48 protein-coding genes and 1 riboswitch are annotated in these 57,671 nt (G+C 46.2%); of the genes, 27 read left to right on the plus strand and 21 right to left on the minus strand.

Annotated elements, in window-relative coordinates; translation table 11 throughout:
* From EJL04_RS00005 to EJL04_RS00025, 5 genes are all read left to right on the plus strand, one after another.
* Positions 1-317 (plus strand): DUF4138 domain-containing protein (locus EJL04_RS00005; protein WP_125103780.1); only part of this gene is annotated, 317 nt, incomplete at its 5' end.
* Positions 318-319: 2 nt separating this feature from the next.
* On the plus strand, positions 320-895 hold the full coding sequence (locus EJL04_RS00010; protein ID WP_005643932.1) for a conjugal transfer protein TraO: 576 nt from the start codon (positions 320-322) through the stop codon (positions 893-895).
* A gap of 8 nt (positions 896-903) precedes the next feature.
* Positions 904-1,782: a toprim domain-containing protein gene (locus EJL04_RS00015; RefSeq protein ID WP_125103781.1), complete on the plus strand. Its 879-nt coding sequence runs from the start codon at positions 904-906 to the stop codon at positions 1,780-1,782.
* 18 nt (positions 1,783-1,800) lie between these two features.
* The gene (locus tag EJL04_RS00020; RefSeq protein WP_005643936.1) at positions 1,801-2,307 is read left to right on the plus strand and encodes a DUF3872 domain-containing protein; all 507 of its coding nucleotides are present in this window, start codon (positions 1,801-1,803) and stop codon (positions 2,305-2,307) included.
* Complete coding sequence (locus EJL04_RS00025) at positions 2,304-2,831, plus strand: glycoside hydrolase family protein (RefSeq protein WP_005827312.1); 528 nt, start codon at positions 2,304-2,306, stop codon at positions 2,829-2,831. Before EJL04_RS00020 ends, EJL04_RS00025 begins: the two co-directional genes overlap by 4 nt.
* A 62-nt stretch (positions 2,832-2,893) precedes the next feature.
* Here the strand turns inward: EJL04_RS00025 and EJL04_RS00030 are convergent, their stop codons facing one another.
* The 12 genes from EJL04_RS00030 to EJL04_RS00090 all read right to left on the minus strand — a co-directional run bounded on the left by EJL04_RS00030 (position 2,894) and on the right by EJL04_RS00090 (position 8,999).
* Positions 2,894-3,115: a DUF7688 family protein gene (locus tag EJL04_RS00030; protein ID WP_004310300.1), complete on the minus strand. Its 222-nt coding sequence runs from the start codon at positions 3,113-3,115 to the stop codon at positions 2,894-2,896.
* 116 nt (positions 3,116-3,231) lie between these two features.
* Complete coding sequence (locus EJL04_RS00035) at positions 3,232-3,540, minus strand: hypothetical protein (RefSeq protein ID WP_004310301.1); 309 nt, start codon at positions 3,538-3,540, stop codon at positions 3,232-3,234.
* A gap of 53 nt (positions 3,541-3,593) precedes the next feature.
* Complete coding sequence (locus EJL04_RS00040) at positions 3,594-3,899, minus strand: DUF6956 domain-containing protein (protein ID WP_005643944.1); 306 nt, start codon at positions 3,897-3,899, stop codon at positions 3,594-3,596.
* On the minus strand, positions 3,839-4,069 hold the full coding sequence (locus EJL04_RS00045; RefSeq protein ID WP_005643946.1) for a DUF3873 domain-containing protein: 231 nt from the start codon (positions 4,067-4,069) through the stop codon (positions 3,839-3,841). The genes EJL04_RS00040 and EJL04_RS00045 overlap by 61 nt, the downstream gene beginning before the upstream one ends.
* Positions 4,070-4,089: 20 nt before the next feature.
* Entirely contained in the window at positions 4,090-4,347 is a 258-nt protein-coding gene (locus EJL04_RS00050) for a hypothetical protein (RefSeq protein WP_005827305.1), read from the minus strand.
* Between the two features lie 24 nt (positions 4,348-4,371).
* Entirely contained in the window at positions 4,372-5,637 is a 1,266-nt protein-coding gene (locus EJL04_RS00055) for a PcfJ domain-containing protein (protein WP_004310303.1), read from the minus strand.
* A complete protein-coding gene (locus EJL04_RS00060) occupies positions 5,634-6,053 on the minus strand; it encodes a PcfK-like family protein (protein WP_125103782.1) in 420 nt (139 codons plus the stop codon). Before EJL04_RS00060 ends, EJL04_RS00055 begins: the two co-directional genes overlap by 4 nt.
* A 23-nt stretch (positions 6,054-6,076) precedes the next feature.
* The gene (locus tag EJL04_RS00065; RefSeq protein ID WP_005643956.1) at positions 6,077-6,298 is read right to left on the minus strand and encodes a hypothetical protein; all 222 of its coding nucleotides are present in this window, start codon (positions 6,296-6,298) and stop codon (positions 6,077-6,079) included.
* 11 nt (positions 6,299-6,309) lie between these two features.
* Positions 6,310-6,525 (minus strand): hypothetical protein, encoded by a 216-nt coding sequence (locus tag EJL04_RS00070; protein ID WP_005643957.1) that lies wholly within the window; start codon positions 6,523-6,525, stop codon positions 6,310-6,312.
* Between the two features lie 7 nt (positions 6,526-6,532).
* Entirely contained in the window at positions 6,533-6,868 is a 336-nt protein-coding gene (locus tag EJL04_RS00075) for a hypothetical protein (protein WP_004310306.1), read from the minus strand.
* Positions 6,869-6,930: 62 nt separating this feature from the next.
* Positions 6,931-7,341, minus strand: a complete 411-nt coding sequence (locus EJL04_RS16465; protein ID WP_181991826.1) for a hypothetical protein — start codon at positions 7,339-7,341, stop codon at positions 6,931-6,933.
* A 620-nt stretch (positions 7,342-7,961) separates the two neighbouring features.
* Entirely contained in the window at positions 7,962-8,999 is a 1,038-nt protein-coding gene (locus EJL04_RS00090; protein ID WP_125103783.1) for a hypothetical protein, read from the minus strand.
* A 286-nt stretch (positions 9,000-9,285) separates the two neighbouring features.
* On the opposite strand from EJL04_RS00090, the gene EJL04_RS00095 reads away from it, so the two are divergent.
* The 3 genes from EJL04_RS00095 (at position 9,286) to EJL04_RS00105 (ending at position 16,197) form a co-directional block, all read left to right on the plus strand.
* Positions 9,286-10,731, plus strand: coding sequence for a sialate O-acetylesterase (locus tag EJL04_RS00095; RefSeq protein ID WP_125103784.1), 1,446 nt, complete (start codon positions 9,286-9,288; stop codon positions 10,729-10,731).
* Positions 10,732-10,861: 130 nt separating this feature from the next.
* On the plus strand, positions 10,862-13,360 hold the full coding sequence (locus EJL04_RS00100) for a YfhO family protein (protein ID WP_125103785.1): 2,499 nt from the start codon (positions 10,862-10,864) through the stop codon (positions 13,358-13,360).
* Positions 13,357-16,197, plus strand: a complete 2,841-nt coding sequence (locus EJL04_RS00105) for a bifunctional fucokinase/fucose-1-phosphate guanylyltransferase (RefSeq protein ID WP_125103786.1) — start codon at positions 13,357-13,359, stop codon at positions 16,195-16,197. Before EJL04_RS00100 ends, EJL04_RS00105 begins: the two co-directional genes overlap by 4 nt.
* A 395-nt stretch (positions 16,198-16,592) precedes the next feature.
* Here the strand turns inward: EJL04_RS00105 and EJL04_RS00110 are convergent, their stop codons facing one another.
* Genes EJL04_RS00110 through EJL04_RS00120 form a run of 3 tightly spaced genes read right to left on the minus strand, consistent with a single transcriptional unit; the run spans position 16,593 to position 18,327 of the window.
* On the minus strand, positions 16,593-17,567 hold the full coding sequence (locus EJL04_RS00110) for an IS3 family transposase (RefSeq protein WP_241209919.1): 975 nt from the start codon (positions 17,565-17,567) through the stop codon (positions 16,593-16,595).
* Positions 17,568-17,602: 35 nt separating this feature from the next.
* A complete protein-coding gene (locus EJL04_RS00115) occupies positions 17,603-17,977 on the minus strand; it encodes a transposase (protein WP_125103787.1) in 375 nt (124 codons plus the stop codon).
* 11 nt (positions 17,978-17,988) lie between these two features.
* Positions 17,989-18,327, minus strand: coding sequence for a hypothetical protein (locus tag EJL04_RS00120; protein ID WP_125103788.1), 339 nt, complete (start codon positions 18,325-18,327; stop codon positions 17,989-17,991).
* 147 nt (positions 18,328-18,474) lie between these two features.
* Between EJL04_RS00120 and EJL04_RS00125 the strand changes: the two genes are divergently transcribed.
* The 15 genes from EJL04_RS00125 (at position 18,475) to dnaA (ending at position 43,382) form a co-directional block, all read left to right on the plus strand.
* Positions 18,475-19,278 (plus strand): GSCFA domain-containing protein, encoded by an 804-nt coding sequence (locus tag EJL04_RS00125; RefSeq protein ID WP_053397416.1) that lies wholly within the window; start codon positions 18,475-18,477, stop codon positions 19,276-19,278.
* 227 nt (positions 19,279-19,505) lie between these two features.
* Positions 19,506-21,980 (plus strand): bifunctional UDP-N-acetylmuramoyl-tripeptide:D-alanyl-D-alanine ligase/alanine racemase, encoded by a 2,475-nt coding sequence (locus tag EJL04_RS00130; protein WP_125103789.1) that lies wholly within the window; start codon positions 19,506-19,508, stop codon positions 21,978-21,980.
* 779 nt (positions 21,981-22,759) lie between these two features.
* Positions 22,760-24,445 (plus strand): hypothetical protein, encoded by a 1,686-nt coding sequence (locus EJL04_RS00135; RefSeq protein ID WP_125103790.1) that lies wholly within the window; start codon positions 22,760-22,762, stop codon positions 24,443-24,445.
* Positions 24,415-25,383 (plus strand): hypothetical protein, encoded by a 969-nt coding sequence (locus tag EJL04_RS00140; protein ID WP_125103791.1) that lies wholly within the window; start codon positions 24,415-24,417, stop codon positions 25,381-25,383. The genes EJL04_RS00135 and EJL04_RS00140 overlap by 31 nt, the downstream gene beginning before the upstream one ends.
* A gap of 15 nt (positions 25,384-25,398) precedes the next feature.
* A complete protein-coding gene (locus tag EJL04_RS00145) occupies positions 25,399-27,255 on the plus strand; it encodes a hypothetical protein (protein WP_125103792.1) in 1,857 nt (618 codons plus the stop codon).
* 170 nt (positions 27,256-27,425) lie between these two features.
* Positions 27,426-28,874 carry an MFS transporter gene (locus EJL04_RS00150; protein WP_053397418.1) on the plus strand — a complete coding sequence of 483 codons (1,449 nt, stop codon included), beginning with the start codon at positions 27,426-27,428 and terminating at the stop codon, positions 28,872-28,874.
* Between the two features lie 205 nt (positions 28,875-29,079).
* Positions 29,080-29,742: a porin family protein gene (locus tag EJL04_RS00155; protein ID WP_125103793.1), complete on the plus strand. Its 663-nt coding sequence runs from the start codon at positions 29,080-29,082 to the stop codon at positions 29,740-29,742.
* 416 nt (positions 29,743-30,158) lie between these two features.
* Positions 30,159-32,228 carry a TonB-dependent receptor plug domain-containing protein gene (locus EJL04_RS00160; protein WP_125103794.1) on the plus strand — a complete coding sequence of 690 codons (2,070 nt, stop codon included), beginning with the start codon at positions 30,159-30,161 and terminating at the stop codon, positions 32,226-32,228.
* A gap of 506 nt (positions 32,229-32,734) precedes the next feature.
* Positions 32,735-34,417: a hypothetical protein gene (locus EJL04_RS00165; RefSeq protein ID WP_125103795.1), complete on the plus strand. Its 1,683-nt coding sequence runs from the start codon at positions 32,735-32,737 to the stop codon at positions 34,415-34,417.
* A 495-nt stretch (positions 34,418-34,912) separates the two neighbouring features.
* On the plus strand, positions 34,913-36,106 hold the full coding sequence (locus tag EJL04_RS00170; RefSeq protein WP_241209920.1) for a nucleoside hydrolase-like domain-containing protein: 1,194 nt from the start codon (positions 34,913-34,915) through the stop codon (positions 36,104-36,106).
* Between the two features lie 254 nt (positions 36,107-36,360).
* Entirely contained in the window at positions 36,361-38,922 is a 2,562-nt protein-coding gene (locus EJL04_RS00175) for an adenosylcobalamin-dependent ribonucleoside-diphosphate reductase (protein ID WP_021855057.1), read from the plus strand.
* A gap of 14 nt (positions 38,923-38,936) precedes the next feature.
* Positions 38,937-39,317 (plus strand): dihydroneopterin aldolase, encoded by a 381-nt coding sequence (gene folB / locus EJL04_RS00180; protein ID WP_125103797.1) that lies wholly within the window; start codon positions 38,937-38,939, stop codon positions 39,315-39,317.
* Between the two features lie 56 nt (positions 39,318-39,373).
* Positions 39,374-40,621 carry an N-acetylmuramoyl-L-alanine amidase family protein gene (locus EJL04_RS00185; RefSeq protein ID WP_125103798.1) on the plus strand — a complete coding sequence of 416 codons (1,248 nt, stop codon included), beginning with the start codon at positions 39,374-39,376 and terminating at the stop codon, positions 40,619-40,621.
* 15 nt (positions 40,622-40,636) lie between these two features.
* Positions 40,637-41,539: an MlaD family protein gene (locus tag EJL04_RS00190; RefSeq protein ID WP_021855054.1), complete on the plus strand. Its 903-nt coding sequence runs from the start codon at positions 40,637-40,639 to the stop codon at positions 41,537-41,539.
* A 430-nt stretch (positions 41,540-41,969) separates the two neighbouring features.
* Positions 41,970-43,382, plus strand: a complete 1,413-nt coding sequence (dnaA, locus tag EJL04_RS00195) for a chromosomal replication initiator protein DnaA (protein WP_021855053.1) — start codon at positions 41,970-41,972, stop codon at positions 43,380-43,382.
* 253 nt (positions 43,383-43,635) lie between these two features.
* Here the strand turns inward: dnaA and EJL04_RS00200 are convergent, their stop codons facing one another.
* From EJL04_RS00200 to EJL04_RS00210, 3 genes are read right to left on the minus strand one after another with little or no spacing between them, the layout of a single operon-like run.
* Positions 43,636-44,940, minus strand: a complete 1,305-nt coding sequence (locus EJL04_RS00200; protein WP_125103799.1) for a gluzincin family metallopeptidase — start codon at positions 44,938-44,940, stop codon at positions 43,636-43,638.
* 60 nt (positions 44,941-45,000) lie between these two features.
* On the minus strand, positions 45,001-45,201 hold the full coding sequence (locus tag EJL04_RS00205) for a helix-turn-helix transcriptional regulator (protein WP_125103800.1): 201 nt from the start codon (positions 45,199-45,201) through the stop codon (positions 45,001-45,003).
* A 13-nt stretch (positions 45,202-45,214) separates the two neighbouring features.
* Positions 45,215-45,664 carry a hypothetical protein gene (locus EJL04_RS00210; RefSeq protein ID WP_021855050.1) on the minus strand — a complete coding sequence of 150 codons (450 nt, stop codon included), beginning with the start codon at positions 45,662-45,664 and terminating at the stop codon, positions 45,215-45,217.
* 355 nt (positions 45,665-46,019) lie between these two features.
* Between EJL04_RS00210 and EJL04_RS00215 the strand changes: the two genes are divergently transcribed.
* From EJL04_RS00215 to EJL04_RS00230, 4 genes are all read left to right on the plus strand, one after another.
* Entirely contained in the window at positions 46,020-46,760 is a 741-nt protein-coding gene (locus tag EJL04_RS00215) for a nitroreductase family protein (RefSeq protein WP_125103801.1), read from the plus strand.
* A gap of 1,018 nt (positions 46,761-47,778) precedes the next feature.
* Positions 47,779-48,975, plus strand: a complete 1,197-nt coding sequence (locus EJL04_RS00220) for an efflux RND transporter periplasmic adaptor subunit (RefSeq protein ID WP_193391567.1) — start codon at positions 47,779-47,781, stop codon at positions 48,973-48,975.
* Positions 48,976-48,994: 19 nt separating this feature from the next.
* Complete coding sequence (locus EJL04_RS00225) at positions 48,995-52,135, plus strand: efflux RND transporter permease subunit (protein ID WP_053397428.1); 3,141 nt, start codon at positions 48,995-48,997, stop codon at positions 52,133-52,135.
* 3 nt (positions 52,136-52,138) lie between these two features.
* The gene (locus EJL04_RS00230; protein ID WP_125103802.1) at positions 52,139-53,506 is read left to right on the plus strand and encodes an efflux transporter outer membrane subunit; all 1,368 of its coding nucleotides are present in this window, start codon (positions 52,139-52,141) and stop codon (positions 53,504-53,506) included.
* A 160-nt stretch (positions 53,507-53,666) separates the two neighbouring features.
* Here EJL04_RS00230 and EJL04_RS00235 read toward each other — a convergent pair whose 3' ends face one another.
* The 3 genes from EJL04_RS00235 to EJL04_RS00245 all read right to left on the minus strand — a co-directional run bounded on the left by EJL04_RS00235 (position 53,667) and on the right by EJL04_RS00245 (position 57,292).
* Positions 53,667-54,317, minus strand: coding sequence for a thiamine diphosphokinase (locus EJL04_RS00235; protein ID WP_125103803.1), 651 nt, complete (start codon positions 54,315-54,317; stop codon positions 53,667-53,669).
* 79 nt (positions 54,318-54,396) lie between these two features.
* Entirely contained in the window at positions 54,397-55,005 is a 609-nt protein-coding gene (pnuC, locus tag EJL04_RS00240) for a nicotinamide riboside transporter PnuC (protein ID WP_053397431.1), read from the minus strand.
* 16 nt (positions 55,006-55,021) lie between these two features.
* Complete coding sequence (locus EJL04_RS00245; protein ID WP_125103804.1) at positions 55,022-57,292, minus strand: TonB-dependent receptor; 2,271 nt, start codon at positions 57,290-57,292, stop codon at positions 55,022-55,024.
* Positions 57,293-57,365: 73 nt separating this feature from the next.
* A riboswitch (TPP riboswitch) is annotated at positions 57,366-57,462 on the minus strand.
* Positions 57,463-57,671 lie beyond the last annotated feature (209 nt).

Here is a 57,671-nt window from a genome sequence, read left to right on the forward strand (position 1 = left end):
CGGAGATAAAGAACCAGAGCAACGTGCCTTTCGATGTGGACTACATCACATGGAAAATCGTTGACAAGAAGGTGGCGAAGCGTACCGCCGTGCAGGAGCAGATCATCCTGCCGCTCCGTGCGCAGAATTACGCCACACTCGTGCCGGGAAAGAAGAGCGAGCGCACGGTATTCACGATGGCGAAGTTCACCATTCCCGACGACAAATGCCTCGTGGTGGGACTCAACGAGAAGAACGGAGGTCGCCACCAGTCTTTCGTGATTGAGAACGAGGATTTGGTACGTGCCAATACCATCAACGAACTTCAAGTGCGCTGACCATGAGAAAGTACATCGCAATAGTCATCGCGTCGCTTGCCCTGTTCACGGGGCAGGCGCACGCCCAGCGATGCCTGCCGAAGATGCAGGGCATCGAGGTCAGGGCGAACATGGCGGACGGTTTCAATCCCGGCGGCAACGACGGCGGGCACAGCTTCGGGGCGGCTCTTTCCACCTACACGAAAAAGGGGAATAAATGGGTGTTCGGCGGCGAGTACCTGTTGAAGAACAACCCTTACAAGGACGGGAAGATACCCGTGGCGCAGTTCACGGCGGAGGGGGGATACTACTTCAAGATACTCTCCGATGCCCGTAAAATCGTGTTCGTCTATGCAGGGGCTTCGGCTCTTGCCGGATATGAATCGGTGAACTGGGGCGAAAAGGTGTTGCATGACGGCTCCACGCTCCATGACCGGGACTCCTTTATCTACGGCGGTGCATTGACGCTCGATGTGGAGTTTTACGTGGCAGACCGTATCGCTCTGCTCGCCAACCTCCGGGAGTGTTGCCTGTGGGGTGGCGACACGAGGAAGTTTCATACGCAGTGGGGCGTGGGCGTGAAGTTCATCATAAACTGACGCACCGCATGGAACGGACGGAAATCGATGCCATGAGGCATATACCCCTTGCGGACTTCCTCGCACGGCTGGGACATGAGCCTGTACGAAGAAGCGGCAACGAATTGTGGTATCGTGCGCCATACCGCAATGAGCGCACGCCCTCTTTCCGTGTGAACGTGGCGAAACAGCTCTGGTACGACTTCGGTACGGGCAAGGGCGGCGACATCTTCACGCTTGCCGGGGAGTTTATCGGAAACAACGACTTCATGGAACAAGTGAAGTTCATAGCGGAAACCGCCAATATGCCTATGCCTGTTTCCGAAATGAGTAAACCGACTTTCCTGCCTAAACCGTCAGAACCTGCCTTTGAAGGAGTGGAAGCCACCCCGCTGTTTCGTTCTCCACTGACGGACTATCTGGCGGAACGGGGTATTCCTTACGGCATTGCATCCCGGTATTGCTGCCGACTGAATTACGGTGCGCGTGGCAAGCGGTATTTCGCCGTCGGTTTTCCGAATGTGGCGGGTGGCTATGAAATCCGCAGCCGCTTCTTCAAAGGATGTGTGCCTCCGAAGGATGTGTCGCTGGTCAAGGCGGAAGGCTCTCCGGCTGACGTATGTAGCGTATTTGAAGGATTCATGGACTTTCTTTCCGCTGCCACGCTCGGATTGGAAACGGGTGATTGCCTTGTGCTGAACTCCATTTCCAACGTGGAAAAGGCTATGAGGTATCTGGACGGTTACGGGCGCATAGACTGTTACCTCGACCGTGACGAAGCCGGACGGCGCACGTTGGAAATGCTGAAAGGACACTACGAGGAACGTGTCTGCGACCGTTCCGCCCTCTATGATGGTTGCAAGGACTTGAACGAGTATCTGCAACTGACAACGAAAAAAGAACAATAACTTAAAAATCAAAAGACAATGAACATACTGAACAACAAGAACAAGAGAACATCAATCTTCAAGGCGTTGGCACTCTGCCTTTTCGCCGCCGTGTCGCTCACCGCCGTATCGTGTGACGACGATATGGACATCCAGCAATCCTATCCCTTCACGGTGGAAACCATGCCCGTGCCGAACAAGGTAAGCAAGGGGCAGACAGTGGAAATCCGCTGTGAACTGAAAAAGACGGGCGACTTCGCCAACACCCTCTATACCATCCGGTATTTCCAGTTTGAGGGGGATGGTACGCTGAAAATGGACAACGGCATCACGTTCCTGCCCAATGACCGCTACCTGCTCGAAAACGAGAAGTTTCGGCTGTACTACACGGCGCAAGGTGACGAGGCGCACAACTTCATCGTGGTAGTGGAGGACAATTTCGGCAACTCCTATGAGTTGGAATTTGACTTCAACAACCGAAACGTGAAGGATGACGGGGTTATCACTGTTGTCCCCATCGGGAACTTCAAGCCCCTTACACGATGATGCGTGTATTCATGGCTATCCTCTGTTCGCTTCTGGCGGTCTGTTCCGTGTCCGCACGGAACAGACGCCATGAGGGAACGGACGGGCAGGCGGCTATCTACCGGCTGCCACCATTTGAGAGGGCGGTGCGATGCACGAAGTATTTTGAGGGCTGGCATTCGGAAAAACATCACCCGTATGTAGGATATGGACATCGGTTGCAGCCGGGGGAAAGGTATTCGGCACGCACCATGACGAAGCGGCAGGCGGACGCGCTTCTGCGAAAAGACCTGCGGAAGTTCTGCGCGATGTTCCAGCAGTTCGGGAAGGATTCGCTTCTGCTTGCCACGCTCGCCTACAATGTCGGTCCGTACCGTCTTTTGGGGAGTGGGAAGATACCCAAAAGCACGCTAATCCGAAAGCTGGAGGCGGGTGACAGGAACATCTACCGGGAGTATATCGCTTTCTGTAACTATAAGGGGAAACGCCACGCCATGCTGCTCAAACGAAGGAAGGCTGAGTTTGCGCTGCTGTATGTACCATAAAGAATAAGTGTCTGACGAAAGAAACTCCGATGAAGCCGCCAACTTCATCGGAGTTTCAGTTTTCATACATTCGGGATTGTCCCTTTGCCTGCAACCTCACCGTCCCTGCAATGCTCTATGATACCGGGTGAAAATCCCATGCTGCCGATTGCGATATGCCGGATATAGTCTGTATATTCCTGACCTTGAAAATTCCTGCCCGTAAGGTTCTTGAAAACCATCTTTATGCTTATGCCGTCGTTGCTGTACAAGATGGTTTTTCCGTTCTGTCTGATTGTTTCCATGATTAAAACTTGTTTTTGTGAATACTATCGTAGATTGGTACAAAGGTTTCTTTGCCTACTTTCTTATCCGCCATCATGCTCATGAAAGAAAGTAGGCGGCTTTTGCCGCCCACCCCTCAAAAGCGGGTGTAAAGTCCCGTTACCATCGTGAACATTTCCTCCAGCATATCGCAATATATCCCCTCGTGCGTTTCAATGTCCTTCGTCCTGCTCTCGAATGTCTTTTTGCTGAACGTCTTGCGGTAGAAACGCATATTGTATAGGTCTGCCCCTCCGTCATAGATGATGTCAAGGCGGTTGGCACTGGTCTTGTTCCTCGCAAGGCTCATGCGCAAGCCGTTGCCCATGTCTGTGAAGTCTTTGCTTCCCGTCATGGCGGCAAAGCGTCTGCCGCCAATCTGCTCTAAAATTGTCTTTGCTATCATATCCGTTGTCTTTTAGGTTTATGGTTCGGGCGGTGCGGACACCGCCCCAATGTTCAAAATTCTGTTTTCTCGGTTATGGGTGTGCATTTTTCCAGCCACTCTTTCAGACATTCCATGTTATACTCGCTCGTGATGACTGCCGTATGGCTGTCAATGGCAGTGAAACGGCTGCTTTCATAGCTGTCTATCCACCCCTTTAGGGTATCAACTCCCCACGCTTCGGCATCGTCAAAGATGCCGTCCAATGCCGTAATGGGTTCGCTGAATTTGACTATCAGCGTTTGGTAGCCTGCTTCGTTCATCGCTTCTCCTCCTTCCTTTCCTTTGCCGTTAGCCACTTGTCCCGTGCGGCTCGACATTCGTCTAATGTGGGTTTGACACAAGAGAAAAGTTCCCCGTCCGTGTGGCGGTAGTCGTATTGCACAAGGGTGCGTTTGCGTCTGCCGATACCCGTTTGGAATTTCTCGTAGTTCTCCGTTCCTGCCGATTGGCAGGTGCTTACTCCGTTAATTGTCATTTTTGTTGCCATAGTCGTTGTTATTTAGATGATTAGAAATGTACAGACAGCACTCTGTGTTGCATCACCATTTCGGGGTCGCTCGTGTAGCGTTGGTGCAGGTAGAAATGATGAGAGCCGAAGCCGTAAAGGAAGAACTTGTCAAGTTCGTGTTTCTCGGCAAAGTCCTTGACGCTCGCCCTTAATTGCTCCTCACTCTGACAAAGAGTGAGGAGGTTCATAAATTCAAGGAACATCGTGGGGATTTTATCATCCCATAGGAAAACCATGCTTTCAAATCTTACTTCCATAATGTTAGTTGTTAGATGTCGATATTATGCCGCTTTCATCCGCTGGCGGATAAGGTTGGCGTTCTTGTTCACAAGGGCGATGATGCGGTCGTGGTATTCGGAGTTCTCGTTGCATACGCCACGACACTGCACCACCTCAAAAGTTTTTAGTGACACCTCTATCGTTTCAATTCGTTTTCCGTCAATGGTGGCGGATAGGATAAGGGAGTCTTTTCGTTTGTGGTAACCGCCCACACAATGATGCATCGTCCTTCCTTCCTCTGCCATTTCTTCCACGCTCTCTATGACTTTGACGCAAATAAGGCTGTCGGTAAAGGCAAGTCCGAAGAATATGCCCTTAGCTTTCAGATATTGTTTCTCGTCCTCAATCGCTTTCCTGCGTTGCTGTTCAGTCCGCTCATGTTTCCTTTGCAGGTTGCGCTTTGCCACCAACTTGTCGTGTTCAACTTTGAGGTCGGCAGGGCAAACGTATTTCGGGCTGTTTGTGTCCTTGCCGAAATGACGCAGGAGGTCTATGGTGTCACGCCACATTGAGCCGTCCTCAATAGTATAGCCGTTGCGGATACATATCTTGATTGAAGCCCAATACTCTCCAATATTGAAAGAGTGGTACAGATAGTAGCGCAACATGGGATATTGCCCTGCCTTCAACAGCGTTTCCGCACGGCTGTCCGACAATAATGCCGGTATTAGTTTGGTGGGTACAATGTCGTGGAAATTGCCGTTAAAGCCGTTTCTGCGGAGCGTCGGCAACACCTTATATCTTGGATATATCGGGGAATATGAGATATGGCGGTACGCTTCATTGTCATTGCGGATAGCAAAAGGAGAAGCGAATGAGAACGTGTCGATGTAGCATCCCAATGTGCGTGGAATGGCAACAACAGCCTTACGCCCTTGTTCATTCCACCAATACTGCCCGATTTCAAGGGCATAGGACTTGGCATTAACCCCTTTCTCCATACCCACGACAAGCAAGAACATTCGTAGCACTTGGTATTCTCCGCTTGTGGTAAGGGTTGTGAAATACTGCTTTTGTCTTACCTTGCGCTGATAGGTGAGGCAGACTTTCAAACTTGCTCCACATTCGGGACACGTACAATGCTCGGTCTGCTCCGTCATTACCCAACTATGACCGCAATCCATACAAGTGGTACGACCTTTCGGCAAGCGGTGTGCATAATGCTCCACGCAATTACGGAATGCCCAATTTATCTGTATCGGGGTTATCGGGCGTAGTTTCTTGCTTTGGGCAAGAACTGCTTTTTCAAATTTGTTTCTCGGTTTCATAAGCCAAAATCAAATAATGAGGGTTGAACTTGGGTTTCTGTTTTCGCCTTTGTCGGCTTGGTGCGGTTCTGCAACTTGCGGAGTTCCTCGTCTTGGTATCTGCGGACTGCCTGCTGACGTGCTTCTGCTTTTTCCTCTGCCGTGAGTTCCACAATGTGGTTCACCGCCACTTGGCATTGGATAGGCTTGCCCACCTCAATCTCGTTCTCGTCATAGTAGTGTACTGCTTGTCCGTATATCTCTCCGTCCGTGAAGCCGTTACAACCGCTTTTCTGCACATAGTTCAGAATGTAGGTTACGCAATCGTCAATGTTCTTGGCTGGATTGCGGTAGCTCTTCGCAAAGAGCGTGTCTTCCTCCGCACGTTGTTCCAAATACATCTGTATCGTTCTCTTGAAATGGTCTGTTCCTTTCATATCGCTGTCGTTTTTATGAGTTGTCAAATAGTATGTTTCAAAATCTCCCTCCAATAAATCGGCTCAACCTCGCTCAATAGGAAGTCTATAAAGTCCTTCCGTGCGTTCTTGTTCAGTTCGTGGTAGAGTCCACGGAACACGGACATATTGCCGTTGAGGTATGTTTCCACCATGTACTCGAAGATGTTGCCCACCTCGTAGTATCTGCATTGTTGCTCCACTGTCTTGCTTCTTCTCTTTGCCATGTCGGTAGGGATTAAAGGGTGAATAACCAAAGAATGAAGCCGAAGAACAGGATAACGGAAAGAATAGCCACGATTACCCCTATTGCCACTCGGAACACTCCGTTTATTATCTCTCTGACGATGTACCAAAGGATGCCGGACACCCAAAAGGCGGTGCGCATGATTAGGGTGCATATCGCAAGCCCTATGTATTGCGCCATTTGTCTGAAATTTACCGTTGCTGTCATAGCCGTATCATTTGTTAAGTTCCACGATGCTGTCTATCCTGCCGTATAGGAAACTGCGGAGTGCCGTCTTGTCGGTAGCCTTGTATTCCGCCCAATGCCCATACTGCTTTACAATGTAGGTTCGGAGAATGTCGGAAAAGTCAAACATCCAACCTTGCAAGGGTACTGCGCTCTTGAAATAGGTGTTGCTGTTCACGTTGCGTGTAAGCCAATCCTTTTCCTCTCGGCTCAATTTCTCACCATTGTTCAGTTTGGTGCGAAGTCCGTACACCTTGCTGCCTTGCAGGTTCTCCAAACTTGGTACTTCCCATGCCACGAATTTTGTTGCTATTGCCGTTCTCATATCCGTTTTGTTTTTGATTTTTTGTTTTTTAATGCGGATTCAAGAGCTGAGGGAGTTGAGTTTCAAACTATCTTATCTGCCTCTCGTTTATCCGACATTTTTTTTAATGCGTCTTTCTGTCGCATCGGTCGTTTTCGTTTCGGGTGCTTAAAAAGGTAGGGATTAGGGAATGCAAGGTTTTTCGGGAAAATACTACCCGAAGGGCTGGAGATTTTTCCAGAAAACAGGAGGCTTGACCTTGCTTTCCCGTACAATCCCGGAGTTACCTTTGCACCCAGCACGAAAATGACTGCCTGATGCGGCTCACTGAAAGGCGCGAAAATGGAGGTAAACGGAAGTGGAGGCAGATTAGACAGGAAAACTTCAAAAGAGAAATCCGTGAAAAAGACATCCCCAACAGAAAAGAACATAGCCGGTAGCGTGAAACCGGGCAAACCATCGGCAAGGAAGTATGTTTTTATCTGTTTGGCCAAACGTGTTTGGTCGGATGGATAAAATCATTCTTCCCGGTTTGTCTGCCGTGAGTGACGGCTTGTTCCATTTATGGAATGTGCGGTCATACACGGCTTTCCGCTTCCGGCGCAAAAGGACAACGAAAAAAGAAAAATCGTCAAAACCCCGTAAAAGCACCTCTTTGGCATAAGCACAAAAGAAAGGGGCCTTGTCTCATCAGTCTAAACTATTGTTTAGGCGTGAGGCAAAGCCCTTTTCTCCGCTTATGCGGCAGTCGGCACACGTTCGTTCAAAATCTTTTTGGGCGATGGTGTGCTGACGGATAAAATCGCTTTTACGGAAAAACTTGTGTGAGAAGAAAAAAACGGGAGATTCATTTCTAAATCTCCCGTTTTATTGTTACTTTTGCATACGAAGAGTTCTTTGAAGGTTACGCAACGCACAGAAGAATAATGCAGTAGATAACTAACTAATTCGTAACCTATTACTATTATGAGCGATTACCCAATGCTCATTTCCAATAAATTACACTCTTTTCGTAACTTCATGTGGCAAAGATATAAAGAATTTGCGACATATCAGCGTGCCGCCGGCTTATAGGAGGCAAAAAATCTCTTAGAATGTGTGGCGGGCAGGCGCATCATGGATAGGTGTAGTTGAAGTAGGTCCATTGGCTACTGCCTATGCTGCGGTTGTTGTTGTCGAATATTTCAACCTTAGCCTTCAGGTGCGACTTGCCGCTTCCGAGATGAAGTTCGCTGTAGGGTATGAAGACCTTTAGGTCGGTGTATGTCGTGTTGTCCCACCCCGGCGTATATTTTGTTGAAGACGACACCTTGCCGTCGGTAGTGTAATAATGTTTGTTGTAGTCGTTCAGAGCCGTTCCGTTTTCGAAGTAGAAGTAGGCTACGCAGATGCCCGTCTTGCCCTTCATGCCGCTTACGTCGAAGCTCACTTTGACATTCATTCCTTTCTGCCCGTTCTGGTAGAGGTTATGCTCTGTGGTGATAGACTTCACCGTTGCGCTCAAATTGGTGTAGGTGTTGTACGACGGTGCTTTAAGGTAGTTGAGGCCGAATCTTTTGTCGAGTGCCTTGAACATTGCCAGATATGTAGGGGCTGATTTTGTCGACACGTAGAGTGTTATGCCGGATATTACGATTTTTTTTATGTTGAAGGTCGTAAGCTGCTGTATCACGTGGCTTATACGGTTGCTTGATGACATGGAGGAAAAGTCGCTGCGGCTGCTCGAAAGGTCAGATACCGACGCTTGTATTCCTAGATTAGCCATCTCTGCGTCTTCAAATTCTTTTTTCAGGACATCAGACACTCCTGCCTCGTATGTACTTATCACTTCGCCGTTTGTAAGCGTCAGCGTCAGTGTTTGGTTAAATATAGCCTTGTCTTCGTATCTGCGCGTTTTTTTCCCAAGGTCTATCAGACTCTGTTCAAAGCCTGCAATCCTTATTGAGATTACCGGATATATTCCTTTCTTATACAGAAGCTGAAGACCTCCAAGTACAATTTCTTCAGTGTTGGATGCCTTAAATTCAAGATCTTTTGTCCTGTAATAATAAGTACCTCCATCACTAAGGCCCTCTTCAAACTCATACGGCTCGTCTCCTGAATTAATTCCGGCATAAACATTTAATGCGGCAAATGCGAATATCAATGCCATTGATATCCTGTTTAATAATGACGTTCTCATAAATATTAGTTTTAAAATAATGTAACCTATAATAACGCGTTACTGTATGCCAGGACAACGCTCTTGGCAAAGATAATACTTATATAGGAAAAAACAGCCTGACGGGGTCCGAATATGTGCAAAATATATGAATTTTGTTTCTTTCAGAGTGCCGTTAAGGCCGGACAGCGCTAAAAAGTTATTCAGAATGATGCGGAGTAGTTGAAAAAATATTACTTTTGCGTACTTGAAAACAAATCATATTTTACATCCTCTTATGGTTAAAGTCTATAAATTATTGATAATAGCGCTGTCGCTATTGCCGTTGTATGTTTTTGCCGATATTACCGTGGCACCGGTATTTACTGATAACATGGTGATACAGCAGGAAAAGCCAGTATATGTATGGGGAAAGGCTCCTGCCGGCGAGAAGATAAAAATAAGTTTTATGTCTCAGAGATCCTGTACGGTAGCCGATGCCAACGGTGAATGGATTGCCGTGCTTAAAGCCGTGAGCGCTACTAAGAAACCGCAAAGACTTGTGGTAAGTTCAAGGTCAGGAAAAATTGTGCTAAGCAATATTCTTGTTGGCGAAGTGTGGCTCGCCTCAGGACAGTCAAACATGGAATATTCCATGAATAACCACCCGCACCATGCCCGTCCAAAGAAAGGCGACCCGGAGGTGCTGTATAAGGAATTTAAGGCGGCAGACAGTCAGATAATACGCACAATGTATGTAGAGTGTTCAAATAATGGCGAGATACTGCCTACTGCCGGATGGAAGATGCTGTCAGAAGAAAGTCTTGCCCCTGTTTCTGCCGCAGGATATTTCTTTGCAAAGAATCTGTCTGACAGTCTTGACGTACCAGTCGGACTGATATCCTCGTCGTGGGGAGGATCTATGATTGAGTCGTGGATGCCCGAAGAGGTGTTCAAGGGCTCGCCGCAGTTGAATGATGGATACGCCAACGGCAGCTATTATGGTCTGCCTGTTGCCGATCATTACCGCACGATGATAGCTCCGCTGGCTCCATTCTCTATGCGCGGATTTCTGTGGTATCAGGGCGAGGCAAATGTCCTGGACCAAAGAGGGGTAGGGTATGATGTCAAGCAGCGTGCGCTGATTGACGGCTGGCGAAAGGCTTGGCATGATGACGCCATGCCGTTTTATTTCGTCCAGTTGGCACCTTATCTCTATTCAGACCGCAAGGGCGATGAGAACGGATTGCCGTGGGATGCCCTTCCTAAATTTTGGGAGGAACAGGCGTCTTGTCTTGATGTTCCTCATACGGGTATGATTGTTATTAATGACCTGGTGGATAATCTTAAAGATATACATCCGCCATATAAATGGATTGTCGGAAAGCGCCTGGCCCTGCTTGCCTTAAATAAGACCTATGGGCGAGATGTCGTAAGTTCGGGACCTATATTTAAAAGCATGGAAGTTGAAGGCGATAAGGTCATATTGACATTTGAAAACGCTGACGGCCTGAAGACACGTGACGGAAAGATGCCCGACAACTTTAAACTGAAAAACACAAAGAACCGCTACAACACGGCCAAAGCCCAGATTGTAGACAACAAGGTTGTGCTAAGTTCAAAAACGGATATGGCAAGACCCGTGACGGTGCGTTATTGTTGGAGCGACAGCTCTCAGCCCAATCTGTGCAATGGTGCAGGTTTGCCTGCCGCGCCGTTTAGGGCGACGGAAAAAATAAAGTGACATTAATGCTGATACGGCGCCATGCCGGCAGCAAGCAACGAATACATCTTAATTTTACGCAAAGAGTTGACTGATGTCATGAATTTTGTGTATTTTTGCACTCAGATTTAATTTAAAAACGTAAGTATCAATGAAAACATGGAAACAATACCTGCCCGACGTGCTGGTCATATTGCTGTTCGCGGCTATTTCTTTCGCATACTTCTTTCCTGCCGATATTGAAGGAAAGATTCTTTTCCGCCACGACTCGGCTGCAAGCAAGGGCCTCGGGCGAGAACTGTCAGAACACAGGGAGAAAACCGGAGAGCAGACTCGCTGGATGAACTCCGTGTTCAGCGGCATGCCGACATATCAGACGGCGCCCTCATACAGCAGCACCGACGGACTGGGCCAGGTCGTAAAGGCTTATCATCTTTTCCTTCCTGAGAACGTGTGGTATGTCTTTGCTTATCTGCTGGGATTCTATATCCTTCTTCGTGCGTTCGATTTCCGCCAGTCGCTGGCGGCTTTGGGCTCCATAATATGGGCCTTCTCGAGCTATTTCTTCATAATCATAGCCGCAGGACATATCTGGAAGGTTATGGCTCTGGCATATCTTCCGCCTATGATAGCCGGCGTGGTGCTTGCCTACAGGGGCAAATACCTGTGGGGACTCATTGTCACGGCGCTGTTTACGGCCTTTGAGGTCAACGCCAACCACGTGCAGATGACGTATTACTTCCTGTTTGTCATCCTGTTTATGGTCATTGCCTATCTCGTTGATGCCATCCGTAACCACAAACTTGCTCATTTCGGCAAGGCCACGGCTGTGTGTGCTGCCGGTGCCATAATAGGTATATGCATCAACCTGAGCAACCTTTATCACACATGGGAGTACAGCCAGGAATCGATGCGCGGCAAGAGCGAACTGGTCAAAAAGAACACGGCAAACCAGACAAGCAGCGGACTCGACCGCGACTATATAACGCAGTGGAGCTACGGCATAGGCGAGACATGGACTCTGCTCGTGCCCAACACCAAGGGCGGCGCATCAATGCCTTTGGCACAGAACAAGACTGCCATGGAACATGCCGACAACAACTTTATAGATATATATCAGCAGCTCGGACAGTACTGGGGTGAACAGCCCGGAACTAGCGGCCCCGTTTACGTCGGGGCATTCGTGCTCATGCTGTTCGTCTTAGGCCTGTTTATCGTCAAGGGACCTATTAAGTGGGCCCTGCTTGCCGCAACGGTGCTTTCTATACTGCTGTCATGGGGTAAGAACTTCATGCCGTTCACCGACTTCTTTATCGACTATATCCCGATGTACTCAAAGTTCCGCACGGTGGCGTCGATACTTGTCATTGCCGAGTTTACTATACCTCTGTTGGCAATGCTTGCATTGAAGAAGATTGTCGACGAACCTGAAATCCTCACTCAAAAGATAAAATACGTTTATGCAAGCTTTGCCCTCACCGGCGGCATCGCCCTGTTGTTTGCCGTTATGCCTACAATGTTCTTCTCAGACTTCATTTCGTCTGAAGAGATGAGGGCATTGCAGCAGATACCGGCCGACTATCTTAACCCGCTGCTCGCCAATCTGCGCGAGATGCGTATAGCTATGTTCACTGCCGACTGCTGGCGCTCGTTCTTCATCATCGTCATCGGCACTCTCTGCCTGCTGCTCTATAAGGCAAAGAAACTGAAGACAGAATACATGGTGGGAGCGCTGATAGTTCTCTGTCTTGTTGACATGTGGCAGGTCAACAAGCGCTACCTCAACAACGACATGTTTGTCAACAAGAGTGAGCGCGAGGCACCGATAGAGATGACTGAGACCGACAAGATTATCCTTCAGGACAAGACCGACTTCGGCAGTTACCGTGTGCTCAACCTTGCCTCTAACACGTTCAACGAGAACGAAACTTCTTACTATCACAACAGCATAGGCGGATACCACGCCGCCAAGTTGCGCCGTTATCAGGACATGATAGACGCCTACATCGCTCCTGAGATGCAGAAGCTTGTGCCCGCAGTGGCTGAGGCCGGAGGCGACATGACCAAGATCAATGGCGACAGCATCTATCCGGTGCTCAACATGCTCAACGCAAGATATTTCATATTCCCGCTTCAGAGCGGACAGACCGTGCCTTTGAAGAATCCGTATGCTTACGGCAATGCATGGTTTGTAGACCGTATAACCTATGTAAACAGCGCCAACGACGAAATAGATAGAGTTGGAAAGATTGACCTGCGCCATGAGGCAGTGGCCGACGCCAAGTTTAAGAGTCAGCTGAAGGATGCCAAGAAGCAGGGTGGTGTGTCGGTTGTCAAGCTCACATCATATTCTTCTAACCACCTGAAGTATAGCGTAAGCTCTGATGCCGGCGGTGTGATAGTGTTCTCCGAGGTATATTATCCCGGCTGGACAGCCACAGTCGACGGCAACCCCGTTGAGCTCGGACGTGTCAACTATCTGTTGCGTGCCATCAATGTCGCACCGGGCAAGCACAACGTAGAACTGATGTTCTATCCTAAGTCTGTCAGCACAACCGAGACCATAGCATATATAGCTTATGCCGTACTTATCCTGGCGCTTCTGTTTGTTGTATATATTGAAATGAAAAAGAAAGGGAAGGTTAAATGAAAAAGCTTTTGTCATTACCGCCAAATCTGGTAAACTGTTTTCATGATGTTACCGGACACGACCACAGCGAATGGTTCTGCACCAACGACCCCATAGGGCATAAGCTCGGTTCGGGCGGCGGCTCAACATGGCTGCTGGAGGCCTGTTATGCAGAAAGTTCAGACGGCAAGAGCTTCGACGAGTGGCTTGCCTCAGACAGACGCCTGCTGCTGCATGCCGGCGGACAGAGCCGCCGGTTGCCGGCCTACGCCCCGTCGGGCAAGGTGCTGACGCCCGTGCCGGTGTTCCGCTGGGAGCGCGGACAGAGGCTCTCGCAGAATCTTCTGTCGCTGCAGATACCCCTTTACGACAAGATAATGAGCTGCGCGCCCGACAACATGCACACCATGATTGTCAGTGGCGATGTGTATATACGTGCCACTCAGCCGCTTCAGCCTATACCAGAGGCCGACGTGGTGTGCTACGGCCTGTGGCTCGGCCCTGAGATAGCCAAAGACCACGGCGTGTTTGTGTCAAGACGCGAAACTCCGTCGGTGCTTGAGTGCATGATGCAGAAGCCTTCGGTGAAGACTCTCGGCGAACTGCTCAAGGATCATTTCTATCTTACTGACATAGGCGTGTGGCTGTTGAGCGACCGCGCCGTCAAGCTGCTCATGCAGCGCTCAAAGCGCAACGGCGAGCGCATCAACTACGACCTCTATTCTGAGTTCGGCTGCTCGCTCGGCACAGATCCTTCGGTTAAGGACGACGAGCTCAACAGTCTGAGCGTGGCAGTGTTGCCTTTGCCAGGCGGCGAGTTTTATCATTTCGGCACAAGTCATGAGATTCTGTCGTCTACACTTGCTATACAGAATCTTGTCAACGACCAGCGCGAGATAATGCATCACTCGCTGAAGCCTCACCCAGCCATGTTTGTTCAGAATGCATGCGTGGGTACGGCCATCACTGAGCGCAACCAGAATCTTTGGATAGAAAACAGCTATGTGCCTTCGTCGTGGACGCTGGCGCATGAGAACATCATAACGGGTGTGCCCGAAAACAACTGGACAATAAGCCTTCAGCCGGGACAGTGTGTTGACATTGTGCCTGCCGGCGAAGACGAATATGTAGTAAGGCCTTACGGATACGACGATAAGTTCCGCGGCGACCTTCATGACCTCAGCGTTACGTTCCTCGGACGTCCGTTTGCCGAATGGGCTGCCGAGCGCAACATCGACATAGACACGATAGACGGAAATGCCGACCTGCAGTCGGCACGCATATTCCCGGCATGTGCCGACGTGAATGATGCCGGACTCGTATTGCGCTGGATGCTCTCTGAGCCGGAACTCAAAGAGGGTGCCGAAATATGGAGCGAAAGCCGCAGGCTCAGCGCCGACGACATATCGGCTGAGGCTGACCTGATGAGGCTTCAGCAGCAGCGCGACCTGCTGCGTGCTGCCAACTGGCAGGCTCTGGCACGCAACTATGAGCATAGCGTGTTCTATCAGGTCGACCTTGACGATGCCGCACGCGACTTTGCCAAGTTCAACATTCCCCAGCCGGATGCGATAAGCGACAATGCGCCGCTGCTGACACGCATACACGACTCAATGTTCCGCTCTGAGCTGGCACGCATCAAGGGCAACGAATATCAGAAGAATGAAGACAAGGCTTTTGCCCTATTGCGCGACGGACTGACACAGCAGGTGCTCACCGAGAAACAGAGCCCGCGCATGTCGGTATACGGCGACCAGATTGTTTGGGGACGCAGCCCCGTGCGCATAGACATAGCCGGAGGATGGACCGACACGCCGCCTTACTGCCTCATGGAGGGCGGCAGCGTTGTCAATCTTGCCATCGAGCTTAACGGTCAGCCACCGCTGCAGACGTATGTCCGTCCGTGTAAGGAGCCGCACATCGTGCTGCGCAGCATCGACCTCGGAGCCATTGAGGAGGTTACCACATACGAGCAGCTTGCCGACTATCATCATGTGGGCAGTCCGTTCTCTATACCCAAGGCTGCGCTGGCCCTTGCAGGCTTTGTGCCCGCCTACTGTGCAGAGAAGTTCGGCTCGCTCGAAAGTCAGCTGAAGGCTTTCGGCTGCGGCATAGAGCTGACGCTGCTCTCTGCCATTCCCGCAGGAAGCGGACTGGGCACGAGCAGCATGCTTGCGTCTACCGTTCTCGGTGCGCTCAACGACTTCTGCGGCCTTGCATGGGACAAGAACGAAATAGGCCACCGCACGCTTGTGCTTGAACAGCTGCTCACAACCGGAGGCGGATGGCAAGACCAGTTTGGCGGAATACTGCAGGGCGTAAAGCTGTTGCAGACAGGCCGCGGCTTCGACCAGTGTCCTACGGTGCGCTGGCTTCCGTCCGACTTGTTCACACAGCCTGAATACACGCCTTGTCACCTGCTCTATTATACGGGCATAACACGCACGGCAAAGAACATCCTGGCAGAGATAGTGCGCCGCATGTTCCTCAATCAGAGCGACGAGCTGACACGTCTGCGCGAGATGAAACAGCACTCGCTCGACATGTATGAGACCATACAGCGTGCCGACTTCAATAAGATGGGTATGCTTGTGCGCAAGACATGGCTTCAGAATCAGGCCATCGACAGCGGCACCAATCCCGAAAGCGTTCGCCGCATAACAGAACTTATAGACGACCTGTGTCTTGGCTATAAGCTTGCAGGTGCAGGCGGAGGCGGCTATCTGTATATGGTGGCCAAGGATCCTGACGCGGCAGCCCGTATCAAACAGATACTCAACAGCAACAGGCCAAATGCCAATGCCCGCTTTGTCGACATGTCGCTCAGCACCAAGGGCTTGCAGGTGAGCCGAAGCTAAGAATTGAGAATTGACAATTGAGAGTTGAAAATTATGATTTGCTTTGCCTGATTATGCGGTCATGGCATTTGTAGTTTTCGTTCTTGGTTTTCATTTATAATTATCCGTATTAACAAATTTGCGGATATAACCCGAAAAAGTTTTTTATAAAAACTCGTCACTCGTCACATTACAGCATAATATCCTGATTGTCAGGATGTTGTAGTGTGACGAGTTGCTTGTTCAACTCATCACACAAGGATATTTGGGGGCGTTTGTCCTTTCCTAAAATTGGTTGACTTCTAACAAGCCATTCCCTGATTAAAGTTGACTCTGGTTAAACTTATAACTGTTATTGGTTGACTCTACTTTTAATTACTGATTAAAGTTGACTTTTACCGGGACAGAATCCCTGTTCATGGTGTCCTTGGAGGGCGTAGCCCGGAAAGGACACCATGAACAGAAGGCAAAGATAGTCCATCTTCTCCAATATCGGAGCATTCCTGTCTGTTTTTTATGGCCTTTGTCCTAAAACTGCTCCAACGCTTAGATATCTCACCCTGACATGAAGCAGCCTGTGCCGGTGTCATCATGTTGATGCTCATGTGCGGCCTTTCGTTGTTGTAGAAGTCCACGGCCGTTGCCACGGCTTCCCTGACCTGGCCGATGTCGGTGAACCTCATACCCTTAAGGAGTTCGTTCTTTATGGTACCATTAATACGCTCTGCCTGTGCATTGTCCTTCGGATCCCCGGTCTCCGTCATACTGATACTTATACCATTTTTATTAAGCAGCCTGACATATTCGGAACTTGCGTATTGTACGCCGCGGTCTGAATGATGTATAAGGCTGATGCCGTCCATGCCCTTCAGCCTTCCCAAAGCCATGCACAGTGCTTCAATGGGATAAGCCGTCTCAAGCGTCGGACCGACACAGTATCCTACAATCTCTTCTGTATATGCATCAAGTACAATTGAAAGGTAGCAGAAACGGTAGTGTATGTCGTCTGTCCAAATAATTATGTACGTTATGTCACTGACCCATAGCTGGTTAGGTCTGAGGGGCAACATTTCCTTTATAAGATTGGGATATGTCGGAAGACCGTGCCTTGAGTCAGTGGTACGTGGACGGCGCAACCTTTTACGGAGAATCATGCCGTTACATGACATTATTTCTATAAAACGGTCACGGCCGACGGGACTGTTGCCGCTGAAATCACGCCGGTACATGTGCCAGAGCTTCAATGCGCCTATTCCGGGGTCTATACGGCGCACCTTGCGGACATACTCAATCACAAAGGCATCACGGGCGGCCCTCATCATTGACTTTGACTCATCATACTTGTAATAGGCCTGCTTGCTTACGCCAAACAGCGCACAAAGATGTCTCACCCTGTATCGGACAGGGTTCTTCGTGTGCAGGAATGTTACTGTTTGGCGCCAGATTTTTTTCTTATGCTGATGCCTAACTCGGATTCGGCCACATTTATCATCTCGTCATAAGCCTCGGCCTTTATCTCGGCCTTGGTCAGTTCGGACTTAAGACGGAGTATCTCGGCCTGAAGGGCCTCTATGTCTGACGGGAGGCTGACTGAGTCACGAACATGCTTCTCTCTTAGTGTCTTTTTCTTTGTCATAAAATCGACATAATACAATTCAGGTGCAAATTTAGCACACCAGCGGCGAACTGTAGCCTCTGATACGGGAATTATTTTTGATATTCCCAAAAAACTTACACCTGAAGAGCGAAGATCTATCACTTTTTGAAGATATTGACCCTTTTGTGATTTATTTTTCCTCATAATTATTTTATTTATGAGTCAACTTTTTTCAGGGTAAGACAGTTGATTGTGCTTTCCCGATATTGATTGACTTTAAGCGTGATGAGTTGGAAATACAACTCATCACACAATAACGCGCTGTATTTCAGAGTGTTATGTACCGTTGTGATGAGTGACGAGTTTTTGTGAAAAACTTTTTTCGTTTCTTTTCCTTTATCAGGCCTTTTTCTAAAAGCATATCTATTACGTTGCAAAAGCCCGTGTTTCATCATGCAAAAGCATACCTTTTGCAGGCTCATTTGCCGTGTTTTGCTTAATGTCTGTTTGTTGTACCTGTATATTTCCAAGCCTTTCAGCTTCACTTCGGCCATAAAAACAAATGTGATTTGTTTTGTATTGCTCTCAGTTTGCATTAACTTTGAATAAGTTAAGCTTCACCTCGGCCATAAAAACAAATACGATTTGTTTTGTATTGCTCTCAGTTTGCATTAACTTTGCAGGGGAAAAGAGGAAATGATATGGAGTTCAGGACAAAAGTTAAGATAGACAAGCCCGACTTTGAGATTGAGCCTTTTGAAGACATGCTCTTTGTTGGTTCTTGCTTTGCCGACAACATAGGCAAGCGGTTTGTCGAAGAGAAGTTTAATGCCGTGGTTAATCCTTACGGCGTGATGTATAATCCGGCAAGCATCCTGCATACCGTGGCACGGAGCGAGGCTGCGCCGCGCGTGGCACTGATGACGCTCGGAACAAATCATGTATATATACTGAACGAGACAGGCGAGATAGTGGACAACTGCGCAAAACGTCCGCAGAGACTGTTCACGGAACGCGAACTCACGATAGACGAGTGTGTAGGCTATCTTTCTGAAGCAGTGGAATTGTTGACCGGAAGAAATGCCGACGTGAAGGTGATAATTACCGTCAGCCCGATACGTTACGCCAAGTATGGCTATCACGGCAGCCAGCTGTCTAAAGCCACGCTGCTGCTCGCCGCCGACCTCATGGTAAGGAAATATCCCGGCAGGGTTACATATTTTCCTGCCTACGAGATTGTAAACGACGAACTTCGCGACTATCGCTTCTATGCCTCCGACATGCTCCATCCTTCGCAGCAGGCCGTAGACTATATATGGGAACTGTTCTCAGAGGCTTATTTCTCGCCGGCAGCAAAGCGCTTTATCGAAGAGTGGCGCCCCATAAAGGAGGCGCTGGGCCACAAGCCGTTCAGGCCCGACTCTGACGAATATAAGGAGTTTATGAATAAAACAATGTTAAAAGTTAAGGCTCTTTCAAAAAAATATCCGAAATTTGTACCTTAATTATGCACCCACGGCCGGCATGAGTGTCTTGTTCAGGCTGTTTGGCTGGCTGTTAGGGCGCAGTGATGGATGCTTTGCCCGTGCGCGGGCATGTCCAGACGGCATGCAGCCCGGTGGTGCTGCAGTGTGGCCCGGCCGTGTCTTTATGTGGCTCTGAATATCTGTTACGTGTCTTTATTCTTTTCAATGACAAAGATTAAATAAGAAACAAAATAATATCAATTGAGATGGTTTACACAATTGAAAAAGTTACAACTCTTATAGGCGCGCGCCGTTATGGCGAGAGCGACGGCAACGTAAGATGGATTCTTACCGACAGCCGCAGCCTTTGTTTTCCGGAGGAGACATTGTTCTTTGCAATACGTTCCGAACGCAACGATGGTCATAAGTACATAGCCGACCTTTACAGGCGCGGCGTGCGCAGCTTTGTGGTTGAGGTGCTTCCGGCTGACTGGCAGAAGGACTATCCTGACGCCAACTTCCTGAAAGTGCCTTTTGCGCTTGAGGCCCTTCAGCGCCTTGCCGAACGCCACAGAGACGAGTTTGACATTCCGGTGGTGGGCATCACCGGAAGCAACGGCAAGACCGTTGTAAAGGAGTGGCTCTATCAGCTGCTCTCGCCCTCAATGACAGTTACGCGCAGTCCGCGCAGCTACAACTCGCAGATAGGTGTGCCCCTCTCGGTATGGCTGCTGAGCGAGCAGAGCCAGGTGGGAGTGTTCGAGGCAGGCATAAGCCAGCCCGGCGAGATGGAGTCGCTGCGCGACATCATACAGCCCACTGTTGGTGTTGTCACCAATCTTGGTGCCGCACATCAGGAAAACTTTAAGTCGATGGCAGACAAGTGTCATGAGAAGCTACGTCTGTTTCACGACTCAAAGGCCATTGTTTATCCTTACGACGACGAGGTGATAAGACAATGTGTTGAAAGCTACGACTATAAAGGCGAGCAGATAGCATGGTCGGTGAAGGATCCGTCTGTAAGACTGTTCGTAAAGTCGGTTGACAAGAAAAACACACAGACTACCGTAACCTATGTGTTCAATGGCGTTGAGTCTGCCTACACACTGCCGTTTATCGACGAGGCTTCGGTTGCCAACTCAATAACATGTGTTGCCGTTGCGCTTCATCTTGGACTTACAGCTGATGAAATAGCACAGCGCATGCCGGCCATAGAGCCTGTGGCCATGCGCCTCGAGGTGAAGGAAGGACAGCACGGGTGCACGCTGATTAACGACTCATACAACTCAGACGTCAACTCGCTCGACATAGCCCTCGACTTCATGAACCGCCGCCCCGACCATGAGGGACGCCGCCGCACGCTCATATTGAGCGACATATATCAGAGCGGTGAAGACGGCGACACATTATATAAAAAGGTGTCAGAGCTTGCCGTAAAGCGCGGCGTGCAGAAGTTTATCGGCATCGGTCCGGAGATAAGCCGTTGCGCCGATGAGATAATGATAGAAGAGAAGTACTTCTTTGACGACTGCAACTCGTTTATCGGAAGCACCGTGTTCAGCTCGCTGCGCGACGAGGTGATACTGCTCAAAGGCTCGCGCAAGTTCTCGTTCGACAGACTTACAGAGCTGCTTGAGCAGAAAGTGCATGAAACGATACTGGAGGTGAACCTCAATTCTGTTGTAAAGAACCTGAATTACTACCGTTCATACATGAAGCCTACCACCAAGCTGGTGTGCATGGTTAAGGCTGATGCCTACGGTGCAGGATCAGTAGAGGTGGCAAAGACCCTGCAGGACCATCGCGTTGACTATCTCGCTGTTGCCGTTGCCGACGAAGGCGTAACGCTGAGAAAGAACGGCATAACGTGCAACATAATGATAATGAACCCGGAGATGACGGCCTTCAAGACAATGTTCGATTATAAACTCGAGCCCGAGGTTTACAGTTTCCGCCTTCTCGATGCCCTCGTAAAGGCTGCACAGAAAGAGGGAATAACCGGATATCCGGTACACATAAAGCTCGACACAGGTATGCACCGCCTTGGCTTCGACCCGCGCTGCGACATGGACGAACTTATCAGTCGCCTGAAGCATCAGAACGCAATAATACCGCGCTCGGTGTTCTCACATTTTGTTGGTTCAGACAGTGACGACTTCGACAACTTCTCTGCCATGCAGTTTAAGCTGTTCGACGAAGGCAGCAGGAAACTTCAGTCGGCATTCAGCCACAAGATATTGCGCCACATGGACAACTCAGCCGGCATAGAACACTTCCCGGAGCGGCAGATGGACATGTGCCGCCTGGGTCTAGGCCTGTACGGCATCGACAGCCGCGACAATTCTGTATTGAATACAGTCAGCACGCTGAAGACCACTATACTGCAGATACACCGTGTGCCGAAGGAAGACACAGTGGGCTACAGCCGTAAGGGTGTGCTCACCCGCGACAGCGTTATCGGTGCCATACCTATCGGATATGCCGACGGACTAAACCGCCGTCTGGGCTGCGGCCACTGCTACTGCCTTGTCAACGGCCAGAAAGCGCCTTATGTGGGCAACATCTGTATGGATGTGGCCATGATAGACCTTACAGGAATAGACTGTAAGGAAGGCGACACCGTGGAGATATTCGGCGAGCATCTGCCTGTAACGGTGCTGTCGGACGTGCTTGGGACAATACCTTACGAGGTGCTTACAAGCATAAGCAACCGCGTAAAGAGAGTTTATTTTCAAGATTAAAAATTGATTTTTATAAATATGGATATTTTATATAAAATTGTAGATATAAAATGAAAAATAAAGAATCGTATCATCGTTCAAGGTAGAACGTGATACGATTCTTTTCATGTTTTGTTTTATTCGTTTTTTATGAATGACTAGATAGAAAAACTTGATATTGCTGTGGCGCATGGTGTAGAATAGGATGAGAACGGTTAAAATTTTATTTTTGTCATTTGCATGAACAGTTGCTATGGTGTTTGTATGAAATACGATGTATGTTTTCAGATTAGAAGTAAATATTTGTATAACTTATTTAGAATACATTGAGTACCTCTTAAATCTGCATATGTCATGCAAGGAGAAATTTGAATGTTGCTTTTTGATTATTATCTATGAGGCTATGTAAATATTTTTATATTTGCAACTTTTTAGATGTTTTTATATTGCATATTATGTTATTATAATATTTTCTTTGTTTTTTTTGTTAAATTAGCTTAAGTTTAACCATATGTAAAAAATAAAGTATATTTTTGTATCAAAAATCTAAGTAACGTTTGTTATGACGATTTTAAGATAAAATTTAATTTGGAAAAATATTGGCTAGCGTTGCAAGTAGACGCTTGTTGTCTGATTATTTATATATTCTCAATGAAAATAGAAATGATGATATTATATAGATGATATATCGATTGGCTCGAAATATTGTTGTATTTATCATATTCTATATCAATAATGCGAATAGATTCCAATATCGGATGAACACAATTTATTAAATTAGGTTGAAAAATGCAATTTTTATGAAAAATATAGTTTTAATATTACTTTTGGTTACCATATGTCCTATTACTGTAATTTGCCAAAATTCAGAAATCGGGACTGTTGTTTATGTCGATAGTGCTGCTACGCCTTTCTATGATAAGAATGTGATATCATATAATGAAGATGCTCAAATAGCATTTCTTAAGTCAAGGCAGGGAAAATTTAATGTGAAGTATATTGATAACTTTTTCATGACTGAAGGTGTTAAACGTAGTATGCGTATGGTTCTTGATGCATGGGAAGATAGATTATGTATTGATGTACCAATACATTTTACAATGAATGCAAACGAAGATTTTGATCCGTCGTTAGAAATAAAAACTACGGTTGCTTATGCAAGTGATGGTAGAAATGCTTTTCCGTTAAGTCTTTTTGCTCAAATGAGAAATAAAGAAGAAGCTAATACGTATGATACAATAACGATAAATGCTTTAACAAATTGGAAAACATCGTGGGAGAACGATGGTACGCAATGGGGGCGTGATAATCTTCAAACAGCTTTACTCAGACATATTGCTCATGTGTTGGGATTCGGTACAAGTATTGTACAAAGAGCGGGCGGTTTAGGATTTGCTGTTCGTAGATTGGCTTCACCTTTTGATAATCTTGTCAGTAATGGGCAAAAGACATTGGGTAGTTTGTCTGTGAGGGGCACACCAACAAGTATAAGTGATTTTTTAAAAGAACCTATCTTTTTGAAAACTGCGCAATCTGCCTATAAATTATTTTCTGTTGAAACTGAATATATACCATATCGTAGTGGAAATTATTTTTCACTTGATAGAGAAAACATAATGAATTATCCTTATGGTGACCGCAGTATGTTGTTGCCTATAAATGATGAGACACTTGATGTAATGTCGGCTATAGGGTGGAATGTATATCCTCATGATATTCATATTGTTGGGAATACAACAGATGTTCTTGGATATGGAAGCTTATATTCAGAACATACATTTTATGCAGAAAATGCTTTTGGTATCAGTTCTAAAGGTGATTGGATTTATCAGATATACGATAATAATACTCACACATATGTAGACAAAAAATATGGGCAAGGAACATCTTTTATTATGACACCTGATGATGAGGGATTGTCTTATATGGATGAGTTTATGTGCCTGCAAGCTCGTATTGTTTTTAATGTTAATGGAAAATCTTATACTTATCCATTGACGCTTGATGCACGTCCGCAATTTGTAAACTACAATATTTCAAATATGCAACAATCGATAAATTCTGATTATTATAGTTTTGATATTACGATATCTTCACGTGGTGCAACTGGTGGAGATATTATTGTGTCAAGTGATTATGGTACTTTATGCACATTGACATTGGATGATCAGGAAAAACAGACAATTCATGTGCCAAATGCATTGAAAATAGGGAATACATATTTATATATTAATTTGACTAATATATATGGGACAACTACAAATTATATAACCATAGATCCTCAATTAATTCGTATGCAAGAAAAAGATAATGTACAGGAAACGAATGCTTTATTACTAACGAATACAGAGGATTTATTTGATGTATATACAGTACAAGGTGTTTTGGTTGGAAAGAACAAACGACCATGTAATTTAAATAAGGGTACATATATACTAAAAAATGTAACATCTCCATGGAAATGCAGAAAAATAATATTAAGATAATAATTGTTCTATTAATAATAGTCATTTCATCTTTCCCTTTAAATGCATCAAATAACAAAAGAATATACATTGCAACAGAAATAAATGGTAAATGTATAAATGATGTGCCAACTTTAAGGGATGGTGATTCTTGTAGATTTTTTATAATAGATGAAAAAGAAAAAGTAGTAGATTTAACTAACCGTGAAGTAAAATGGACTATTTCTTTTAAAAACAAATATGGATATGAGAAATTTGCAACTATTGGTACGAATATTCATAAGGAAATAGAACTTTGTGTTAGAGCTCCATTTTTCGGATTTTATTTTGTAAACGAGAGTGCAGAAACGTCTGATGTGCAACAGAATGGAATCTTAACTTGTGTTATTGATGGTCAAAAGTGTGTGAGAGAAATAAAAATGGATGTTATTCCGCAAACTCCTGAAATAAAAATTGTTAATCAGCGCGAGGAGTCAGATGCTTATTCCAATACTTATCCCGTAGTGACGCTAGAAATATTTACAAGCTCTTTTGAATATGGATGTATTGAAGTAGATGATTTAGATGTTCCTCCATATTTGATAGCGATTAATGGTACAGATAAATTTCCTCTGTTAATAGAAGCTAAAGGGGGCGTTTTTTTATGTGGATTTAGATTCCATGCTCATAATGGATATGGAATGTCTATAAGTAACAAAGTGTATTCAGATATATTACCTACTATTATTAAGACTGAAACACAAAACGAACCTACAGTGGTAATACAAGGAAGTTTATTGGACATACATAGTTCTGTACCAATAAATAATATTTCCGTCATAAATATGTTTGGTGAAATAGTTTTTCATAAAGAAGGTAAGATTTATTCAATCAAAAAATATTTAACTAGAGGTTTTTATATTTTATCATTTACCAAAAATAATGGAAGTAAAATATTAAAGAAAATATTAATAAAATAGAAGGAGAATGTTTATATGAGAATAAAATTTTTGTCATTAATGTGTTTAGTTACGTTATCAAGTAATGCACAGAACGTTTCAAATGGAATTTATTCATCAGATGAAGATGTTGTAACATTATTAGAGAAGCCAGGCTTTCGTAAAATATATGGTGGAACAATTATAAATGTTAATTATGAAGGAAGTGGAATATCATCAACAATGAAAGGAGCATTTGAGTATGCATGTAGATTGTGGGAAGAAAATATTCCTACCACTTATCCTTTGAATATAACAGTAAAGTTCGCAAAATTAGCTAATCCACAATGTCTCGCAATAGTAGAGTCTGAACATAGTGGAGACCTTGATAATTATGATAAAATATATACCAAAAGATGGGCTATGACATATGGATTAGGATACGGAGGACTTGAACATCTGAGAACGTTGGAATATATGCGTGATTCAAGAGATGCATTGATAACTTTTTCTTCTAGTCAACCTTTTGATTATAATATTAATGCAAAAGAGGTGAATTCAAATAAATATGATTTTGTAACCGTGGCTTTACAAGCTATATGTAGAGCTATTGGATTTACTTTGAAAGCTTATCCTTCTGGCAGTACTTTGAATAAACTTAATCCAAATAATCAATACACGTCTAGTATTCTTACAGGAGATGTTGACTATAACTATAAGTTTGCAACATCTGGTAATGCATATATAGAAAAAAGTAGCTTAATGTCTGATGCCCCAGAAGGGAAGTGGAATCTTTATAGTCCTACTACTTTTGATAATAAGTATTCCTTAAATTTTTTCGAAAAAGATCCAAATAACAACGAGACAATTATTATGCAGCCTGATGTTATATCTCGTGGTTCTGCTGTAAGGTATATTGGCAGTGGATTACAAGTGTTTTTTAGTTTTTGTGGGTGGGATCGTTCAGTTACCGTTGGAGATAATGGAACTTATTTTGAAGAGGCTTCTACAGATAATGTCATTCCATATCAAAAACCGATAACTTTGCAACCGTCAAAAGAAGAAATATTATTTGATAATCAAGATGAAGATATTGATACATATATGGATAGAAGAAAAGAAGTAGGTGAAGCTGGAAATTACATTCTGTTAAAGGATGGTTCATGGCAAAAATATAATGATATTTCAGAATTGTTAGATAATCAGAATTATGCGAGAACAAGTGATGGATATTTGCGTTTGAAAAATATAACAGTTAGTAATCCTGGTTCTGGATGGGGTAAAAATACATATGTAAAATATATGCTTGCAGATTATCTGCCACAAATTCCTGACGCGTCCATAAATTCGTTCAAGATTAGTGATTTAAGTTTTGATTCTTTTCAAAGAAGAAGTTTTGCAAGTACAAATTTTGAATCCAATGAGTTTATAGATGTAGAAATAGGTTTTAAAAATACGGAAGGTTGTACGGAAGTTTTAGTGGAACAAACAGATTCTGATTACCCTATTCCATATATTTACTATGTTAATCCATCTTCTGGATACTTTACTGCTTTCATGAATAAAGACTATCCATCAACGTTCAAACTTACATATTTAAATAAAAATGGAGAAACAATAGGTGAGCCATTCAAAGTTGATTTAACTCATGCGGTGTTGTTAAATGATGCATTTAAGATAAATGTTAGAGAAAATAATGGCATGCTGTATTATGAAATTATTTCTAAAGATAATGTTTTAAAATGTCCTGTTAGTTATAGTATTGCTTCTTTAACAGAAAATTCCGTCCAAAAGATGGGAAATTTAAGTGCGTTATCTGGATTTATTGACGTGTCAAATTTAGAAAAAGGGTTTTATGTTTTTACATTAATGTATGGAAATGAAAAGAAGTCTGTAAAATGGACAAGAAAGTGAATTGTTGTTGATAAATTTTAATTTATTTAATCACATAATGGTAAGTAAACAGCTTTTCTTGTTTATGGTGTTTATACTATTTTAACAAATACGGCTGTATCGGTTAAGAAAAAAAGTGTTACCTTTGCACAAACTATTGCTTGAAACAAAATACTATTAATCAAATAAAAATGAATCCTATTCAAACTACTAAAATGACCAACTTCCGTTGGGTAATTTGTGCTTTGCTTTTCTGCGCTACGACAGTCAATTATCTTGACCGTCAGGTGCTGTCGCTTACGTGGAAAGACTTTATAGCACCCGAGTTCCACTGGAATGATGCTCATTATGGCATGATTACCGGTTTCTTCTCTGTCTTTTATGCTGTGGCTTGTCTGTTTGCAGGTAAGTTTGTCGACTGGATGGGCATAAAGAAAGGATATCTTTGGGCTATCTTTATATGGTCGCTCGGTGCATGTATGCACGCAGGATGCGGCTGGGTTACTATGGAGGTTGAGGGCCTCGACTCAATAGAAGCTCTCCGTGCCGTTGAGGCAGGAAGCACAATGGCCGTTGCCATTGCAACGCTCAGCGTATGGCTCTTCCTCGTTTGCCGTGCCATCCTTGCTCTCGGTGAAGCAGGAAACTTCCCCGCAGCCATCAAGGTTACGGCTGAATACTTCCCTAAGAAAGACCGCGCCTTTGCAACTTCAATCTTTAATTCAGGTGCGTCTGTCGGCGCTTTGGCTGCTCCGCTTACAATCCCTGTCCTTGCCAAGCATTTCGGTTGGGAGATGGCGTTCATCATCATCGGTGCGATAGGTTTCGTGTGGATGTTCTTTTGGGCACATCTTTATGAGAAACCTGAAAACTCTAAGAGAGTAAACAAGGCAGAGCTTATATATATCAATCAGGACGAAAAAGAGGAGCCTGCTTCAGCTGAGGCTAAAGAGGAAAAGACTATTCCGTTCATGCAGTGCTTCAAGTATAAGCAGACATGGTCGTTCGTAGTAGGTAAGTTCTTCACCGACGGTGTTTGGTGGTTCTATCTGTTCTGGGCTCCGGCTTATTTCTCAGACCAGTTCGGTTATGAGTCTTCTTCAACAATGGGTATGGCTCTTATCTTTGTGCTTTATCTCATTGTTACCATATTGTCAATCTACGGCGGTTACCTGCCTAAACTGTTTGTTGAGAAGAAGGGCATGGGTCCTTATGCAGGCCGTATGCGCGCTATGCTTATCTTTGCATTCTTCCCGCTGTTCGCGCTGTTCGCTCAGCCGCTTGGTGCAAATTCTGCATGGTTCCCCGCAATCATCATCGGTCTTGCCGGTGCAGGTCATCAGGCTTGGTCTGCCAACCTGTTCTCTACAATCGGTGATATGTTCCCCAAATCAACTATCGCAACCATTACAGGTATAGGCGCAATGGCCGGTGGTATCGGTTCACTGCTTATCAACCTCGGTGCAGGTGAGCTGTTCACTTATGCTGAGGGCATGGGTTCAGCCTTCTCGTTCCTTGGTATGGAAGGCAAACCGGGTGCATATATGATTGTATTCTGCATCTGCGCCGTTGCTTATCTGCTGGCTTGGGTTATAATGAAGGCCCTGGTTCCGAAGTATAAGCCAATCGTTGTTGAATAATAATCTTATTTAAGATAAATCCAAAGAGGAGAATGCGTAGGCGTTCTCCTCTTTTTTCGTATGTATATATATCCTTATTCTTTAGTTCCTGAAAAGCAGAAAACAGGTTAACGGCAAACTAATGATATTTTAACATTACAGAATAGGGGTATTTCCTGCCTTGCGTGTTAAATGATAAATTAATTATCTTAATACATATTTTAGTATGAAGAAGATTTTATTCACATCGCTTTTATTTTTGTCATTTAGTATGATGGTAAAAGCGCAAGATTTCAGAGTGGGAGCAACGGCAGGTTATAATCTCAGTTCTCCGAGTGGTTATAATGCTCAGTCGGGTTTTCATGCCGGCCTGAAGGGTGAACTTGGCCTTCCGCAGGTTACAAAAGGACTTTATTTGGACTTTGGACTGATGCTGTCTTCTTATGGATGGAAGTCACCAAGTTATTATTACAGCGGATATAACATTTCCCGGTTAGATGAAACAACTAATAATAACACTTTTGATTATAAGTTCAGTCCTTATTATTTGAATATTCCGGTTCATATTGGATATAAGTTTTCCGTTGGGCGTAATGTAAGCCTGTTTGTTAATGCCGGACCATATTTTAACACCGGTCTGTTTGGCAAATCAACAATGACTGTTACAGATGGCAAGGGCACTTCTACGACGAAAAATGCATCAGACAATTTGTTCAGTGACAAAGTCTTAGACCGTTTCGACTGGGGATTGGGCTTCCGTGCCGGAGCAGAAATAGCCCGCCATGTTCAGCTTTCCGTTGGATATGATTGGGGAATGAAGAATGTTAATAAGACAGGCACAGACTGCAAAAACAGAACATTCACGGCGTCTTTTGCTTATTTATTCTGAAAAGTATATAAGTTCACTTAACGGGTGAACTTATTTTTTGCTGTTTTATCAAAGGGCAGTTTGCGGCTTGGCAATAAAAATAAAGCAAGTTTTTATTTTGTATCGCACTCACCTTTCTTTATCTTTAGATAAGACAGGATGCGGTTCGGCAATAAAAATAAAACTTATTTTATTTTGTATTGCTCTCACCTTTCGCTGTCTTTAGACAAGGCTGGATGCGATTCGGAAAAGTCAAAAATAAAAACTACGTTTTTTATTTGCCTTTTCACTCACCTTTCGCTATCTTTAGATAAGACAGGATGCGGCTCGGTAATAAAAATAAAACAAGTTTTATTTTGTATTACTCTCGCCTTTCACTATCTTTGCGGACGTTTCGCGTAGGCGAAACGTTAATTTTTTTAATTATATCAAATTTTATGTACAAAACAATTTTCAACAAGCGTGAAAGCTTTAAGTTCTCTCGTTTCGGCAACAAGGGCTATTCGCTCTTTTCTTGCCTGGGCAGAGAGGTGCTTATCGGCACGCTTAGTGTTGCCACTCTTACCTATGCCAAGGCAGACGGCATAAGCACCAGGGTAGAGAAGGTGGACAGCACTATGCAGACGACCGGTGAGACCGTGATGCTCGACGAGGTGGACGTTACGGCTTCGCGCGCGCCGCTGACAGGAGGCCATGCGGCGAGAATTGTAAACGTACTCGGGCGCGACGAGATTGCCGCTGCCCCTGTGCAAAGTGTTAACGACTTGCTCAAGTATGCTGCAGGCGTGGATGTCAGGCAGCGAGGCCCTATCGGGGCACAGACCGACATCAGCATACGCGGAGGTACCAGCGAGCACATCGCCGTCTTGCTTAACGGCATAAACATCTGCGACCCGCAGACTGGGCACAACGCCTTAGACCTGCCCGTGGATATAAGCGAGATTGAGCGGATTGAAGTGCTTGAGGGACCTGCCGGAAGAGCCTACGGAACATCGTCGCTTGTGGGCGTAATCAACATTGTTACAAAGCTCGGAGCAAAAAGCAGTGCCGATGTTCATGCCGAAGGAGGCTCGTTTGGCTATCTGGCTGCCGGAGGACGTGTTAATCTGAAGCAAGACAAGTGGAACAATCAGCTGAGCGCGGGCTATACGCGCAGCGACGGCTGGCTGCGAAGCAAGAGCGGATGTCTCAATGCCGACTATGAAGGCGCGAGGGCATTCTATCAGGGACGTTATGATGACGACCACCTCACGATAGGATGGCACGCCGGAGTTAGCGACAAGGGATGGGGCAGCAATACGTTCTACAGTCTTCTGTCCGACGAGCAGTATGAGCATACCACAAAATATTTCACGGCCGTTCAGGCCGAGACGAAAGGAGGCAAGTTCCACTTCCGACCGTCTATTTACTGGAACCGTTTTCAAGACCGTTATGAGTTTTACAGAGGAGCGCCCGACAAGTCGCCCTTCAACTATAACCGCACCGATGTGTTCGGACTTAACCTCAACAGCTGGTTCGACTGGATTTTGGGGCGCACAGCCTTCGGAGCCGAATTCCGCAACGAAGACCTTGTGAGCGGAAACCTCGGCGAGCCGCTCGACAACCCGATACACATCCACGGCACCGACCGCAACTATGCCTACGGTCTTAACCGAAGCAACCTCAGTTTTTATCTTGAACACAACGTCATACTTAAACGTTTCACCCTTTCCGCCGGCTTTACGGCCGTTAAGAACACATGGAACGAGATGCCGTTCAAGATTTATCCAGGCGTTGACGTCAGCTACAGGATAGGGCAGAACTGGAAGGTGTTTGCATCTTACAACATGTCGTTGCGCATGCCGTCGTTCACCGAACTTTATTATTCGGTAGACGGACACAAGGCTGACAAATATCTGAAGCCCGAGGAGATGAGTGCCGTTGAGGGAGGCGTCAGGTATGTTTCAGAAGGAATAACCGGTACGCTGTCGGTTTATCATCATCACGGAACAAACATGATCGACTGGATAATGGACACCTCGCTCGGAGAGGATGCCGTGTGGACATCGGTTAATCATGCCGAGATTAACTCAACGGGCTTCGAGGCTTCGCTGAAGTTCCGCTTCGCCAGTCTGCTGCCACGTCAGGATGTGCTGCGCACGTTAAATGTGTCCTACAGCTACATCGACCAGAGTCAGGACAAGGAGCCGGGCGTGCAGTCGCTTTATGCCCTCGAGTATCTAAGGCATAAGCTCGTGGCAGGTCTCGGCCTGCACATAGTGAGCGCCCTTAACCTCAATGTCAACTACCGCTATCAGTATCGCGTAGGGTCATACACCGACCCGCAGGGTGTGTCTGTCACTTATAAGCCCTATTCGCTTGTAGACGCACGTCTGTCGTGGGACAAGTCTCGCTACAGCGTCTATGTGGAGGCCAACAACCTGTTTGACGCCACCTATGTCGACTATGGCAACGTGCCTCAGCCCGGCTTGTGGGTTATGGCAGGAGTAAGATGGAACGTTTGGTGACATCAATAGACCTTTCAGCGTGTCTGTCTCCGTCTGCATCAATAATGCATTGCTGTTGACAGCATGCTGAAAAACATAAAATAAGTGGGCTGTTTGCGTATCGTAAACGGCCCACTTTCGTATCAAAACTCAGCCACTTTTGCATCGTAACTCTATCGGTTTCAGTCCGAAAGCAAACGGCTTATTTTTGCTTAATGTATTTCTTTTTTTGTGATGTCGGCGTTTCGTAAGTGTAATTATTTTCTGATGTTTTGCTTACAATTTTCGGAGATGTTTTTGTCTGTCATTTGTTTTTAATAAATAAATCCCCTTTAATTGTTTGTCTATTTATTAATTTTTGTATATTTTTGCAAAAACTCCAAGCTAAACAGACATTTAGCAGAGATATTTGCCTGGAGTGTAGAACAGGGGGATAAAACTCGTAAATCTGGTGTTGAGAATGATGTCAGCTGTTTCAGACAGCATAAGTGTATAATGAGAATGAAAACTGTGACAAAACAAAAACTATGAAGAAAATCTATTACATTCTGCCAATCGTACTATTGGTTATGAACGTTCTGTCAGGCTGTACTGACAGCGAAGAGGAACAAGGTCCTGTGGTTGTTGAAGTTGATGACGAAGAGATGCTTCGTCAAGGTTGGAAATGGGCTGTAGCCTTGGACAATGACTTGCGGATGCAGTGCTCTCCAGATATTGTCAACGGAGGGTATGTCATGCAGATGACCGACATGGACAGTTATGATGCCGTATTTGTTTTTGACGACAAATGCCGTGTCAGAGAAGCGTGCATCAACTCAGTGTGGTATTATTTCTTTGTTCGTGACAACACTCTGAACGTCTCTTATTTAGGAGATTCTTGGATGCATGAGTCTTTCGACTTCAATGTGCAAGAACCAACTTCGGGAAATCCTTTTGAGAAAATGACCGAAAACCTTAAAGCCGTTTATAAGACAGTGTCTTTGCTGCCCATGCCTGTAAAGACGAACATCAACGACTTGTTTGCAGCCGTTGATAGAGGCGAATATAACACATCTTCTGCGCCTGACGATGACGCGGACATCAAAAACTTCTGTGAAGTTGTATATTATTACGAAGCGTGGAACCAAGACTTGCGTGACGACCTTTTCGGCAAAGGGCTGTTGCTGCATTATAAACATGAGCGTACAACATACAGCAATAAAATAGGAATAGCATTAGATCCTGTAAACAATAAAACGTTCAACCGCGGCTATGGCTCAGGCCGTTATGGAGAGGAGATGGATAACAAAGTATACTGCGGTCTGGTTTTCGGCAGCTCGCCTGATGTGGCGTTGGGTAACTACGAATGTAAGACTAACCTGGTGCCGGCGGAGCCAGAGGACGGTTATGTTTGGGTGGATGTTCCGGAGAATATGGAGAGCAAAGCCTATTATGTCCGTGCTTTCATGGTGTCAGAGCAGGAAAAGGATAAGGTGGAGCGCGGCGAATACATACCTCCTCATCTTGTGCGCTTTGAAAAAGACGGTCCTGACAATTTGAAGATTTTTTATGGAGGCGAGATCGTGATGGATAATTTTGTGGTTGTCAACGAGCCTGTCGTAGATGGCGCGCTTAAAGTCAATCTGTCTGGCAATCTCTCTGTTCCTGACTATCTTTCGGAATCTGGATTTGAGCTGAATTTTAGATTGGTGGGAGATCATAGCGGTGAATATGTAAATATAGTCTCACCGGGCAAGATAGACGAACATATCAGTATATGGAAAAATTATTTCAAAGAGTTTGACACAGAGAACTTCATAGCCCGTGGCTACTTTGAACTTTCAGTAAATGTAGGCTGGGTGTGCCTTGGCGTTGTTCCTTTTACGGTAGTATATGACAAGAAACCGTATATCCGTTATACAGGTCTTACGCATGACGGCATGTCTGTAAAGATAAAAAGAAAAATAGACGGGGCATTATGGTTTGACGATGATGTGAATATAATGTGGGAAACCCCTAAAGGTCCTGTAGAATGTTCGTCTTATTTTGCCAGCGAGGGTGAGAGCGAATATAGCGAAGATATAGACGACACAAACCTTATCTCATATCAGAGGAAGGCTTCCGGCGAGTATACGGAAGTCACCATAGACGGCAAGACGCTAAGGAGCAACCGCCTGATATTTGAGAGGGATGCTGACGGCATACGTACAAATATATATTTAGAGGAATAATGAGAATAAACTGTGTCGTGTTCAAATGTGAACATAGATAATAATAATTATAAATTAAAAACAGCCTTATCAGATTCTTTTAAAGAAGTGATAAGGCTGTTTTTGTCTGATAATTTAAACCTAAACCTGTCGTTATTCCGTATATGTGTTTAAATGAATCCTTATTCCTTATTATATTGTTATGCAGGAAAAATAGCAAGTGGCAATCCGTTTAATATATCAGGATTCGGTCTTAATCCTAATGATTTAGGGCTAAGTTGGTTTTTCCATGGCTTTCTTCGTGTGTTTCTCATTTTTAATAAGATAGGATGCGGCTCAGCAATAAAAAATAAGCAAGCTTCTTTTTGTATTTCTCTCGCCTTTCACTATCTTTGCAGATGATTATTAGCCAAGGAAATGAAGAAACATAATATAACAGTCTTACTATTACTATTGTCGATGTTTTCTATTTTTGCGCATGCTCAAAAGCCGAGACCGGAGAGGCCGAGGATTATCGTGAGCAGCGATATTGGAGGCACCGACCCTGACGACAACCAGTCGATGATTCACCTGCTTATGTATAACGACATGTTTGACATAGAAGGACTTGTCTCGTCGCCTTCGTTTGGCAACGGCTCGGCAGACGAAATAAGGCGCATGATCGGCATATATGAGAAAGACTATGATAGACTGAAGAAACATGTTGCCGGACTTATGCCGCCCGACTCGCTGCGCCGTATCTGCAAGCAGGGAAGGCGCGGGCTGGCGCCTTTCAAAGGCTACGATGAGCCTACGGAAGGTTCAGAATGGATAGTGAGACAGGCGCGCCGGCAGAGCGACCGCCCGCTGTGGATACTTGTGTGGGGAACGCTCGAGGATGTGGCTCAGGCCTTGCACGATGCGCCCGACATAAAGGACAAAATAAGGATATATTATATAGGTGGACCAAACAAAAAGTGGGGCGTAAACAGCTATGCCTATATAGCAGAAAATTTTCCGGATGTGTGGATGATAGAAAATAATGCCACATACCGCGGACTGATAGCCGACGGCAAAAGGGACGGAGAGGCCGACAGCCGTTATTATGAACGCGTGATGAGCGGGGCAGGGCACATGGGTGCCGACTTTATAAACTATTATAAAGGTAGGGTAAAGATGGGCGACACGCCTTCGCTGCTGTATATGATGGACGGCAATCCTGACGACCCGGAGAAGGAAAAATGCTGGGGAGGAAGTTTCAGACGCACAGCATATACGTCGCGCAGGGTGTTTGAGCGTGCAACGACGCTTAACGACACCGTGCCGGTTTATTCTGTGATTGAGCTGCGTATGAAGGGGTCTGAACTCGACATTGATCAGGATTCAGCATGCTTCACCGCAACTATCGACCGTCAGACTTGGCCCGGATATTATTTGGGCAACGGGCTTTATGCCGTGAGATATTCGCCAAAGGCTCCTGCAGTGCTTAGTTACACTGTGAGTTCTGGTATAAAAGAACTTGACGGACAACATGGCACATTCGTTGTTGACAGAATGTGGCCGGGCAAGCGTTGTAAGGATGACTATGCCGTTGGCGGCAACTGGTTCACAGACCGTGACGATAAAGAGTATTTTGAAGGTCCGTGGCAAGGAGCCGGACTGATAAGAAAGCAGCGCCATGAAATACTTGAAGATTGGGCGGAGAGATGGAACTGGCTGAAAGACAGATGATTACATCCTGCTCGCTGAAAAAGACCCCTCTTGTAAGACGTGAAAATCAGCCAGTTAAACATTCTGTGGTAAAGAATAAGTTTCATCAACGTGCTGAATCTCTCTATTATTCAACTAGTTGCGAAAAATAAGATTCTGAGTTGACTTTTTTGGTGAACTTTTTAGAGCTTTAAACGGGAAAAATATTCCGAAAAGTATTTCTTTTTATGAAAAAATGTTCGTAGATTTGCACCACTCAAATTACTTCTGCCATCATGGAAAATAATAAAATTTACTCTTTTGAAGAGGCCTATCAGGCTTCTTTGGCCTATTTTGGCGGTGACGAACTCGCTGCCAGAGTGTGGGTAAACAAGTATGCACTGAAAGACAGTTTTGGCAACATCTTTGAAAAGTCGCCCGCCGACATGCACTGGCGTATAGCCAACGAAGTGGCCAGAATTGAAAATAAATATAAAAATCCGATTAGTGCCGAGGAAGTGTTCGAACTGCTCGACCATTTTAAGTATATCGTTCCGGCAGGAAGCCCCATGACGGGTATAGGCAACCATCATCAGGTGGCATCTTTGTCAAACTGCTTTGTTATCGGTCTTGACGGCGATGCTGACTCTTATGGAGCCATACTGCGTGTTGACGAGGAGCAGGTGCAGCTGATGAAGCGCCGCGGAGGCGTTGGCCATGATCTGTCTCACCTGCGTCCGAAAGGTTCGCCTGTGAACAATTCGGCACTGACATCTACAGGACTTGTGCCTTTCATGGAGCGCTACAGCAACTCTACACGCGAGGTGGCACAAGACGGACGCCGCGGAGCTCTCATGCTCTCAGTGAGCATAAAGCATCCCGACAGCGAGGCTTTCATCGACGCCAAGATGACCGAAGGCAAGATAACAGGTGCTAACGTGTCGGTAAAGATTGACGACGAGTTTATGCGCTGTGCCACGGAAGACAGAGAGTATGTTCAGCAGTTCCCCATCGACAGCGCCACACCGCAGGTGACAAAAGACATCAGCGCGCGCAAGCTGTGGGAGAAGATTGTACACAACGCATGGAAGAGCGCCGAGCCCGGCGTGCTGTTCTGGGATACGATAATACGCGAGAGCATACCTGACTGCTACGCCGATTTGGGCTTCCGCACCGTGTCTACCAATCCGTGCGGTGAGATTCCTCTCTGTCCTTACGACTCATGCCGTCTGCTGTCTATCAACCTTTATTCTTATGTGGTTAATCCTTTCACAGACAAGGCATACTTCAATTATGAACTGTTCCGCAAGCATGTAGCCCTGGCTCAGCGCATAATGGACGACATTGTGGACATGGAGCTTGAGAAGATAGACCAGATAATGGCCAAGATAAAGACCGACCCGCAGAGCGACGAGGTGAAGAGCACAGAGTATCACCTGTGGGAGAAGATAAAGAGAAAGAGCGGAATGGGCCGCCGTACAGGCGTGGGCATCACGGCCGAGGGCGACATGATAGCTGCCATGGGTCTGCGCTATGGTACGCAGGAGGCAACCGACTTCTCTGTTGAGGTACACAAGACATTGGCGCTTGCTGCTTACCGTTCGTCAGTGGAAATGGCCAAGGAGCGCGGTGCTTTTGAAATTTATGATACTAAGCGCGAGGAGAACAATCCGTTCATCAACCGTATAAAGGAGGCAGATCCTCAGCTGTATGAGGATATGGCTAAATATGGCCGCCGCAACATAGCCTGTCTGACCATTGCGCCTACGGGCACAACCAGTCTGATGACGCAGACAACAAGCGGTATCGAGCCTGTATTCATGCCTGTTTATAAGCGTCGCCGCAAGGTTAACCCGAATGATGCCGATGTGCATGTTGACTTTGTCGACGAGGTAGGCGACTCGTTTGAAGAGTATATCGTTTATCACCGCAAGTTTATCGAGTGGATGAAGATAAACGGCATTGACACTGAGAAGAAATATACTCAGGAAGAACTTGACGAACTGGTGGCAAAGTCACCTTATTATAAAGCAACAGCCAACGATGTCGACTGGCTGATGAAGGTGCGCATGCAGGGTGCAATACAGAAATGGGTAGACCACAGCATCAGCGTAACCATAAACCTGCCCAATAATGTAGACGAGGCTTTGGTAAACCGTCTTTACGTTGAGGCCTGGAAGTCAGGATGCAAGGGCTGCACCGTATATCGTGACGGTTCGCGTTCAGGCGTGATGATAGCCGTAGAAAAGAAGAAAAAGAACAACGACGACAATCAGAAGAAGCAAGCACCGCTGTGCCGTCATCCCGAAGTTACCGAGGTAAGGCCTGCCGTGCTCGAGTGTGATGTCGTGCGTTTCCAGAATAACAAGGAGAAATGGGTTGCGTTCGTAGGCCTTCTCAACGGATATCCATACGAGATATTCACAGGTCTGCAGGACGACGAGGAAGGCATCGTTCTACCGAAGACTGTAACAAAGGGTAAGATTATCAAGCATAAGGACGAAACCGGCAAGAGCCGCTACGACTTCCAGTTTGAGAACAAGCGCGGATATAAGACCACTGTTGAAGGTCTGAGCGAGAAGTTCAACCCTGAATACTGGAACTATGCAAAGCTTATTTCAGGCGTATTGCGCTATCGTATGCCTATAGAGCATGTTATCAAGCTCGTTGGTTCGCTGCAGCTTAAGAGCGAGAGCATCAACACATGGAAGAACGGTGTTGAGCGTGCCCTGAAGAAGTATATTGTTGACGGCACAGAGGCCAAGGGACAGAAATGTCCGGTGTGCGGTCAGGAAACTCTCGTTTATCAGGAGGGATGTCTTATCTGTAAAAACTGCGGCGCATCACGCTGTGGATAAATCATAAGATGATTATGAAACTGGTCTCAGGTTTTATATGTCTTAACGACTTGCGCTTTTTTGCGCGTCACGGCGTGCTCCCGCAAGAGCGCGAGACGGGCGGCGAGTATGTCGTCAATCTTCGCGCAAAATATCCGCTCGACAATTCGCTTGAGAGCGACGACGTAGCCGACACGCTTAATTATGCTGAGATTTTTGAAATCATAAATAAGGAGATGCAAAAGCCTTCCTGCCTGCTCGAACATGTGGCGGGCAGGATAGGCAGGCGCATATTCAGTCAGCTACCTCTTGTTGAGGCCATAGACATATCTGTGGCAAAGATAAATCCGCCGATGGAGGCTGATATTGGCAGCGCATCGGTTGAATTACACTTAATAAATGATAAAACTATTTGACTTATTGCAGTTTTTCTGCAATTTATAACTACCTTTGTATCTGTAATAAAGCACTCATGATAAAAAAGATAATATTCTTTCTGTTGGTGTTAGTGTCTTTCTCCGCAGCTGTATTCGGCGCGGACAAACCTTTCACGCTTGTTATCGACGCAGGGCACGGAGGACATGACTCGGGTGCAAAGGGTTCTTTCTCTTACGAAAAAGACATTAATCTTAATGTGGCTTTGGCCTTTGGCCGATACGTTGAGCGCAACTGTCCCGACGTAAAGGTTATTTACACGCGCAAGACCGACGTGTTTGTTCCGTTGCACAAGCGTGCCGACATAGCAAACAAGAACAAGGCCGACGTGTTCATCTCTATACACACCAATGCGCTGCCGGCAGGACATATAGCCCGCGGACTTGAAACGTACACGATGGGTATGAGGCGTTCGGACGAAAAGCTGAGTGCGGCAAAGCGTGAGAACTCTGTCATCATGATAGAGAAGGACTATAAGGAACGCTATGAAGGCTACGATCCTAATTCGCCCGAAAGCACAATCATGTTTGAGTTCATACACGACCGTAATATGTCGAAGAGCGTAGAGCTGGCCAAGTATGTGCAGAGCAACGTTTGCTCAACCGCCGGACGACAGAATAAGGGTGTTAAGCAGGACGTGTTCCTGGTGTTGCGAGAAACTTCCATGCCGGCGTGTCTTATTGAATTGGGCTTCATAACAACGCCTGATGAGGAGCGCTTCCTCAATGACAAAAACAACATAGACAAAATGGCAAAGGGCATATATCAGGCCTTTGTTAAATATAAGGACAAATACAATAAAGGCTTTACTGTTCCTTACAGCTCACCTAAAGATAATAGTATAAATATCCCGTCCATTGTGCCTGATGACGGCAATGATGAAAAGGATAAGCCCCAAACACGCAAGCAGACAAGGCGCAGGACAGAAACGCCGCGTCCTCGTGTAGAGGAGCAGCCGAAGGAAAAGGCGGACAGTGACAGCAAGGAAAAAACACAAGAGGTTGCCGACGAACCTGTGGATAAGCCAGTGTTTAAGGTGCAGATATTGGCCAGCAGCCGTATGCTGCGTCCCGGCAGCAGCCAGTTTAAAGGGCTTGAGAATGTAGAATCTTATAAGGAGAACGACCTTGTGAAATACACCTATGGTTCGTCGACCGACTACAATGAGATTTATCGTCTGCGCAAAACGATTCTCGACAAGTTTCCCGAAGCGTTTATCATAGCATTCAAAAACGGAAAGAAAATGAACGTCAATCAAGCAATACGTGAGTTTAAGTCTAAATAGAAAGGAGATTAAATTATGAAGTTTTTAACAAAAGAAATAAAGATTGCCTTAGTAGCCGTGTGCGGACTGGTGATACTTTTTTTCGGAATGAATTTTCTTAAAGGACTGAATCTGTTTTCATCAGCCAACAAATATTATATCTCGTTCAAGAATATCAGCGGACTATCTTCTTCAAGTCCGATTTATGCCGACGGATATAAGGTGGGTGTGGTGAAAAACATAAAATATGATTATAATAAGTCGGGCGAGATAATGGTCGAGGCTGACATTGATCAGGAACTGCGCATACCTAAGGGCAGTAGTGCTGAGATCGTTAGCGATATGCTCGGCAACGTAAAAGTAAACTTGCTATTGGCTACAAATCCGAGAGAACGCGTGATGCCAGGTGAGACAATTATGGGTGGAATTAACGATGGCGCACTGGGAAAAATGAAGGATATGGTGCCGGTGGTTATGGGTATGTTGCCAAAACTCGACTCTATCGTTACCACTCTCAACATCTTGCTGGCTGATCCTGCCATAGCACAGTCGCTGCATAATGTGAATACCATAACGGGTAATCTTACTGTAACCACTACACGCATAAACACTCTCCTTGCCGGACTCAACCGAAGTGTTCCCGGTGTGGTTAGCCGTGCAGACAGTACACTATACAATGCCAACCTTCTTGCAAAGAAACTCAACAATATCGATGTTGAAGGCACTATGGCTAAAGTTGACGCAACACTGGCTAATGTGGAGGAACTTACAGCCAAGCTTAACAGTAATGAGGGTACGATAGGACTGCTGATGCGTGATCCGTCATTATATAACAATCTTAACAGCACTATGCGCTCGGCCGACTCTTTACTTATTGACCTCAAGGCTCATCCCAAACGCTATGTTCACTTCTCACTTTTTGGAAGAAAGGACAATTAATAAGGATGTAAAAGCCTGTCTATAGCCATGGCAGAGACAACGTTTGCAGGGATTTGCTGTTAAATTATCATCTTGCTTTGTGCTAATTTAAAATTTGTCTAAATAATAAAATATGTTCCGAAACGATTGACAAATCTTTCGGAACATATTAGTATATACCACTTTCTGACTTTTCCCGCCTTATACACATCGATATTGCCCGTACCTTTTCTGCAGTGTGCAAGTCGCTATTTTTCAGGTACTTATAAATATGCAAGTGGCAATATTACATTAATGTTTCAAAATACGCCATAAAATGCCTTATTCCCGACATTTACAATAAATCATTTAAAATGAATTAAATCGGCATATTTGTGTATTTCAATAAAAATTACGAAATTTGCAGACGCTTAAAAAGGCGTCGAAAGACATAATAATCTGATCTTAATATATGAGTAATAATCCCCGTGCGCTCTGGGATAACTGCCTTTTGCTGATAAAGGAAAATGTCTCGGAACAGCAGTTTAACACATGGTTCAAGCCTATTGTTTTCGAATCGTTCAACGAGTCGAACAGAACGCTTTTGCTTCAAGTATCGAGCCAGTTTGTCGCCGAATACATTGAAGAAAACTATGCAGGACTGCTGAACAAGGTGCTTGTACGGATTTATGGAAAAGGCATACGTCTTAACTACCGCGTGATGGTGGATAAGACTAACAATATATCACAGCAGATTCAGGCCGACCCGGTGGTGAACATCGAGCAGACAGTTACACGCAGAACACGTGTAAACCAGTCGCCTACTACGCTTGATGCGGCACAGCCCCAGCAGATAGACTCACAGCTGAATCCCCGACATACTTTTGCAAACTATATTGAAGGTGACAGCAACAAGTTGCCGAGAGCTGTCGGACTGTCTATTGCGGAACATCCTAACACCACTCAGTTTAATCCGATGTTTATTTACGGTCCGTCCGGATGCGGTAAGACACACCTTATCAATGCCATCGGTGTGCGCACCAAGGAGATTTATCCGCAGAAAAGGGTGCTGTATATCAGCGCAAGACTGTTTCAGGTGCAGTATACCAATGCCGTATTGAACAACAGAACTAACGATTTCATCAACTTCTATCAGACGATAGACATGCTTATTGTTGATGATATTCAGGAGTGGGTATCGGCTGCAAAGACACAGGAAACATTCTTCCATATATTTAATCACTTGTTCCGTAACGGCAAGAGAATAATTCTTGCGTGCGACCGTCCTCCTGTTGATCTTCAGGGCATGAGCGACCGCCTGCTGACACGTTTCAGCTGCGGACTTATAGCAGAGCTTGAGAAACCTAACATTCAGCTTTGTGTGGACATTCTTAACAGCAAGATCAAGCGTGACGGACTGACCATCCCCGAAGACGTGGTTTATTTTATTGCGCAGACGGCTAACTACAGCGTGCGCGGACTTGAGGGTGTCATCAACTCTCTGTTGGCTTTCTCTGTGGTTTACAACTGCAAGATTGACATGCGCCTTGCGGAGAGAGTGATAAAGAGGGCGGTTAAGATAGATAATGAGCCGTTGACGATAGACGACATTCTTGATACGGTTTGCAACCATTTCAACGTTACCACCGCAGCTGTGGCCAGCCGCAGCCGTAAGCGTGATTATGTAACTGCACGTCAAGTGTCGATGTATCTTGCACAGAAGTACACCAAGATGCCGGCATCACGTATTGGCAAGCTTATCGGAGGTCGCGACCATTCTACAGTAATACACAGCTGCACACAGATAGAGCAGCGCATAAAGACAGATAAGCTGTTCAGCGATGAAATTGCAAGCATTGAAAATTCATTTAAACTTAAGAAATAATTAAAAAGGGGATATTTGTTTATCCCCTTTTTTCGTTTTGTTTCTGTACTTCAATAAAGCGAAATATTTCCTTTTGCATGTTATTAGCCGGCATTTGACTATTTCTGCTGCTATGCTGTTGCTATTGTTGGTCATTTCTCTTCTTTTCGTCTTGCCTTCTGTTTCACTTTGCATAGTCTGTCGTGTGTGCAGAAGTGATAATCAGTTCAACGTTTGTCAGGATTCCTGCTGAGTGATAACAGCTAAGTTAAACTTAATTCTCTATCCAGTTTTTAAGCTCGTTTGCGGCATTTGGCCAAGTGCTGTTGACTAAGTTGATGAAGTCAGAATATTTCAGATTCGGCTTTCCTGCATACTTTTGATAAAATGAAGATATTAGGCTTATGCAGTTTTCGTATCCAATTTCTTTTGCGAAACGGTCTAATATCAGCGGCCCTTTTCTGTAAACAACAGTATTGTTGTTATTTTCTACGAGATTGATGGCCGGTTTGTCCTGTGGCGTATTTATGATTTTCTGGTATTCAGCGTTATATTTTTCAATCAGCGACAGATACAAACCGTTGCCAAAATGATGTCTTAGGAACATCAGTGTCATAAACTCATTCAGCGACTCTTTAATAAAATACGCTCCGGGCTGTCCGTCTCGAATGAGCAGTGTCCATTCGCCAAGCCATCTGTGGCCTATCTCGTGCACAAGCGGATAGATGTCGGGGTGTGTTGAGAATTTCTCCTGTGAGGCCGAGATAAAGCCTATGTTGTATCTGTTGCTGAAGCCTTTTCCGTTATGAAACACGAAAGCGGGATATTGTGTTATGCCCCTTTGCTGGCATAAATATTCATCGCCATATATTTTGCCGAAATATGATATGCTTGCACGGGCAAGTTCGAGCAGCTCGTCGTAGCGCCTTTTGCTGCATTGCATGCCTGCAATCTGATATATGTCCATGTCGTAAGGCTCGCCGGCCGTTGTGCGGATGTATGCACTTTTCTGTAATAACGCGAGCGATAACGACTGTTGCAGCATGCCATTAATCCGGCAGCAGTACTTGCCGCTGCCGGTTTGTTTAAGGGGATAAGAGCATAAGGGAAAGATTGAGTCAGGCAACTCCAGATTTAATGTGATGTCTGCATAGCTGTCTGGCAGGTAAGGATAATAATGCTCGTTGAAGCTTGTCTCCCATAATTCTGCCGTTCCGCCTCCATAGATAAAGAAAGCCGAGAGGTTTGTGTAGTTGTAGTTCATCTTTACACCAATGTTTCGGCCTTGAATCTTTTTGAACACAAGTTTCCTTGCATCAGGCTGATAGCAGTATTTCAGTGATGATGTGTCTGTCTGAATGGTAAGGTTTTCAACAGAAAGCATGCCGTCGCCGCCGAAATTCATTACAATACTGTCTGATTTCTGAAAATCTATAACGAACGAACAGCTGACGTGCATGTTGGCTTCGTCCTGATTTATTTTGCTTATGTTCAAGACATAATCACCAATATGCTGTGCCCGGCACGCCAAAACAGAAAGGAAAAAGCAGACCGAAAGCAATAAAACCTTATTGTTCATATCCCTATTCTTGTTTATTTCCATTCAATATCGCTTTTCAAAACAGAATAATAAAGCTGTTCAGTCGCCGTCTTCAAGCTGAAAAATGTCGTTCACCATCTTGCCGAAATATGCTGCAATCTTCAGTGCCAGCAATGTTGAAGGCACATATCTGCCCGATTCTATAGAGTTTATAGTCTGACGGCTGACTCCTATTGCCACGGCCAAATCCTGTTGGGTTATATCTTTTATGGCGCGTTCTACCTTTATTGTATTTTTCATTTTTGTTTTTAAGCTATTTAAGTTGATGAATTTCGTAACGGAACTTTATGATAAAGACAATCAGCAATACATAAAGAGTGGCCCAAAGACTGTAGGCATAGGCAATGTTGAAAAAGAACAAAGTTTCTACAACAAACAAGACAGACGTAAACCAAAGTGAGAAAAACACCGATTTGAGTCTTATCTGCATTATCATTTCGTCTTCGGTCTTTTCCTTGCTCATGGCGATAAACAGCAGCGAAATGAAAATGCCGAGCATCCATATCTCCATATACATATCCTCGGAAGGTAGTATTCCGAACCATGCGTTTTCACCAATGATTTCATTAACAATATATGGCATGGGTACCTTAATTTTAGGTGCAGCTCCTGCCAAGTCTATGCCAAACATTATTAAAAACAATACCATAAGACAAAGGCCTGTCTTAGCATAGCAATGAGGCAACAAAAAATACTTCTTCATAATCGTAAAATTTTAAGGTTATTCATTTATGTGTTTCGGATATGTGTGTAATGTTATGTCGCAAAGATAGCCAAACTTTCCATAAAGACAAGTATACTTTACATTAAATCATGTTAATTTTACATTTTTACTTACTCAAACAATACGCCCGACAATATTCAACGATTGAACTGAGCATCATAAGATATGTTGACCAGGCTGTTTTAAAATAATATAATTGAAAAGGCAAGACAGAATAATACGGGAAATTTGATTAACTTTGCACATGGCAGACGCCGCACCTTAAGGCAAAGCCACATCACACAGATTGCCGACAAAAGGCACAGCAACATAAGACATTAAATATTAAGAATATATGAAGACAATAAACACAAGGCGTAGCATACGCAAATATTCAGACAAGGAAGTAAGTGAAGAACTGCTCAGCCGCCTGCTGACAGAGGCTGCACGCACGCAGACTATGGGCAACATGCAGCTCTACAGCGTGGTGGTTACACGCTCTGACGAGATGAAGGCCAAGCTTGCCCCGGCTCATTTCAACCAGCCCATGGTTACTCAGGCTCCCGTGGTGCTCACGATATGTGCCGATTTCAATCGCGCAAGCACATGGTGCCGCTGCCGCAAGGCCGAGCCGGGATATGACAATTTTCTGTCGTTCATCAACGCAGCATCAGACGCACTGCTCTACACACAGACTTTCTGCAACCTTGCCGAGGAAGAAGGACTTGGCCTCTGCTATCTCGGCACAACCGTATATATGCCGCAGATGATTATCGACGTGCTCGGTCTGCCAAAGCTCGTCATGCCTGTGGCTACGATAACACTGGGCTGGCCCGACGAAAATCCGCCGCTCACCGACCGCCTGCCGCTCGCTTCGTTTGTACACAGCGAGACATACCACGACTATACTCCTGCCGACATCGACCGCTATTATGCCGAGAAAGAGGCGCTCGAAGAAAACCGCGAGTTCGTAAAGATAAACAACAAGGAAACTCTTGCGCAGATATTCACCGACATACGCTACACCAAGAAAGACAACGAGGCTATGTCGGCTGGTATGATGGAGGCTCTTAAACGTCAGGGCTTCATCGGATAAGACATTTTTGCCGGCCTTGCAGGTCGGAGCAGAGTGAGGTATGGCACGTCTGTAATGTCAGATGCCGTCTCTCTGCGTTTAGCAAAATACATTATACGGCCCATGATACGCCTGGCAATTCCATGTGTGTCATGGGCTTTTATGATAATCTTGAGAGATATTGCCGCAAAACCGCGCGGCCTTTGCAGCCGCCCCAAACAGGTATAATTTAGCAGTATGAATGTAGGGTCGGCAGCCAAAATATTAAATTCATGCTGTTGAAATATCTTGAAACTTCGGATTAGCAGTTATAACTCATTTGTTTTCGATAAAAAACTCGGCCACTTTTGCATCAAAAGTGGCCGAGTTTTGACCCGTAAACGATAGGTTAATGATTTGAAACCAATACATCTTGTTTTGCTTACAGTCAGTGCAGAAAATATGTCTGTTTTGAACGTTTGTTAATGTTAGGTGCCTGTTTCGCTTATGATTTTTTGCCCCTTTAAAATTATTCGCCTTTTGATGCCTTTAAACCGAGCCCTGTCATTAGGCACATTGGGCTGACCATTACAAGAATATTGATGCGTTCGGCCGTGATTTTGTTTTATATTGAACGGATTTTCGTTAGCTTTTTTGCTGGCATGGGAGCAATTTCAATAAAAAAACAGCGACAGCAGAAAACGGCTATCCTGCCTGACGGAAATGACCAATTTGGATAAAGACCCGCTTAACTTTTGCCAATTTAATGCTAAACAGTCAGTACGTCATGCCTTTGTTTGGCTGTATGAAACTAAAAGACTATATTTGCAGATGATAAAGACACGAAATATACAATAATGACAGGAAACCATCGAGACAATGCAAGCAAAGGAACTGCATGGCCCTGTCTTTGAATGAATGCTGAACGTTGCAAAAACAGCTCATAGCAAGATGCTGCCTGCGGGCATTAAACCATAAATGAGCGAACAATATTGAGACAAGAAATTATTAGTTACAAATAATCCCAAAAGTATCAACATACTGACAATCCATGATGAAAATAAAACAATTTTTCGCCAAGAAAGAATTAAAGTTGCGCAAAAAACGCCTGATTCTGATGTCCTGTTGCATCGTAGCCGTAATAGCAGGATACGTTATCCTAACATGGCCTAAGAAAAAGGCACCTGAGATACCCGTCGTTTCTGTAGAGAAAGTCGGCGTGGAAGACGTCAAGATTTACGGCGACTATGTGGGCCGCATACGTGCACATCAGTTTGTAGAGGTGCGCGCCAGGGTGGAAGGCTTTCTTGAAAGAATGGCTTTCGCAGAAGGAACATACGTGAAAAAAGACCAGATACTCTTCGTAATCGACCAGCGCCAGTATAAGGCAAAGGTAGACAAGGCGCGCGCACAGCTGCGCAAGGACTCGGCCCTGGTGCTGAAGACCAGACGCGATCTTGAGCGCATACGCCCCTTGTTTGAGCAGAATGCTGCCAGCCGCCTTGACCTTGACAACGCCACAGCAGCGTATGAGACGGCCGTTGCAAGCATGGGCATGAGCCGTGCCGACCTTGTTCAGGCTGAGCAGGAACTGAGCTACACCTACGTGCGCTCGCCGATATCAGGATATATCAGCGAGAGACTTGTAGACCTTGGCACACTTGTCGGCACAGGCGGCAAGTCGCTGCTTGCCACCGTAGTGAAGAGCGACACCGTGCTGATAGACTTCAGCATGACCGCGCTCGACTATCTTAAGAGCAAGGAGAGAAACATTAACCTCGGACAGCGCGACTCGTCGCGCTCATGGCAGCCGTATGTAACAATAACGCTGCCCGACAACAGCACATATCCATATAAGGGACTCGTCGACTTTGCCGAACCGCAGGTAAGCCCGAAGACTGGAACATTCTCTGTACGTGCAGAGATGCCCAACCCTGATCACGTGCTGCTTCCGGGACAGTTTACGAAAGTGCACGCATTGCTCGATGTCCGCGAAAACGCAACTGTTGTGCCGCAAAAGGCACTCATCATAGAGAAGGGTGGAGCCTATGTCTTCGTAATGAGGCGCGACTCTACGGCCGAGCGCCGCTTTATCGAGCTTGGCCCTGAGTTCGGCAACAAGGTTGTGGTGGAGAGAGGACTCGCCCCCGGCGAAACCATAATCAGCGAGGGATACCACAAGCTTACGCCAGGAATGAAAGTGCGCGTAGCCAACAGAAAGAAGACTGCGGTCCGTCCGCAAGCGAAAACCAATTAAAATAAAAGTTTCCGAATAGATGAAAGTAAACTTCTTCATAGACAGACCGGTCTTTTCGATAGTAATATCAGTCCTCATAGTCATTGTTGGACTTATCGGACTGACAATGCTGCCCATAGACCAGTATCCGCAAATAACGCCTCCGGTGGTAAAGATCAGCGCCTCCTATCCGGGAGCCAGCGCGCTCACGGTGTCGCAGGCTGTGGCCACGCCTATAGAGCAGGAGCTGAACGGAACTCCTGGCATGATTTACATGGAGTCAAACAGCTCCAATTCAGGTTCGTTCTCGGCGACAGTTACGTTTGACATTTCTGCCGACCCCGACCTGTCGGCTGTGGAAATACAGAACCGCATAAAACTGGCAGAGTCGCGTCTGCCGGCCGAGGTGGTGCAGAACGGCATCGAGATAGAAAAGCAGGCAGCAAGCCAGCTGATGACTATCTGTCTGACATCAAACGATGAAAAGTTTGACGAAATATATCTCAGCAACTTTGCCACACTCAACGTGGTCGACCTGTTGAGGCGCATACCGGGAGTGGGGCGAGTGTCTAACGTGGGCAGCCGCTACTATGCCATGCAGATATGGCTTGACCCCGCGCGACTGGCAAGCTTCGGCCTTACGGTGCAGGACGTGCAGAACGCCCTGAAAGACCAGAACCGCGAGTCGGCGGCCGGCGTATTGGGCCAGCAGCCCGTAAAGGGACTCGACTTCACGATACCCATCACGGCACAAGGACGTCTGTCTTCTGTTGGCCAGTTTGAGGAAATCGTACTGAGGGCCAATGCCGACGGTTCGTTCATACGCCTGAGAGACGTTGCCCGCGTTTCTCTCGAAGCGCAGTCGTACAATACCGAAAGTGGAATAAACGGCGGCAATGCTGCCGTGCTCGGCATATACATGCTCCCCGGTGCAAACGCGATGGAAGTGGCAGAGAATGTGAAGAAGGCAATGGAGGAGATAAGCCACAACTTCCCTGAGGGTGTAAAATACGAGATACCGTTCGATATGACGACATACATATCGGAGTCGATCCACGAGGTATACAAGACTCTGTTTGAAGCACTTGTACTCGTTATCGTCGTCGTGTTCCTCTTCCTTCAGAGCTGGCGTGCCACACTCATCCCGCTTGTGGCCGTGCCGATCTCACTGATAGGAACGTTCGGCTTCATGTTGATTCTGGGCTTCTCGCTCAACATGCTCACCCTGCTTGGCCTTGTGCTTGCCATAGGCCTTGTGGTAGACGATGCCATTGTCGTCGTGGAGAACGTGGAGCGCATAATGGAAGAGGAGCATCTCAGTCCGTATGAAGCCACCAAGAAGGCCATGAACGGACTTACGGGAGCGCTTGTTGCCACGTCGCTTGTCCTGGCAGCCGTGTTTGTGCCGGTTAGTTTCCTGTCTGGCATAACAGGACAGCTGTACCGCCAGTTCAGTGTAACGATCGTAATCTCTGTGCTGCTTTCTACGGTAGTGGCGCTCACGCTCAGCCCTGTGATGTGTTCTCTGATACTCAAGCCCACGGACAAAAACAAGCCTAAGAACAAGGTGTTCACGGCTATCAACAGGTGGCTCGACCTTGGCAACAACAAATATTTAGCCGGAATATCAAGAATAATCAAGAATCCCCGTCGTGTAGGCATAGGGTTCTGCATGATTCTGATAGCCATATTCATATTCAACAAGCTTACGCCTACCAGCTTCCTGCCGTCGGAAGACCAGGGATACTTCACCGTGGAACTGGAAATGCCTGAAGGAACAACTCTCGAACGCACACGTGCCGTAACCGAAAGGGCGGTTAGCTTCCTGATGAAGAATCCTGCTGTGGAGTATGTGCAGAACGTAACAGGATCGAGCCCGCGCGTCGGAACAAGCCAGACAAGGGCACAGCTCACCGTTATATTGAAAGAATGGAAAGAGCGTGACGATAATACAATAGAGGACATTATGGCCGGCGTGGGCCGTGAACTGTCGGAATATCCCGAGTGTAAGTTTTATCTGTCCACTCCTCCTGTAATTCCCGGCCTTGGTACGTCGGGAGGATTCGAGATGCAGCTCGAAGCTCACGGCGACGCAACTTATGACGACCTGGTGAACGCTGCCGACACGCTGATGCACTATGCCTCAATGCGTAAGGAACTGTCAGGTCTGTCGTCATCGCTGCAGGCAGAAATTCCGCAACTTTACTTTGACGTTGACAGAGACAAGGTGAAGATGCTCGGTGTGCCGATGGCTGACGTGTTCTCAACAATGAAAGCCTACACGGGATCGGTGTATGTCAACGACTTCAACATGTTCAACCGCATTTACCGAGTGTACATACAGGCTGAAGCCCCATACAGAGAGCACCGCGACAACATAAGTCTCTACTTCGTCCGCGGCTCAAACGGCGACATGATTCCGCTGACTGCGCTGGGCAACACCGAATATACCACTGGCCCCGGCAGCATAAAGCGCTTTAACATGTTCAACACGGCAATAATACGAGGCACGGCCGCACAGGGCTACAGTTCAGGACAGGCCATGGAGATAATGGAGGAACTTGTCAAGGAGCATCTGCCCGACAATATCGGACTGGAGTGGAGCGGACTGTCATATCAGGAGAAACAGGCCGGAGGACAGACCGGAATAATACTCTCGCTGGTATTCATTTTCGTCTTCTTGTTCCTCGCCGCACTGTATGAAAGCTGGAGCATACCTATTGCGGTGCTGCTCTCGCTGCCTGTTGCTGCATTGGGAGCCTACATCGGAATTGCAGTCTGCGGACTTGAAAACGACACATACTTCCAGATCGGACTTGTGATGCTTATGGGACTTGCGGCTAAGAATGCCATACTTATTGTGGAGTTTGCCAAGGATGAAACCGACGCGGGCGTCAATGTCCTCAAAGCCACGCTGCACGCAGCTAGACTGCGCTTCCGCCCGATACTTATGACCTCGTTCGCATTCATATTGGGCATACTCCCTATGGTGCTTGCCTCAGGACCGGGATCTGCCAGCCGAAAGGCTATCGGTACGGGTGTGTTCTTCGGAATGCTGGCTGCCGTCTTCATAGGAATACAGCTTATTCCATTCTTCTTCATTACAATATATAAAGCCAAAAACAGATTGCAGGCTAAGAAAGGGAACAAGGAACAAAAAGCGATAGCACAGCAACAATAAATTATGAGACACGGATTAAAATACATAATACATGCGCTGATATTAACGGCAGCAATAAGTCTGTCTGCCTGTCAGATAGGCAGAAAATACACACGTCCGAATATAGAACTGCCGGCAGCACTGTCTGATGAAGAAAACACAGACTCGACATCCATGGCCGACATCTCGTGGAAAGAGGTTTACACGGATACAATCCTGCAAAGCCTCATATCCAAGTCTCTTGTCTACAACAAGGACATGCAGATGGCGGCAGCCAGGATAAAAGAGCTGGCAGAGATGAAGCGTATAAACTATGCTAATATGTTTCCTGCGTTCGGAGCTAAGATCTACGCCGAGAAGGAAAGAGAACATCACGGCAACAGTAACCAGTTTGACCTGAAGGCTGCAATGTCATGGGAACTCGACTTCTGGGGAAAACTGCGCTGGGCACATGATGAAAGCATTGCCGAACTCATGGCCTCTGTAGAAAACCGGCGCGCATTGCAGATAAGCCTCATTGCGCAGGTGGCACAGACATATTATGAACTTGTGGCGCTCGACAACGAACTGTCAATCGTACATCAGACCGTAACGGCACGCCGGGAAAGCGAACATCTTGCGCGCATACGATATGAAGGCGGACTGACGTCTGAGGTTACATACCGACAGGCTCAGGTGGAATTGTCAAGGACGGAGACACTCGTGCCCGACCTTGAACTGCAGATAACTACAAAGGAAAACGAACTGGCATTGTTGACGGGCGAATATCCGCACCGCATAGAGCGCTCGACGCTGCCACAGGAGGTTGTCTTTCCTGACAGTTTGCCTGTAGGATTGCCTTCATCGCTGCTGGAACGGCGTCCTGACGTGCGCGAAGCCGAGCAGCAGCTTATTGCGGCAAACGCAAAAGTGGGCGTTGCATACACAAGCATGTTCCCGAACATAACGCTGACAGGATATCTCGGAACTGAAAGCGACGACCTGAAAGGAGTGTTAAGCTCGCCTTACCACTTCTTGAGCGCCAACCTGCTTCAGCCGATTTTTGCCATGGGCAAGAACAAGGCTCGCCACAGAGCAGCAAAAGCTGCATACGAGCGTGCTACTTATGCATACGAAAAAGCTGTTCTGACGGCTTTCAAGGATGCATATAATGCCATAGCCAACTTTAATAAGGTGAAGGAAATATACAAGACACGCTACGACCTGGAGAACTCGTCGAAGACGGCATTGTCGCTTGCTCTTGTCCAATATGTAAACGGAGCCATCGGCTATATGGACTTGCTTGATGCCCAGCGTACTTACCTCGATGCTCAGATCGGACTCAGCAATGCCCTGTTGGACAGTCAGCTGGCAAAGGTGAACCTGTATAAGGCTCTGGGCGGCGGATGGTAAGGATATGTGTCTGAACACATGGCAGGCACAGACAGGAATGTCTTGGTTGCCGACTTCATAAAAAACACAGCGGGCGGACAGTCATTATCGACTGTCCGCCCGCTGTGTTAATATCCACATAAATGAAACAGAAGTTCCGTTCTTATCCGTTAAGCCTATGCTAAATCTTTCCCTTGTAAGTGCGGAACACCAGATAGCGGCCGTCGGCACAGAACTTTACGCTGTTGCCTGTGGCCTCGTTGAGAGTGCCCTGCCACCAGCTGCCGTATGCGTAAGAGTTCCATTTCAGTCCGCTGCTTTCTATCCTGCTGCAAGAAAAGTTGAATATGCTGACCTGCTGACCGGCGAAGGTCTCAAACTCAGCATCGCCTTCGACAGCGACAAAGTAGCCGTGGTCGGTTAGCATCACCGCGTCTATGCCCATTTCGTTCCTGTAGCGTTCTATCAGACTGATGTTGCCCAATGTGTGGTCTTCTCTCTTTCCCGTTGCTCCCACGTATGCAATACTTATGAAACCCATGCTTAGGCAGTGGCGTGTGGCTTTGGTCTGGTCGTTGTCGTCCTGTTCATCTATGATGTGAAGTATGTCGCGGTATTTCTCCTTGAACACTTCGTCCAGTGAGTCGCCGTCGCCTACTATCGCATCGGGCACGAAGCCGCGTGAGATATAGCTGGCAGCCGCACCATCGCAGCAGCATACATAACGTGCATTACTTATGGCCGCAAGCGGAATTTCGGCAGTGGGAAAGTTGCCGTTGCCGATAATCACGGCATCGGGGGCGAAGGATGTTGTTATCAGAAAGTTCTGCATTGCTGTTTCTTTTGAATGGGAGTTATGGGAAAAATGGGATGGATGAGGCAAATATGGGGTAGGGTGATGCTGCTGGAAATCATGCCGGCTGTGACTGCTGCTGCATCATCCGCTTCCACTTAAAGTAGCCCATTACGGCTATTACCACATAGAGAGCGTAGAGCGAAGCCTTGAAGGGTATGCCCTTGCCGATGTAGAGATATGCGCACACGGCATCAACGGCAATCCAGAAGAGCCATTGCTCGATGTATTTTCTTGATAAAGCCCACAGGCCTACAAAGCTCAGGGCGTTGGTAAAGGCGTCAGTAACGGGCACGGTGCTGTTGGTATAGGTTACTAACACCCACCACGTTAATGCCCATGCCGCGAAGAAAAACAGCGTTACAGGCAGGATTAATGAGCGCCTGAAATGAGTGATGGGCATATCTTCTCCTTCTTTCTGACCCTTCTTGCGTCCGAATTTCCATACCGCATAGCCGTAGATTGCTGCAACGGTGTAGTAGACAGCCATGCCTGCGTCGCCATACAGTCCGTGAGTCCAGTAGAGCCACACGTCGAGAGCCGGCATGACTATGCCTACAATCCAAAGGGCTATGCTGGCCTTGTATTCGAGCCAGATGTATATAAGGCCCAACACCGTTGTTACGATGTCGAGCCAATATTGTGACATAAACTGATTGAAGTCCATCTTGCAGCTGCTGTTGTTAGAACGTCAGGCTGAGATGAGCCATAAAGTTTATCGGGGCCTGTGCGGCATATCCCGTTTCGTATTCGTCGTCTTCAGTGTAGGCTATTACCTTGCCGTCTGCATTCTTCTTGTAGCCCGGGGCAGACCATCCGTTGTTCATGTACTTCTCGCTGAACAGATTGTATACAGTGCAGCCGAGGGTTATGCTCTTCAGACCTTTCAGCTTGAATGTATATGAAAGGTCAAGATTGGTTACAAAGTAGCTGTCAATCATCATGCTGACCTCGTTGCCTCCGTTCTCGTTCTCGCTTATGTAGCTCTTTATGCCGGTGTTGGTGAGATACTGCTCGCCGATATACTGACTCTGGAGCGATGCGCTAAGTCCTTTCCAGTTGAACGTAAAGATGTTGTTGAAGATGAAGTCGGGCGAGAATGACAGTGGTGTGTCGCCGAGCGTTACGCTTTCGCCCGTGTCGCTCAGTGTTATGTGCCAGTCCTTGGCTCTGTTGCGGCTCCATGTTGCGTTGGCGTCCCAGCGCAGCCAGTCGACAGGTTGCCATGCTGCCTGCAACTCAACGCCCATACGGTAGCTCTCGCCCACGTTGCGTGCTATCATTTCGCCTATGTTGTTAAGTTCTCCGGTCAGCACAAACTGGTCGTTGTAAGTCATGTAGTAGAAGTTTACTCCGGCAGAGAATCTGTTCGTGGTGAACTTATAGCCAAGTTCCCAGTCGTAGAGCCTTTCTGCCTTGAGGTCTTCGCCAAGGTTGTCCTCGTAGTCGTTACGTGTCGGCTCGCGGTGAGATATGGCAAACGAGGCGTAGGCCTGATGGTTGTTGTTCATCTGCCAGAATATTCCGGCTTTCGGGTTGAAGAAGTCGAACGAGTTGTCTTCGTTGAACACAATCTGCTTGTATGTGTCGTAGTCGAATGCGTCGCACGGTCCGCTCATCTTGTAGTTTACATGGCGGTACTGCAGGTCAACGTATGCACTGAGTCCCTTTATGAACTCATAGTTTACCTTTCCGTAAATATTGCCGTCAGTCTTTTTGGCGTTGTTGTCATAATATTTGTGGTTAGGCTCTATGTCCTCGTCGAAGTTTTTCACCCACAGCACGTTGCCGTAGTGATCGCCGTCATATTTGTTCCAGCCTCCGCCGATTGTTGCCTTCAGACCCTTACGGTTGTTGTAGTTGAGTGATGCTATGGCTCCGTAGAAGTCGTTGTCCATCTGCTTGCGGCGCACCAGGTCGCTCGTCTTGCTCCAATCGTTGGTCAGAGTATATTCGGCCAGTGTTCTTCCGTCCTTGTATTCTTCGTAGTAGCCGAAGCCTTTTGTGTAATGCAGGGCCACGTTGAGGCTCAGTTCACGTGACAGAATTTGGTTCCAGAGCAACTGGTAGTGCTGCTGATGATAATAGTCAATCTGGTTGTCGTAGAAGTGCATGTTGCCGTCTTCGTCTGTGTACATATATCCGCAAGAGTTGTATCTGCGGCCGTAGAGGTTCATCTCGTAGAGCGAAGCATAGTTCCATGCATGATATGTCTCTTCCTTTCCGTTGAAGGTGATAAACTTTACCACTGTGTTGTCTGAGAAATATCCGCCCTGCAGGAAATAAGAGTCTAGCTTCGACGATGCGCGGTCGATGTAGCCGTCGCTGCCAACGTTGGAAAGGCGTCCCTGGAAGCCCCAGTGACCGTTGATAAGTCCTGTGCCGAAGCGGAACGTTTCCTTGTGTGAGCCGTAACTTCCGGCAGAGAGGTCTATTCCGCCGAAAGGCTTCACGCCGATGTTTTCGGTCTGCATGTTTATCGTGGCGCCGAATGCACCCGCACCGTTGGTTGATGTGCCCACACCGCGCTGAATCTGCATGCTCTCAACGCTCGATGCAAAGTCGGGCATGTTGGTCCAGTAGACGTTGCTGCTCTCAGAGTCGTTGATTGGAACGCCGTTGGCTGTTATGTTTATTCGTGTAGGATCGGTGCCGCGCACTCTTATACTGGTGTATCCGATGCCGTTTCCTGCGTCAGAAGTTGTCGTTACCGAAGGTGTAAGTGATAGGATAAACGGTACGTCCTTGCCGTAGTTCATCGACTTTATCTGTGACTTGCTGATGTCGGTGTGCGTGATAGGCGTTGTCTCGCCTGCACGTGTAGACAATACCTGAACTTCCTGCAGTGCAACGGTCTTTACCGAGTCTGCCTTTGTCTTTCCTGTTTCGTTAGCTGCTGTTGCGTTGGTTAATGCCAATGACAATGTTGCCGCAACAAAAAAATGACGTTTCATTAAAAAACTAATAATTAAATACACAAAAAGGGGCATACTTTCTTATGCTTAAATCCTTTAGACCAAAAAACAAATTAGTTCGGCCGTTTATCCCTACGCCGGAATTACCCGTATCAGGTTCCAGGGTTTAATCTCAGCCTGCAATTTATCAGGCACCCCTTAATCTACCGTTTGTAAACCGGCGGCAAAGTTAAGGCTTTTTTAACTAACATGCAACTCTATTGTAATGTTTTTGTTTCAAAAATGTAAATAATCATGATATTTTGACGGCTGAATGGATAAAAAATAAAAAAATAGCAATTTTTTAAGCGTAAAATTTTGTGATATGAAATTTTATTCGTATATTTATGGCAGAAAAAGAACAGATACAAATAGTTAT

Source organism: Prevotella marseillensis (genome assembly GCF_900625065.1).
In the GTDB taxonomy this organism is placed as follows: Bacteria; Bacteroidota; Bacteroidia; order Bacteroidales; family Bacteroidaceae; genus Prevotella; species Prevotella rara.

Excerpts from the sequence above, each read along its gene's own strand:
- EJL04_RS00235 (WP_125103803.1), bottom strand. The coding sequence starts at position 54,317 with ATGCAGAACTTTCTGATAACAACATCCTTCGCCCCCGATGCCGTGATT.
- EJL04_RS00055 (WP_004310303.1), bottom strand. The coding sequence starts at position 5,637 with ATGAAACCGAGAAACAAATTTGAAAAAGCAGTTCTTGCCCAAAGCAAG.
- EJL04_RS00245 (WP_125103804.1), bottom strand. The coding sequence starts at position 57,292 with ATGAAACGTCATTTTTTTGTTGCGGCAACATTGTCATTGGCATTAACC.
- EJL04_RS00105 (WP_125103786.1), top strand. The coding sequence starts at position 13,357 with ATGAAAAAGCTTTTGTCATTACCGCCAAATCTGGTAAACTGTTTTCAT.
- EJL04_RS00155 (WP_125103793.1), top strand. The coding sequence starts at position 29,080 with ATGAAGAAGATTTTATTCACATCGCTTTTATTTTTGTCATTTAGTATG.
- EJL04_RS00210 (WP_021855050.1), bottom strand. The coding sequence starts at position 45,664 with ATGAAGAAGTATTTTTTGTTGCCTCATTGCTATGCTAAGACAGGCCTT.
- EJL04_RS00145 (WP_125103792.1), top strand. The coding sequence starts at position 25,399 with ATGAGAATAAAATTTTTGTCATTAATGTGTTTAGTTACGTTATCAAGT.
- EJL04_RS00230 (WP_125103802.1), top strand. The coding sequence starts at position 52,139 with ATGAGACACGGATTAAAATACATAATACATGCGCTGATATTAACGGCA.
- EJL04_RS00025 (WP_005827312.1), top strand. The coding sequence starts at position 2,304 with ATGATGCGTGTATTCATGGCTATCCTCTGTTCGCTTCTGGCGGTCTGT.
- EJL04_RS00020 (WP_005643936.1), top strand. The coding sequence starts at position 1,801 with ATGAACATACTGAACAACAAGAACAAGAGAACATCAATCTTCAAGGCG.
- EJL04_RS00045 (WP_005643946.1), bottom strand. The coding sequence starts at position 4,069 with ATGGCAACAAAAATGACAATTAACGGAGTAAGCACCTGCCAATCGGCA.
- EJL04_RS00130 (WP_125103789.1), top strand. The coding sequence starts at position 19,506 with ATGGTTTACACAATTGAAAAAGTTACAACTCTTATAGGCGCGCGCCGT.
- EJL04_RS00215 (WP_125103801.1), top strand. The coding sequence starts at position 46,020 with ATGAAGACAATAAACACAAGGCGTAGCATACGCAAATATTCAGACAAG.
- EJL04_RS00200 (WP_125103799.1), bottom strand. The coding sequence starts at position 44,940 with ATGAACAATAAGGTTTTATTGCTTTCGGTCTGCTTTTTCCTTTCTGTT.
- EJL04_RS00125 (WP_053397416.1), top strand. The coding sequence starts at position 18,475 with ATGGAGTTCAGGACAAAAGTTAAGATAGACAAGCCCGACTTTGAGATT.
- EJL04_RS00100 (WP_125103785.1), top strand. The coding sequence starts at position 10,862 with ATGAAAACATGGAAACAATACCTGCCCGACGTGCTGGTCATATTGCTG.
- EJL04_RS00015 (WP_125103781.1), top strand. The coding sequence starts at position 904 with ATGGAACGGACGGAAATCGATGCCATGAGGCATATACCCCTTGCGGAC.
- EJL04_RS00035 (WP_004310301.1), bottom strand. The coding sequence starts at position 3,540 with ATGATAGCAAAGACAATTTTAGAGCAGATTGGCGGCAGACGCTTTGCC.
- folB (WP_125103797.1), top strand. The coding sequence starts at position 38,937 with ATGAAACTGGTCTCAGGTTTTATATGTCTTAACGACTTGCGCTTTTTT.
- EJL04_RS00070 (WP_005643957.1), bottom strand. The coding sequence starts at position 6,525 with ATGACAGCAACGGTAAATTTCAGACAAATGGCGCAATACATAGGGCTT.
- EJL04_RS00075 (WP_004310306.1), bottom strand. The coding sequence starts at position 6,868 with ATGAGAACGGCAATAGCAACAAAATTCGTGGCATGGGAAGTACCAAGT.
- EJL04_RS00135 (WP_125103790.1), top strand. The coding sequence starts at position 22,760 with ATGAAAAATATAGTTTTAATATTACTTTTGGTTACCATATGTCCTATT.
- EJL04_RS00190 (WP_021855054.1), top strand. The coding sequence starts at position 40,637 with ATGAAGTTTTTAACAAAAGAAATAAAGATTGCCTTAGTAGCCGTGTGC.
- EJL04_RS00095 (WP_125103784.1), top strand. The coding sequence starts at position 9,286 with ATGGTTAAAGTCTATAAATTATTGATAATAGCGCTGTCGCTATTGCCG.
- EJL04_RS00050 (WP_005827305.1), bottom strand. The coding sequence starts at position 4,347 with ATGGAAGTAAGATTTGAAAGCATGGTTTTCCTATGGGATGATAAAATC.
- EJL04_RS00060 (WP_125103782.1), bottom strand. The coding sequence starts at position 6,053 with ATGAAAGGAACAGACCATTTCAAGAGAACGATACAGATGTATTTGGAA.
- EJL04_RS00225 (WP_053397428.1), top strand. The coding sequence starts at position 48,995 with ATGAAAGTAAACTTCTTCATAGACAGACCGGTCTTTTCGATAGTAATA.
- EJL04_RS00160 (WP_125103794.1), top strand. The coding sequence starts at position 30,159 with ATGTACAAAACAATTTTCAACAAGCGTGAAAGCTTTAAGTTCTCTCGT.
- EJL04_RS00150 (WP_053397418.1), top strand. The coding sequence starts at position 27,426 with ATGAATCCTATTCAAACTACTAAAATGACCAACTTCCGTTGGGTAATT.
- EJL04_RS00065 (WP_005643956.1), bottom strand. The coding sequence starts at position 6,298 with ATGGCAAAGAGAAGAAGCAAGACAGTGGAGCAACAATGCAGATACTAC.
- pnuC (WP_053397431.1), bottom strand. The coding sequence starts at position 55,005 with ATGGACTTCAATCAGTTTATGTCACAATATTGGCTCGACATCGTAACA.
- EJL04_RS00040 (WP_005643944.1), bottom strand. The coding sequence starts at position 3,899 with ATGTCGAGCCGCACGGGACAAGTGGCTAACGGCAAAGGAAAGGAAGGA.
- EJL04_RS00175 (WP_021855057.1), top strand. The coding sequence starts at position 36,361 with ATGGAAAATAATAAAATTTACTCTTTTGAAGAGGCCTATCAGGCTTCT.
- EJL04_RS00165 (WP_125103795.1), top strand. The coding sequence starts at position 32,735 with ATGAAGAAAATCTATTACATTCTGCCAATCGTACTATTGGTTATGAAC.
- EJL04_RS00205 (WP_125103800.1), bottom strand. The coding sequence starts at position 45,201 with ATGAAAAATACAATAAAGGTAGAACGCGCCATAAAAGATATAACCCAA.
- EJL04_RS00010 (WP_005643932.1), top strand. The coding sequence starts at position 320 with ATGAGAAAGTACATCGCAATAGTCATCGCGTCGCTTGCCCTGTTCACG.
- EJL04_RS00185 (WP_125103798.1), top strand. The coding sequence starts at position 39,374 with ATGATAAAAAAGATAATATTCTTTCTGTTGGTGTTAGTGTCTTTCTCC.
- EJL04_RS00140 (WP_125103791.1), top strand. The coding sequence starts at position 24,415 with ATGGAAATGCAGAAAAATAATATTAAGATAATAATTGTTCTATTAATA.
- EJL04_RS00030 (WP_004310300.1), bottom strand. The coding sequence starts at position 3,115 with ATGGAAACAATCAGACAGAACGGAAAAACCATCTTGTACAGCAACGAC.
- EJL04_RS00090 (WP_125103783.1), bottom strand. The coding sequence starts at position 8,999 with ATGGCATTGATATTCGCATTTGCCGCATTAAATGTTTATGCCGGAATT.
- dnaA (WP_021855053.1), top strand. The coding sequence starts at position 41,970 with ATGAGTAATAATCCCCGTGCGCTCTGGGATAACTGCCTTTTGCTGATA.
- EJL04_RS00115 (WP_125103787.1), bottom strand. The coding sequence starts at position 17,977 with ATGAGGAAAAATAAATCACAAAAGGGTCAATATCTTCAAAAAGTGATA.
- EJL04_RS00120 (WP_125103788.1), bottom strand. The coding sequence starts at position 18,327 with ATGGCCGAAGTGAAGCTGAAAGGCTTGGAAATATACAGGTACAACAAA.